Below are 57,671 nucleotides of genomic sequence, written 5' to 3'. Positions count from 1 at the left end.
TGGTAGATACCGGCGGAGTCACCACCGGAGACCAGGTCGATACATTCCTGGACCGCCCTGTAGTCGACCCCGGGCGACGGTAGCGCGGCACCGAGGCGGTACAACGCGACCAGCCCCAGCGTGAAGAGAATCTTCCGCCGCAAGTCCGTAGTCCGGAAGGCCGTAACGAAGGCGGAAAGCACAGATCCTCCTGGCGAACGACATGGTCAGGCCATGGGCTTTTTCAGCGTGTCCCGGTCGGAAATCGCCGAACCCATGACGGGTCTTGGCAGACAACACTTGAACTCTAACAGTGACGCCGGACGAGCCTGCACTCGTCCGGCGGCGCTGTGCCTTTCGACATGGTCGGGAGCGCTGCGTGGTTACACTGCGCTACCGCCTCCGCGCTTGACCCGACCATGTCGATCGTCGAAACCGGCGAACGTCAGCCCAGTTCGGTGGCGGTACCACCAGCGGCGGCGATCTTCTCCTTGGCGGAGCCGGAGAACTTGTCCGCGCTGATCTGGACGGCGACGGAGATCTCACCCTCGCCGAGCACCTTGACCAGCTGGTTCTTGCGCACCGCGCCCTTGGCGACCAACTCGTCCTTGCCGATGGTCCCCCCCTCGGGGAAGAGCTCGGCGATATCGCCCACGTTCACGACCTGGTACTCCACCCGGAACGGGTTGGTGAAGCCCTTCAGCTTCGGCAGCCGCATGTGGATGGGCATCTGCCCACCCTCGAACGCCGCCGGCACGTTCTTCCGCGCCTTGGTGCCCTTGGTGCCGCGACCCGCGGTCTTACCCTTGGAACCCTCACCGCGACCCACGCGGGTCTTGTCGGTCTTCGCGCCCGGAGCGGGCCGCAGATGATGCAGTTTGATGGTCATTGTCAGACCTCCTCAACAGTTACGAGGTGGCGCACGACATTGATCAGACCGCGGTTCTGCGGGTTGTCCTGCCGGACAACCGACTTGCGGATACCCCGCAGACCCAGGGTCCGCAGGCTCTCGCGCTGATTCTGCTTGGCGCCGATCGAGCTCTTGATCTGGGTCACCTTGAGATCTGCCATATCAGACTCCTTGTCCGGCACGGGCACGCAGCATGCCCGCGGGAGCGACGTCCTCGAGCGGCAGACCACGGCGAGCCGCGACCTCTTCCGGCCGCTGCAGCATCTTGAGCGCCGCGACGGTGGCGTGGACGACGTTGATCGCGTTGTCGCTACCGAGCGACTTGGCCAGGATGTCGTGGATGCCCGCGCATTCCAGCACGGCACGCGCGGCGCCACCGGCGATCACACCGGTACCCGGGGAGGCCGGGCGCAGCATGACCACACCGGCCGCCGCTTCGCCCTGCACCGGGTGGGTGATGGTGGAGCCGATCATCGGGACGCGGAAGAAGCCCTTGCGCGCTTCCTCGACACCCTTCTGGATGGCCGCGGGAACTTCCTTGGCCTTGCCGTAGCCGACACCGACCAGACCGTTGCCGTCACCCACGATGACCAGGGCGGTGAAGCTGAAGCGCCGACCACCCTTGACCACCTTGGAGACACGGTTGATGGCTACGACGCGCTCGAGCTGGTTCTTCTCGGCGGGGTCGTTACGACGGTCGCCACCGCCACGGCGGTCACCGCCACGGCGGTCACCGCGACCCCCGTCGGGGGCGTTCGAGTTCTGTCCGGCGGGTCCGTTTCCGCCGTCACGCCGCTGACGTCCCGGCATCAGACGTTCCTTCCGTTCACACAGGTATGTGCAGTCATGTTGGTCATCAGAACTTCAACCCGCCTTCCCGAGCGGCATCGGCGAGCGCCGCGATCCGGCCGTGGTAGTCGTGGCCACCGCGGTCGAACACCACGGCCTCCACACCGGCGGCCTTGGCGCGCTCGGCGATCAGTTCGCCGACCTTCTTGCCCTTGGCGGTCTTGTCGCCCTCCAGCGCGCGGACGTCGGCCTCGATGGTCGACGCCGAAGCGAGGGTGCGACCGGCCGAGTCGTCGACCAGCTGCACGTGCAGGTGCCGCGAGGAGCGGTGCACGATCAGCCGCGGACGCGCGGTGGTGCCCTCGATCTTCTTGCGCAGGCGGAAGTGGCGACGCGTCTTGGACAGCCGCCGGCGAGTGGAAGCATCCTTGCCCAGCGGAATGCGCTTGGCCTTCTGATTCTCGGTTTGCGCCATGATCACTTACCCGTCTTTCCGACCTTGCGGCGAACGACCTCACCGGCGTAGCGGATACCCTTGCCCTTGTACGGGTCGGGCTTGCGCAGACCGTGGATGACCGCCGAAATCTGGCCGACCTTCTGCTTGTCGATCCCGGATACGGAGAACTTGGTGGGCGATTCCACCGCGAAGGTGATGCCCTCGGGCGCCTCGATCGGCACCGGGTGGCTGTAGCCGAGGGCGAACTCGAGGTTGCTGCCCTTCTGCTGCACGCGGTAGCCGACGCCGAAGATTTCCATCTTCTTCTCGTAGCCCTGGGTGACACCGGTGACCATATTGGCGATCAGGGTCCGGGTCAGGCCGTGCAGCGAGCGGCTGCGACGTTCGTCGTCCGGGCGGGAGACCACCAGGCGGCCGTCTTCCTGCGCGACACTGATCGGCTCGGCGATGGTCAGCGACAGCTGGCCCTTGGGGCCCTTCACCGCGACGTCCCGGCCATTGATGGTCACTTCCACGCCCGCGGGAACCGCGACGGGATCCTTACCGATACGCGACATTGTCCGTACCTCCCCTTACCAGACGTAGGCGAGGACTTCCCCGCCCACTCCCTGCTTGGCCGCCTGACGGTCGGTGAGCAGGCCGGTCGACGTGGAGATGATCGCCACGCCGAGGCCGCCCAGGACCTTGGGCAGGTTGGTGGATTTCGCGTACACGCGCAGACCCGGCTTCGACACGCGGCGCAGACCCTGCAGGCTGCGTTCCCGGCTGGGGCCGTACTTGAGGTCGACGACGAGGTTCTTACCCACGGTCGCGTCCTCGGTGCGGTAATCGGCGATGTAACCCTCGCGCTTCAGGATCTCGGCGATATTCGCCTTGAGTTTCGAATGCGGAGCCTTCACCTGATCGTGGTACGCCGAATTGGCGTTGCGCAGACGAGTCAGAAAGTCTGCGATCGGATCGGTCATGGTCATAGTTCGACCTCGACACCTTTCTCGCTGCGGTTCCCATACAACACCCACGCCAGTGGGCGCGGGCCGTGGGCCTACAGCAATTCGGCTGGTCCGGACGGCAGTCACCGCCGGATGAGTTCGTATCGCCCGGGGGCCCACACGGGGCCGCCCATGGACACAGAAGTGCCCTGGCAACCGGTCTAGTGTAGGAGCTGGCTCGAGTACGACAAAATCAGGGCCCTGGAATCCTGCCTTGACCAGGTAATCTGGCCGTATGACGGAGAAGGGGAACTTCGAGGACCGGCTCTCGGCCCTCGAGAGTGAAATGGGAGATATCAAGCATCGATTGCAGCGCACCGAGAAGGATGCGGCCGCGGCTCGGGTGCTTGCGGGCGGGGCGGATCGCGACACCTCGGAGCTCCGGATCGAGCTGCGCGAGTTCCGCGAACAGAATATGCGTCTACACAACGCGACGAGGTCCGATATCGCCGATATCCGCGGCGACATCACCGGGATCCACGGCAATATCACCGACATCCGCGGCGACATCACAGAGATCCGCGGCGAACTCGGACAGCTGAACGGCAGGGTCGACACATTGACCCTGGAGATGCGGAGCAAGTTCGACATGCTGACCGCCGGCCAGCAGCAGATCGTGAACCTGATCACGCTCGCCCTCGACGGCAAGGGCGGCGACCGGTAGGCAAAGGCCGGGCGAACGCACGCGCGGTTCCGGCCTCGCGAGTCCTACGGCACGACCGGCCACGAATCGGTGATCACCGCGCGACCACGCCCAATTCGGCCGGCGGTATCGAAGCGACCAGGGCCCCGGAGCAGTTGCTCCGGGGCCCTGACTCATCCTGCTTCCGTACCGGTGCTCACCAGGAGCTCTTGTGCACCTCCGGCAGCTCACCGAATTGTTCGGTCTCCACCTCGTCCGGCCCGGCCGACTCGGGGAGCGGTTCCGCCCGCAGGTCCATATCGAGGCCGTCCACATCGTGCTCGCCGACGTGCACCTGTGCCGTGGACGGTGCGTACCCGGTCGCCACGACCGTGTAGGTGCCCTCGCCCAGGTTCCCGAACGCGTAGGAGCCGTCCGCGTCGGTGGCCACGGTCTCGATCACAGTGCCGAGGGAATCGGTGAGGGTGACCCGGGCCTGCGCCAGCGGCCTGCCACCGCCGCGCACCACGCCCGCCACCCGCACACCCGGGCGCAGCAGCACCTCGAGCAGTGCGGTGTCCCGGCTGCTCACCCGCGCCGACACCGCGGTGGGGTGGTAGCCGAACGCGCTGACCGCCACGGTGAACTCCCCTTCGGGCAGGCCCGCGAGGTCGAATCCGCCGGAGGCGTCGGATTCCGCGGCGGCCAGCACCTCACCGCGCATATCCAGGGCGGTGACGGTGGCACCGGCCACGGCGGCGCCGTCGCCGGTGCGCGCGACCGTACCGGTGAGTCCGGCCAGGGTGGTGAGGGTGACGTCGTAGGAGATCGGGTTGCTGCCCAGCACCGCGGTTGACGCGTCGGGGCGGCGGCCCTCGGCCGAGGCGATCAGCACGTACGAACCGGGGGCCGGGGCCGCGATCTCGTAGAAACCGTCCTGCCCGGACAGCGCCCGGCCCAGCTGCCGGCCCGACGGCGAGATCAGTGTGAGGGTCGCACCGACCACCGCGACACCCCGCGCGTCGTACACCCGGCCGAAAAGGATGGAGCCGCTCCCGCTCGGCTGCGGCACAGTCCCGGCCGAGGCATTCGTGCTGTCGGTTTCCGCCGCGGCGAAGGTCGCCGCTTCGGGGGCCGCGTGCCGGGGTCCCGCGGCGGGCACCGACCCGTTGGTCGCGGCCCGGCCGGGTTCGGCATCGTCGACGACCCGCTCGGCTTCCACCGAGAGGCCGGCGGGCGCGGCGGGAACCGCTTCGGCGACCGCGTGCACCGTGTCGGCTTTCGCGGTGTCCGGCTGTGCGGCGGTGACCGCCGCCGCGGCGGCACGTTTGGCGGTGGGGATGGTCAGGGCGATGACCGCGGCCGCCGCGGCGACACCGCAACCGATCAGGATGCCGACCTCGAAACCGTGCTCGGTGGGCACCGAGATACCACCGGCGAAGGTGGTGCTCATCTCGGCGAGTACCGCGCCGATGGCCGCCGAGGCGACCGAGGTACCGATCGAACGCATGAGGGTGTTGAAGCTGTTGGCGGCCGAGGTCTCGGTGATCGGCACCGCGCTCATGATCAGCGCGGGCATGGCGCCGTAGGCGAAGCCCACGCCGAGGCTGATGATGATGGCGCCGACCATCAGCCCCCAGGGCTCGCCCATGAGCGGCACCGAGGCGCCGTAACCGGCCGCGATGATGATCGCGCCGAGGACCAGGGTCACCTTGGGCCCGGCCAGCGCGGACAGTTTCGCGCTGAGCGGCGAGGACAGCATCATCATCAGGCCACCCGGCGCCATCCACAGACCCATGGCGACCATCGACTGGCCCAGCCCGTAGCCGGTGGCCTCCGGCAGCTGGAGCAGCTGCGGGAAGATCAGCGCCTGCGCGAACATCGACATACCGATGACGATCGAGGCGGCGTTGGTCAGCAGGACCCGGGGGCGGGCGGTGACCCGCAGATCGACCAGCGGATCACGCGAGCGCAGTTCCCACGCGCCCCACAGCAGCAGCACCACCACGGCGGCGACGAACAGGGAGATCGTCGTGACACCGGTCCACCCCCAGCTCGCGCCCTTCGACACGGCCAGCAGCAGGCAGACCAGCGCGACGCCCAGACCGAGTGCGCCCAGTACATCGAACCGGCCGCGTTCGGCGCGCGGCGGCGTCGACGGCACCACCGCGAAGATCAGTGCACCGGCCACCGCCGCCAGCGCGGCGACACCCCAGAACAGGTACCGCCAGCTGCTGTATTCGACGACCGCGGCGGCCAGCGGGAGCCCGAGCGCGCCACCGACACCCAGCGAAGAACTGATCAGCGCGATACCGGAGCCGAGCTTGGCGGGCGGCAGCAGATCGCGCAGGGCGGCGATACCGACCGGGATCAGGCCCACGCCCATCCCCTGCAGGCCGCGGCCGATGAGCATCGGCCACAGCGAAGAGGACACGGCACAGATCACCGAGCCGATGACGAGCGGGACCACCGATCCCACCAGCACGGGCCGCTTACCGAGCAGGTCACCGAGCCGGCCGGCGACCGGCGTCGTCACCGCGCTGGCCAGCAGGCTCGCGGTCACCACCCAGGTCGCGTTCGAGGGTTCGGTGTCCAGGATCTCCGGTAGCTGCCCGAGCAACGGCATCACCAGGGTCTGCGTCAACGACGCCACGATCCCGGCGTATGCGAGCACCGCCAGTACCGCCGCGGGGCGGACGACGGGTTCGGGTTTGGTCACGAGCGTGCTCCTCGATATGCGAAAGTCAGCCGATGTGCATAGTACACATAACATGCATGATGCAATCTAACCAATTCGGCCGTGTGAACATGCGGCGCCGCCCGGACGGGCGGGGCAGCGGGCCACATCGCTCGGGCGGCAGTACGCGAGACACGGTTTCCCGCCCGTGCGGTGGGCCCCCGGAATCGCCGCCGAGCCGATCGACCGGCAGGTCCGGGCATCGCGGCGACCACAGCGGCAGTGGTTCGTCCAAAGCCTGCGCACCGGTCACCCGGGCGGGCCCCGCGGGATGCCGGTACCGCAGCGGGTCTCCCCGCGGAATCCCTCCCGGATCGCCTCGGTACTGCACCATTGGGAGCTGTGCAGTACACGCTCGCCGATATCCTGCCGTCGATCGCCGCGTCGTTCGGGTCCGACGCGCCCGGCCCACTCGGCCTCACCCCCAACCGGGACGTCGTGTTGCTGCTGGTCGACGGTCTGGGCGCCGAACTACTGGCGCGCCACCGCGATCTCGCTCCCACACTGGCGGCCCACCACACCACCACACTCACCGCCGGGTTCCCGGCGACCACCGCGACCAGCCTCACCAGCCTGGCGCTCGGCGCCCCCTGCGCGACGCACGGCATCATCGGCTACAGCTTCGCCGTGCCCGCCGCCGCCGACGGCATGCGGCTGTTCAACTCCTTGCGCTGGCGATTCGACTCCGCGACCGGGGAGGACGCGCGCGAGACCTACCCGCCCGAATCGGCGCAACCGCGTCCGAGCCGCCTGCAGGAACTCGCCGCGCGCGGTGTGGAGGTGCACTACGTGGTCCCGGAGTACCAGGTGCGCTCCGGCCTGACCCGGGCGTCGTTCCGCGCACCGGGAATCCTGAACCCCGCCACCACTCTCAACGAGCTCCGGGCCGGAATCCTGGCGGTGGCCCGTCACCCGGGCACGGGGTCGCGATTCGCCTACGCCTACCTCCCCGACCTCGACTCGGCCGGCCACCTGCACGGCCCCGAATCACCCGAGGCGCTGGCGGTCCTGCGGGATATCGACGCGTTCGCGGCCGGACTGTTCGGCGAACTGCCCGGTACCTGCACACTGCTGATCACGGGCGACCACGGGATGATCCACGCGGACCACGCGATCGACCTCGACGCGTACGAGGTGCTGCACCGCGACGTGGCCCTGATCGCGGGCGAGGCCCGGGTCCGCCACGTCTACCTCCGGCACACCGCCGCACGAGCCGACGCACTGGCGGCCTGGCGGGAGCAGCTGGCCGGGCACGCCCAGGTGGTGACCCGTGAGCAGGCCCTGGACGAACGCTGGTTCGGTCCCACTCCACCGTCGCCGGTGATCAGCAACCGGATCGGGGATCTGCTCGCCGTCGCGGCGGGCCGGACCGTGCTGGTGCGCCCGGAGCACGAACCGCTGGAGTCGGCGATGGCCGGCCACCACGGCGCCCGGACACCGGACGAACAACTGGTGCCGCTCATCGCGTCGTGCTGACTCCGGAGAATCGGCGTGCACCGGATCATGCCGTCCCGCGACAGCGCTACCTGCACGCTCGCTTCACCGGACCCGAGCACTGCCCGTCCCCGCGGCGTGCGCGTCCGCGCCGTGGACTTATCGAGCCGACACCGGATCAACCCCAACCGCCGGCTCGGTGACCGACGGTGAACAGGGCCGATACGTCGATCCGCAACGAGTACCGGTTCACCGCCCCGGGGCCCCACCATCCGCACCCAGCGTCGTGGGCCCCGGGCGGGCCCTCGCGTCGCGTCAGAAACGTCCGCCGCGGCTGATCCGTCGCGATCCGCCCGACCCGCCGAAGGACCCCGCCCGGTACCCGCCGTGATGCCCGCGACCGCCGCTCATTCCACCGCCCATCCCGCCGCGCAGCATGCTGTCGATGAGGATGCCGCCCAGGATCGCGCCTGCCTGCGCCCCACCCGACGGCGGCCGCCGGACCTCCCACGTCCGTACCCCGGCCTGCGCTTCCTGCAGTGCACGACCCCCGAGGTCGGCGGCCCGGCGCGCGTGATCGAGCGCGGCGGCCGGGTCCGCGGTGCGCAGCCGCTGCGCCTCGTCCAGGTGCCGCTGCGCCTCCGACAGGCGGGTGCGGGGCATCGCGTCCATCGCGCCCCGGCGGGTGGCGATGAAATCGGTGGCCATCCGTACCCGGGTGGCCGCGTCGCCGAGCGTCTGATCCAGCCGGCGCGCCAGGTCCGCGGCGGCGGTCTTCCGGGCACCGGCCGCGGCCAGCGCGCGATCCAGATCCCCGTCGGCGGCGACCGCGTCGTGGTACACGCCCAGCGGATCGGCCGCGGCGGCGGTGTCCGCACGCGCCAGCACGGTCCGGGCAGCGGCGACGGCCGTCTCCAGTTCCGGGCCGCCGTGTTCGGTCAGTTCGGCGGCGGCGGCGAGGTCGCCGCGCAACTCGTCGAGGACGGCGGGCAGGCCCGCCCGCGCCTGCTGGATATGGGCCGCGGCACCGTCCACGGCGTCGAGCAGGGTGCGGGCCTGGCCGATGGCGCCCTCGGCCGCCCGGATATCGGCGACCGCCCCGCCCTGCTCGCCCACGGGCCGGGCGATTTCCCGGCGGCCGTCGTCGACACAGTCGTCGGCGAAAGCGATCCGTTCGCGGGCCATGGTGACGTTGTCGGCGATCGGTGCGAGCACACTGGCGGGATGGGCGCCCGCCAGCCGGGCCAGTTCGGCTTCCGAGGCCGGGATGCGGCCGGTGAGGTCGACGATATCGCGGGTCAACGCATCCAATCGGGGCCCGGCATCGATGAGCAGATCGCGCATGGCGTCGAACTCGGCGACGCGGGCGTCGAGTTCGCGGTCGGCGTGCCCGGCGGTGGTGATCAGATCGATCAGCAGGGTGCGCTGTTCGTCGGGCGTCTCGGGGATGGCGTCGTCGAGCCGCTGCTGTATCGCGAACGCTTTCGCGGTGGCGGCGCGCGCGTTCTCCAGCGCGGTACGGAAGGGCAGCACCGCCGGCTCGCCGAACTCCCCGACGGCCAATTCCAATTCCTCGGCGCTGGTCCGTACGGCATTGTCGAGTTCGACGAGGATCTCGCGCGACCGCGCGTGCAACGCCTCGAGCGGTAGCGCCGCGAGGGCGGCGGGGTCGGTGGGATCGGTCCGCCGGGCCTGTTCGAGTTCGGCCCGGTCCCGAGCGCGGCGCCGGTAGCGCTGATACAGCATCAGGCCTGCCAGGGCGAGCACGATGAGCGCGCCGATGAGCAGCACCGGCCCCGTACTCACTCCGCCCCCGCTCATCGCCGAACCGATCCCCTGGGCGGCGACGACACCGGCGTCGGCCCACCGGCTGTCGCGCAGCGCGGGTTCGACCCGGTCGGTGAACAGCCGGTCGATCTCGGATTCGCTCACTCCGGCCGGGCGCTCACCGTCGAAGGCGTAGGCGCGGTCCCGGGTCGCCACCGCCAGCAGCAGATCCCGGTTGCCGAAGCCGGATTCCCGCGCGGTCTGCGTGGCCCAGTCCTGCGGGCTGTCCCCGGCGAAATCGTTCACGTAGGCGACCCAGAGCCGCGCCTTGTGATCGGCGTAGAGGGTATCGACCGCCGCACGAACGCGCTGGGCGTCACCGGGGTCGAGCGCACCGGCCGAATCGGTGACGTAGGTGTCCATCCGGGTGGGCTGCTCCGCCGCCGCGCCCGGCGCCGCCACCGCGGTGAGGCACACGAGGCCGAGCACGAACCACGCGATCCGGCGCAGCGGGTTGGTCGAGGTCGGCATGTCACCGAATGTAGCGTGCGCGAGCGCACGGGCAGGTGGTCGCGATGCGCCGTCCGCGACCGTTTCGCGGTGAACGACCGGCGACGCGTGGATCCCCATCGGTCTCTCCGACCCGGACGCAAATCCCACTTCGCCTGACGGCTGCGGGATCCGATGTTCCGGCCGCGCCACCCGGCGCACGGCACGGCCGGCCTGGGCATGTTCCGGCGTGGCGAGACATTGCGCGGCTTCGTGGCCGGGGCCGGAATTCCGTTGCACGCGCCCGGGCGACCCCGCACGATGAGGCCATGCCGACCTTTGCCGATTTCGACCGTCGCCACTACCGAACGGTCGATGTGGCCACGGGTTACGACGGATGGGCACCCACCTACGAGCAGACCGTGCTCGACGATATGGATCTCGCGCTGCTCGACCGGCTGCGCCGGCCGGCGTGGCGGCAGGTGCGGCGGGCAGCCGACCTGGGTTGCGGCACCGGCCGCACCGCGGCCTGGCTGCGTGAGCGCGGTACCGCGCAGATCGACGGCATCGACCTCAGCGAAGGAATGCTGCGACGCGCCCGGGAGCGCGGTGTCCACACATCGCTCTCGCACGGCGATGTCCGCGAGACCGATTTCCCCGGCGCCGCCTACGATCTCGTGATCTCCTCGCTGATCGACGAACATCTGCCCGATCTCGCGCCGTTCTACACCGAAGCGCGCAGACTGGCCGCACCCGGCGGCGTATTCGTCCTGGTCAGCTACCACCCGCAGTTCATGATGGTCACCGGTATGCCCACCCACTACACCGGCTCCGACAGTGAGCCGCTGGCCATATCCACCCACCTGCACACCTTCAGCGACCATGTGACGGCCGGGACCGCGGCCGGATGGCAACTCGCCGAACTCGCCGAGAGCGGTATCGACGATGCCTGGATCACCGCGAAACCCAAGTGGGCGCACCTGCGCGGACACCCGTTCACAATGGCATCGGTCTGGACCTGATCGACCCGTCCCGGACGTACTCGCCACACCGCCCGGCCGGCATCGGGATCCGCCGGCCCGGGCGGTGCTCATCGGCGGATCAGCGGGTGACGGTGACGCTCACGCCCGGCGGCGCCGCGATCGGCTGGTCGATGATGATCGACAGGGTCGACCCCGGCCGGTCGGCGGCGCGGCCCGCGTATTCGGTGATGCTCTCACCGAGACGTTGTTTTGCCTCCGGGGTGAAGTTGGGCGGCAGTGCGCCGAGCAGCGGGCCGAGGTTCAGATCCTCGATCGCCCGCGCCTCCGCGTCGGTGAGGTGCACGGTGACCGCTTCCGCGGATCGATCGACCGACAGCGCCGAAGCCGAACCGCTCCCGAGAACGAGACAGCCGGCCGAGGCCGCGAGGACGGTCAGTGGAAGGTGGAATCTCACGAAATATCTCCTGTGTAATCGTCTGATCGTGGGTGTTCGATGTGCTCTTGTGCCGCCGTGCGGCAGTCGGCAGGGCCCTTGTGCAGTCGGACGACCGCGGGCCGAACCGGAGGCGATAAGGCAATTCTCTTGCGGTACGTTCCTTTCTTCGGGACCCGGCGCGGGGCCGGCGCGCCCGTTTCCGGACAGCTCCACCGACGCCTCTCGGGTGCGCGAAGACCACCCCGCCGGGTACTGCGCGGCAGCGAGCGAGGGAAAACGGTTGTCAGGAACGGATCGGTGCGCGGCGGCCGGACCGCGGCACGCCTTTCGACTCCCGGTAGCGCCCACACCCCGCAGGACACGGACCGGCTCCCCGGGTCACTCCACAGCACGCGCAGCTGTCTCCAGAATCCGCACGGCCTCTATCGGACAGCTCTCACCGGCCTGCGGGCATCGGCCCACCGGCTCGGCGTAGGTCTGTCACCTCCGGCAGACGCAGAGGTGCAGCAGAATCTCTTCTCCGGTCGCGGCCGCGGCGGGCGCCGGTAGCGCCGACGGCGATATACGGCGCGTGTATTCCAGCAGTCCCACAACGAGACCCATGAAAAGCAGCGCGACAGGCCACAGGTCGTCGAACCGGGGCCGCGGTGCCGCGGCACGTGCGCAGGCATAGCGGCAGTGCACGGACTGCCCGCCCGTCTCACCCGGCCGCTCAACCTCGGTTTCGGCCGAATTATGCACCGCAACAAGGGAAGACACCAGCGAGACATAGGTGGTCTCACGCGGATCGACCAGCTGTCCGTCGCGTACCTCGAGCGTCAGCACCACGGCGGCGAAGACGAGCACGAGCACCCGCAGCAGCTCCGGCGCTCGCGCGATATGCCTCACAGTCGCCGATACTAACCGACGCCACCCGCGCCCGATTCCTCCGGTTCTCCTCGAACCTGAGAGCGAATTCGACTATGCCGCAACAGCTACCGTTTCGGCTCCGCGCCCGGACACCGGCCGCTCCGAACCGAGCACCGCACCGATACGCCCGGCGGAAGTCGCCCGCCGGTACACGCGGGCACTACCACCGGTTCGCACCGAACACTGCCTGCGCAGCGAACGGCACCGTCGCTCATGCCACGGCGGCGAAGCCACCGTCCGCGACCGGCCCGGCAGACCCCGCCAATGCGCTTCCCGACGATTACCGGCTCCGTCCGCCACCCCGGAAAATGTTATGCAGCCGATACACAGCAAACGCCCTGGCAAACATTCAGCACGGACGATACTCGGAGCATCGCACGTCGGAAGCGCGCCGGCCCCGACAGCGAATCGGATTGCTACAACCACCGGGCCGGAGGGCACGCAGGACACATATCCACTTCAACCCGAAATCGCCGTCTGCCAACCGCCGCTTTCTCCTGGTCCATCGGAGCGGACCGCAGCGGCGATCCGATCCATCCCGCCGATGATCGATTGCTTCCGGCTGCACGGGTCGACCGACCGGACAGCCGGCAAATCATCACCCATCAGCACAGTTCACAAGTAGTAAGAGAATTACATGCCTTCGACAACAGCTGTTCGATCGACACTCCTGGCAGCGCCAGAAGAGTTCCCCTGGGATCGCTTCCAGATGTACAACACCTCGATGGGAATTTCCGCAGGCGTATCCCTTCTATTGATTGTCTCGCTGGGGCGAAAAATTTTGGAGGGAAAACCTTCGGACTTCGACGGATACGCGTTGGCCCTCGGAATCAACGGCGCATTGCTGACGTTTCTCGGTGGGCATATGACCGTCGAATGGCCGTTTTCGGTGGTCCCCCAGGCGAATATAATATTCGGCGAAGGATCGCTGGCTCTGGGCGTTCTACTGCTGGCCGCCGCGTTCTATTTGTGGAAGATCCGATCGCGGGCCGGGGGCGAAGACATCGCGAGCCTTTTCACGACGATGAGACCGGTGTCCTACCTGGTCGCCGCCGTCGGCGCGGGAATGGCCGCAATCGGAGTCGCCGGCATCAAGTACCAGCTGTTCGGCGCCCCTCCGGAAGAGCCCATCACCGGTCGATTCGCCGATTCACCGATGTTGGAGTCGGTATTCATCTCGGCACTGTTCTTCCTCATCGCGACAGGAGCCGTCCTGACACCGGCGTTCACCAAGAACAGCAATCGAGTGGTGGGTCTTGTCATAGCGATATGTTGGTGCCTCTCGGGCACCGCATGGATAGCGTTCTCCGTACTGAACTACTTCACCCATATCGGCCTCATCATGAACACGTCCTAGACGTATCCGGTAAAAGACACCGCGCGAATATCGACCGCAGAGCTCGTTTTTCCGGTCGCGCACCGAGCCGACCGCGTCGAGCCGATGGCCAGAAGACAGGACCATCGAGAAGGACCCGAGCCGAGGCTCGGGTCCTTCTCGATATCGTGAACACCGGACGGGCGACCACCCGCCCGGCTCAGCTCACCAGGAGCTCTTGTGCACGCCCGGCAGCTCGCCGCGGTGCGCCATTTCACGCAGGCACACGCGGCACAGACCGAACTTGCGGTAGACCGCGTGCGGCCGGCCGCAGCGCTGGCAGCGGGTGTAGGCGCGGACAGCGAACTTCGGCTTGCGGTTGGCCTTGTTGACCAGTGCTTTCTTGGCCATGTCTCAGTTCTCCTTGAACGGGAAGCCGAGGTGCTTCAGCAGGGCACGGCCTTCTTCGTTGTTGGTCGCGGTGGTGACAACGGTGATATCCATACCGCGCGGACGGTCGATCTTGTCCACATCGATCTCATGGAACATCGACTGCTCGCTCAGGCCGAACGTGTAGTTGCCGTTGCCGTCGAACTGCTTGGGCGACAGGCCGCGGAAGTCGCGGATACGGGGCAGGGCGATCGAGACCAGCCGGTCCAGGAACTCCCACATCCGGTCGCCGCGCAGCGTTACCTTGGCGCCGATCGGCATACCCTCACGCAGCTTGAACTGCGCGATGGACTTGGTGGCCTTGCGGATCTGCGGCTTCTGGCCGGTGATCAGGGCAAGGTCGTCGACCGCGCCATTGATCAGCTTCGCGTCGCGGGCGGCGTCACCGACACCCATGTTCACCACGACCTTGACCACGCCCGGGATCTGCATGACGTTGGCGTAGTTGAACTCGTTGTTCAGCGCGTCCTTGATCTCTTCGCGGTAGCGCTGCTTGAGCCGGGGCTGCACTTTCTCGGTGGTGGTCATATCAGATGTCCTTCCCGTTCTTACGGGAGATCCGAACCCGCTTGCCGGTTTCTTCGTCGGTGCGGTAGCCGATCCGGGTCGGGTTACCGTCCGAGTCGACGACCATCACGTTGGACACGTGGATGGGCGCTTCCTGGGTCACGATGCCGCCGGAGGAGGCGCCACGCAGGTTCGCGGAGTCCGCGACGTGCTTCTTGATCCGGTTCACGCCCTCGACCAGGATCCGGTTGTCCTTCGGGAAGGCCTGGATGACCTTGCCCTTGGCACCCTTGTCCTTGCCCGAGACGACGAGCACGGTATCGCCCTTGTGCACCTTCATGTCAGCGTCCTTTCGACATGGCCGAGAGCGCTACGCGGTTACGCTGCGCTACCTTCTCCGCGCTTGACTCGGCCATGTCAGAGCACCTCCGGGGCCAGCGAAACGATCTTCATGAACTTCTTGTCGCGCAGCTCGCGCCCGACCGGGCCGAAGATGCGGGTGCCGCGCGGGTCGTTGTCCGCCTTGATGAGTACGGCGGCGTTCTCGTCGAAACGGATGTAGGAACCATCCGGACGGCGCCGTTCCTTGGTGGTGCGCACCACGACGGCCTTCACCACGTCACCCCGCTTGACGTTGCCGCCGGGGATGGCGTCCTTCACAGTGGCGACGATGACGTCGCCGATACCGGCATAGCGGCGCGACGAACCACCGAGAACGCGGATGCAGAGGATCTCCTTGGCACCCGTGTTGTCGGCGACGCGCAGCCGCGACTCCTGCTGAATCACTTCAGCCTCCTCGACCTGGACGATAAGCACGCCGGATTGCCGACCCGACGGGCATGGTCTGTCGCCACCCGAACGCGCGCCTACCAGCGGTTCTCTACGATCTCGACGATCAACCACCGGGGGTTCGCGGCCGAATCGCGGGCACCGGGCCCGCAGGCAACCGGTCAAGGATAGCGAACCCCCAGCTCGAACCCGAAATCGGGCCCGCCGAGCGGAACGGATGGTCCCGCCGCCCGTACCGACCGGCAGTACCCCGCACGGGGGATACAGGACAATTCCTCCAGGGCGGTCACCACCATTCTCCTCGACCAACACGGCGCGGAGTTCGGTGCGCGACGCGACGTCGGCGAGGGAGAAGGTGTGGACGGACAAGACCCGGCGGCGGATGTGATCCGTCAGGACAACTGGTTGATGCTGGTCGATCCCCGCCTGCGGGACAGCGCGCCGGATGCGACACCGCCGTCGGAGTCGATCGTCGGTGGATGGCTGCTCGACGCGGACGGCGCGCCCGGTCCGTTCCAGCCCAATCCGAACTACGAGCCCGCCGACGATACGACTCCGACCGACCCCACCGACGCCGTACTGCGGCGGCTCGCCCATGGTGACGATGTCGGCGGCGAGATAGTTCCCGCACTCCTGGACGCCGTCGTCGAGATCGGTTGCGACGAATTCGACGAGCCGCTGGTGGGGCGCGCGCCCGATGGAGCCCCCTGTGTGGCAGTGGCCACCGCCGCGGTGCACAAGCGGTGCGTCGAGGCAGCTCGGTGGTGGCCGATACAGGGCTGCGAGCTGCCCGGGATCGTTCCGGCCGGCGTCGATATCCTGCTCAATCCGGGCAGCCCGGATCAGTTCCGGCTCCGCACCAGGGCGCTGCGGCCGACAGCAACCGATCAGCCGGGGGCCCGCGGGCAGAATCACTGAGCGGTTCGCGTACTTCTCTCCCGGTGACCTGAGTCCGATGAAGCCACTGCGGCCACTGGAGCCGCGCGGGCCCACCGAAATACTCGCGGAGCGACTCTGCGATGCCCTCGATCTCGCGGCAGCCGAGCTACGCCGGCGAATTGCCGCGAAAGCGGCCGATCTACGCGCGGTGGCGGACCATTATGTCACGGTCGACGCCAAGGGCTCGCGACTGTTCGAGCAGTCCTCCGTGGAGTCGCCGCACTTCGTCGGCCGAACCGTGAGCAGACGCGGCTCCGGCCGGTTGCTCGAATTCACCGCGGACCAGATCCGCAGCGTCGCGGTGGTGGACCCCGACAAGAACGTGGTCGGCGTCCGCTATCCGTCGAAGCTCCGGGACAGCAAGAACACCCTTACCTTCACACCAAAAGGTTATTCGAAGATCCGGAGTGAATACACCGAGGCGTTCACCACCTTCAGCTCTTCACCGATGCGGCGGCTGCTGGAAAGAATCCTGCCGCTGGCCCGCAGGCCGAAATGGTCCTTCGGCAGATCGTGGCCTGCCCCCTGGCCGAACGAGAAGCTGATATTCACCCGAGCCCATGCCGGACCGCACGGGTACACGATTCATGTCGAGAAAAAGCTGGTGGGCAATCTGAACAGGTGGGTGCGCGTACGGGTGGACGGAAAGACGTACGGCAACATCCTGAACTTTCGACGTCTACGCTCCCAAATCCGACCAGTACACCTTCTGGTCCGAGAGCAAGGGCGATCTGGTCCGGCAAGAAGCCGGCGGGATGACCGAACAGGCGGTCGTGGTCCGGCCCGAGGTAGCGGGAACGCCGACTCCGTGGCAGGTGTACCGGGCAGCTCGGGACGGCCCCGGTACGCCAGGCTGAAATCTCGGCGAATCCGGCCGGTGCATATCTCCCGGCGCGACGCCGCAACAGGGCGCCGGTAGCCTCATGGGGCCGGTTCGCCTAGAAGAGGTGCGGGGTCTCGCATCGGGGAGAGGTTTCGTTGAAATCATCGGATCGTCGAGTGGTGCTCGATCGCCGCGGGTTCCTCGTCGCGCTGGGGCTGGCGCCCGCGGCCGCGTGGCTGGCCTCCTGTTCCGAGGCGACACCCATCAAGCTGGTGACCGTCGATATGAGCGGTTCCGATCCGGCGATCCGGCCCCAGGACGATCTCTACCGGCACGTCAACGGTAAATGGTTGCGCGAGTACCAGCTGCCGCCGGACAAGACCGCCTACGGGGCGTTCAGCGAGGCCGGGGAACGCACTCAACAGCAGTTGCGGGAGATCATCGAGAGCATCAGCGACCCGGAGGACGGGACCGAGGCCCAGCAGATCCGCGATCTCTACGACGCGCGGATGGATCTGGACGAGATCGAACGGCTGGGCTTGACGCCCCTGGACTCGATGTTCGCCGAGATCGAGGACGCGAAGGACAAACCGGCCCTCGCCGAGGTGATGGGGCGGCTACCGATCGGCGGGCTGATCGGTATCGGGGTGGGTATCGACCAGAAGAACTCCTCGGCCTATATTCCCGCGATCGGCCAGTCCGGGCTGGGCCTGGACGAGCAGTACTACCGCGACCCGCAGTTCGCCGAGGAACTGGCCGGCTACCGGACCTACCTGGAACGCCTGGCCAAGGGCGCGGATCTGCCCGACCCCGCCGGGGTGGCCGGGCGGCTGCTGGACCTGGAGAAGCGGATCGCCGCCGCCCACTGGGACAATGTGCGCAACCGCGACGCGGAGGCCACCTACAACGTCTTCGACTGGGACAAGGCCACGGCACTGGCCCCCGAATACGACTGGGATCCGTGGCTGCGCGGGATCACCGACCGGCCCAAGGACCTGTTCGCGAAAGTCGTGGTGAACCAGCCCTCGTTCGTCACCGAAGCGGGCAAGATCTGGGCGGCGACCGATATCCCGATCTGGCGCGACTATCTGAAGCTCGCCGTACTCAAGACCTACGCGAACGTGCTGCCCAAAGAGATCTCCGACGCCAATTTCGATTTCAACGGACGGCTGATGTCCGGGCTGAAGCAGCGGCCCGAACTGTGGAAGTCGGCCGTGGGATCGGTGGACAGCAACCTCAGCGAACAGCTGGGCAAGCTGTACGTGGACAAACATTTCCCGCCCGAGGCCAAGGAACGGGTCGAGGCGATGGTCGACGATCTGATGACCGCCTACCGGGAGAATTTCACCGACTCCACCTGGATGTCCCCCGAGACCCGCAAGGCCTCGATCGAGAAATTGGACAAGATCGGCACCAAACTCGGGTATCCCGACAAGTGGGTGGACTACTCCGGACTGGAGATCACCCGCGGCAAGCTGATCGAATCCCTGCGCGCCATCAATGATTTCGAGGTGAAGCGATCCTTCGACCGGCTCGGGAAGCCGGTGGACAAGGCCGAGTGGAGTGCCTCACCGCAGACGGTGAACGCCTACTATTCCGCCACCAACAACGAGATCGTGTTCCCCGCCGCCTTCCTGCAGCCGCCGTTCTTCGACAAGGACGCCGAGATCGCGGTGAACTACGGCGGCGTCGGCGCGGTGATCGGGCACGAGATCGGGCACGGTTTCGACGACCAGGGTTCGAAGTTCGACGGGGACGGTAACCAGCGCGACTGGTGGACCCCCGCCGACCGGGACGCCTTCGACGCCAAATCCCAGGCGCTCATCGAGCAGTACAACGCCCTGGTTCCCGAGGGGCTGCCGCCGGAACAGCATGTGAACGGCGCGCTGACCGTCGGCGAGAACCTGGCCGATCTGCGCGGGCTGCAGATCGCGCTGGCCGCCTACCGGATCGCCGAACAACGCCAGGGTGTCACGAACCCCGATTACCGCACCATGTTCAATTCCTATTCGCGGATCTGGCGCTCCAAGCAGACCCCCGAGGTCACCGAACGGCTGCTCGCCGGCGATACCCATTCCCCCGACGAGTTCCGGGTGAACCAGGTGGTCCGCAATATCGCGGAGTTCTATCGCACCTTCGGTGTGGTGGAGACGGACAAGCTCTTCCTGCCCGAGGATCAGCGCATCGAACTGTGAGCCGCCGGGGAGCGGCCGGCGCCGCTTCCCGCGCAGTGCACGCCCCGGCGGCGGGCACCGCCGAGGTCACGGCCGCTACCCACCCGAGTTAGCCAAGCCTGTCCTATGCTTGTGCTGCCACGCGGAAGGACCGCGCCGGCAGCCCGTGCCGGGGAACAGCGTCGACGATGCAGACGTCGCGACCTTCCCGCGGTAGGTCTCCGGCCGTGTTCCTCGCGATCGCCGGGACACGCACGACGCTGTCCCGCGTCGTCGAGGCGTTCGCGCCGGCATCCGCCGACGCGGTGGAACAGCAACCGCGCGGCGACCCAGGTTCGATCGATACGGAGAAGAGCGGTTGTCGTCCACCCTCGCGCACGGGCAACTCCGGTACGCGCTACGCACCGGAGTGACCTGCCTCACCCTCCCCCGGGGGGCGGTGCTGCTGAATCCCCCGCAGAAGAAGCAATTGACCGGTCTGTCCGCAGCGGGCCGTGACGCGCTGAAAACCCTCAACCGCGGGCCGGCTCTGCTGTCGGCGCTCGCGCCCGAACCGGACGGCGAGGTCGCGCGGTTGCTGGGGCAGCTCGCCACGGAGGGCTGGCTGGCGACCACCGTGCTGGACGGCGAGCGGGACCTCTACACCCTCGACCCGTTCACCACGCCACCGGACCGGCCGGGGGGTCCACCACCCGTGCCGGGCGCCCTGTCGAAATTCGCGATACTGCGCCGGGATACGTCCGGATTCGTCCTCGAACACCCGCTGTCGTGGTGCGATCTGCGGATCGGTGATCCGCGGATCGTCGCGGTGCTGGGCGGCCAGGACCCCGCCGAATCGGGACTACCGGCCGAACTCGTCGAACGACTCGCCGGCGATCTGCACTGGGGCGGCTTCACCGCGGATCCGGCTCGGGAGACCGCGGAGTTCACCCGGCGCAGTTGGAGCGCACCGGATCTCTGGTTCCATCGGCGCAGTACGCTCGGCCCGCGCACGGTCACCTGGGAGCATTTCGGTCCCACCAAATGGGCGAAGGGCCGATTCCCGCAGCCCGACGCCCGCAAACCCGTGTATCCGGGTGCACCCGTCGCGTTGCCGGTACCCGACCTGGACGCGCTGCGCGCGGCGGACCCGAGCCTGACCGCGGTCCTGGAGGATCGCTACTCGTGCCGGGAGTACGACGATGCTGCCCCGATCACCCGATCCCAGCTGGCCGAGCTGCTGTATCGCACGGCCCGCACCAGGGAGACGAAATCGGCCGGCCCGGGCGAGGAACTGCTGTCGCGCCCCTACCCCTCGGGCGGCGGGGTCTACGAGATCGAGGTCTATCCGATCGTGCGTTCCGTGGCCGGTCTGGAACCCGGTATGTATCACTACGACTCGTTCGGGCACGCCCTGCACCGGATCGCCGAACCGGACTCCCCTGAGGTGCGCCGGCTGGTTCGGTCCACTTCGGCGACCCTGGTCGGCGGGGCGGAACCGCAGGTCGTACTGTTGCTCGCCGCGCGTGCGGGCCGGGTGATGTGGGCCTATGAGCAGGTGGCCTACGCCAGCATTCTCAAACATGTCGGAGTGCTGATGCAGACCGTCTACCTGGCGGGGACGGCCATGGGGCTGGGTGTCTGCGCCCAGGGCTTCAGCGATACGGCCGCGTTCGTCGCGGCCGCCGGAGTGGACGAACTGGAGGAATGCGGGGTCGGCAGCATTATCGTCGGCTCCCCCGTCCAGGGGTGACCGAAACTTTCCGGCCCGGCCGCGGGTGATCCGCGACCGGGCCGGAACCGTTCGGGTGAGGTGACCACCGGGGCGGTCGTCCGACGAGCCCACGGGCGGTCGGACGACCTCCGGCGCCGATCAGGTCCCGGCCGACCAGGCGCTCTGCAGATTCTTCAGCGCATCGGCGTCGAGACCCGACGCCGCCATGGGAGCGAGATGCCGCTGTACGGTCTCGCCGCCGGAATCCACGCCGGGCGCGGGCGGATTCGCGATGATCTCGTCCACTGCCGCGGCCAGATCGGCGATGGTGAAGTATTCGAACAGCAGTTGCGGAGCCAGCGGCAGCCCGGCCTCGTTCGCGCGGGAAGCCAGCTGGATCGCGATCACGCTGTCGCCGCCCAGCGCGAAGAAACCGTCGTCGCGCCCGACCTCGTCGATCTCGAGCAATTCGGCCAGCAGTGTGGCGATAGTCCGCTCGGTATCGGTCAGCAGGGTCGCGTCCGATCCGGTGACGCCCGCCGCCGCGACCGGCTGCTCGTGGCGGACCACTACGCGTCCGGTGTCCCAGTCCTCCGGCAGTACCCGGAGTTCACCGACCGGGCGGGCCGGTTCGGTGGCGAAGCTCTCCACCACCCGGGCCAGCACATCGGCGAAGACCGCGCCGGTCGCCGGTTCGTAGAGGTCGGTGTTGACCACGACGCGGGTCGTGAGATCACCGGTGGTCTCCACGGTGTAGTCGAAGTGGATATCCATGAACGACACTTCGTAGTGCTTGGCGATACCGGTGACCGTGGTGGCACCGTCGGCGGTGAAATCGGCCGCCGGCAACCGATGGCGGAAATGCATGACCACCTGGAACAACGGGTTGCGCGAGAGCGTACGCGGCGGATTGATCGTCTCCACCAGCCGTTCGAAGGGCACACCCTGCCGGGTGATCGCGTCCAGCGCCGCGTCCCGGACCCGGGTCAGCACGCCGCGCGGGGTGGGATCGCCGGAGAGGTCGTTGCGCAGCACGACCATATTCGCGAACAGGCCGATCATCCGGTCGGTCTGCTCGTCGAGCCGGTTGGCCACCGCGGCGCCGATCGGCAGATCGTCGCCGGCGCCGAGCGCGTGCAGGGTCACCGCGCTGATCGCCTGGCACAGCATGAAATCGGTGGCGCCCGCCGCTTCGGCCTGCTGCCGGGCGGCCTGCCAGGTGGCGGCGGGCACCACACGGGTCGCACTCGCCCCGTTGCGGGCCAGGACGGCCGGACGCGGATGGTCGTGGGCGACCGCGATCTCGTCCGGCATTCCGTCGAGTGCCGCGCACCAGTAGTCGAGGAGTTCCCGGCCGTAGGCGCTGACCGCGCCCTGCCCGGGTGCGCGGTCGAAGACCTCCCGCTGCCAGATGGCGAAATCGGCGAACTGGATGTCCAGCCGGGGCCAGTCCGGCGCCCGGCCGGCCAGCCGCGCCCGATAGGCCGTGGTCAGGTCCTCGACGTAGATATCGCAGGAGGCGCGGTCGGCGATGATGTGATGCATGAGGATCGACAGCACATGGGTGTGCTCGTCGAGCACCAGCAACCGCACCCGCAACTGGATCTCCGTGCGCAGGTCGAATACGTGGGCGGCGTCCGCGGCCAGCTCGGACTCCAGCCGTTCACCGGGATCGCCCCCGCCCGCGCGCAGGTCGACCACCGGCACGGGAACCGGCGCCGGCGGGGCGATGTGCTGGTACGGGATGCCCTCGTGCTCGGGGAACGTCGTCCGCAGCGACTCGTGGCGGGCGGAGACATCGGTGACCGCGGCGCGCAGCGCCTCGATATCGAGCGGGCCGTCGAAACGCACGGGGTAGGTAACGTTCTCGCCGTCGATCGCGCCCTCCATCCGACGCTGCAACCAGTACATACGCTGCGAATAGTTCAGTGGAGTGCGTTCAGGGCGGTCACGACGTACCAGGGCGGGGCGCGCCGGGGCGCGGTTCGGGCCCGGGTTCTCCGCCACCGGGCCGTCCGGAACCTCTTCGGTCTCGTCGAATTCGGCCATATCGTCGATATCGATGCCGAACTCGTTCTGGAACTCGGTCACGATATACGCGGCGAGACCACCGACCGTCGGGGTGTCGAACGGCACCCGCATATCGATCTCGAGCCCGAATTCGGCTCGGATCATGGAGATGAGTCGCGCGGCGAGCAACGAATGGCCGCCCAGTTCGAAGAAGGAATCATCGCCGCCGATCCGCGGCCGGTCGAACAGCCGGCCGTAGAGTTCGGCGATACGCCGCTCGGTGGGCGTGCGCGGCTCCCGGAATTCGCGGGCCAGGTTCAGCTCCGGAACGGGCAGTGCCCGGCGATCCAGCTTTCCGTGGGTGGTGAGCGGAATGTGGTCGATCACCGTGAACGCCGCGGGCACCATGTACTCGGGTAGCCGGGCCGCCACCCGCGCGCGCAGCGCATCCAGGTCGAGTTCGGTGCCGGGGACCGGCACCGGGTACGCGGCCAGGATCTGGCCGAGCGAGGGATGCTCGGTGACCACCACGACCGCGTGCGCCACCTCCGGATGATTGCTGATCGCGGCCTCGACCTCACCGAGCTCGATCCGATGACCGCGCACCTTGACCTGTTCGTCGGTGCGCCCGATGAATTCGATGACCCCGTCGGCTCCGCGCCGGCCCAGATCACCGGTGCGATAGAGGCGCCGGCCGGGGCGGAACGGGTCGGCGACGAACCGTTGCGCGGTCAACGATGCCCGGTCGTGGTAGCCGCGGGCCAGCTGATCGCCGCCCAGGTAGATCTCCCCGACCACCCCGTTGGGTACGAGTTGCAGCGCGTCGTCGAGCAGGTAGAGGTGCACATTGCGGTTCGGGACGCCGATCGGCACGATCCCGGTCCCCTGCGGGCCCTCGACCGGCATATGGGTGGAGCACACCACGGCCTCGGTCGGACCGTAGTGGTTGCGCAACTGGGCGTCGAACCGTGCGGTGAACCGATCGGCCACCTCGCCCGGCAACGCCTCGCCGCCCACCGGCATATGCCGCAGGGAGGTCCAGTTGTTGATCTCCGGCAGCATCAGGAACGTGGCCAGCATCGACGGCACCATGTGCAGCACCGAGACCCCGTGCCGGGTCACCAGATCGGCGACATAGGGAATATCGCGATAGGCGTTCGGCTTCGGGATCACCACGCAGGCACCGACGTACTGCGTCACGAAGATATCCATGAGCGAGGCGTCGAAACTCACCGAGGTGGACTGGAGTACCCGATCCGCGGGTGTGAGCTCCCATTCCGCGGCGAAACTGGCCAGATGGTCGGCGATCGCCGCGTGCGGGACCGGAACACCCTTCGGCCGCCCGGTGGAACCGGAGGTGTAGATCACGTAGGCGATATTCCCGGGGTGCAACGCCGCCACCCGGTCGCGGTCGGTGGGGTCGGTATCGGGCAGGGATTCCGCGGCGGCGACCGCCTCGGCGTATGTGCTCTCGGTGAACAGCAGCCGCGGCCGCGCGTCGTCGATCAGGTAGTCGACCCGTTCGGCGGGATAGCCCGGGTCGATGGGCAGATAGGCGGCACCGGCCTTGAGGATCGCCCAGGCCGCGACGACGAAATCCACCGAGGTGGCCAGGCCGAGCGCGACGATGTCCTCCGGGCCGACCCCGCGACCGATCAGCCAGTGCGCCAGCCGGTTCGCGCGCGCGTTGAGTTCGGCGTAGCCGAGTTCGATCTCGTCGGAGATCAGCGCGAGATTGTCCGGCGTCGCGGCGACCCGTGCTTGCAGCTGCGCCACCAGGGTGGTCGGGATGTACTCGGCCAGCGGCCCGTGCGATACCTCGAGCACCGCGGCGCGGTCGGCGCCCAGGATATCGATCTCCGAGAGGCGGCGGCCGGGCTCGGCCAGCACGGTGTCCATCAGGTGCAGGTAGTGATCGAGCAGTTGGTCGACGGTACGCCGGTCCAGCCGGTCGACCAGGTAGGTCGCCTCGACCCGGGCGCCGGATTCGTCCGCGACGATCATCAGTCCCAGCTCTTCCTGCGCCACCGCGTTGGCGAGCGGGAGTTCCGTGGACCGCACACCGGGCAGCTCGAAACCGTTGACCGCGCGGCGCATCGCAAAGCTGAGCTGGACCAACTGCGCCAGGCCGTCCCGGCCGGCCACCCGGTCGGGACCGACCGCGTGCACCACCTGTTCGACACCCACGCCCTGGTGAGCGAACGCCCCGGTGCAGGTCTCGACAGCGGATTCGAGCAGAGTGGCGAAGGTGGCGTCGCGTTCGGCGCCGGAGCGGATCAGCACCGTGTTGCCGAAATAGCCGAGCAGCGCCTCGGCACCCCGCCCGGACCGGTTGCTCACCGGCACCGAGATCAGGAAATCGGTGGCCGCGGTATAACGGCGGACCAGCGCCTGGAAGCCGGCCAGCAGCACTGTGAACGGGGTCGCCGAATACTGCCGGCCGATCGTGGCGACACGGCTCATCAGCCCGTCCGGCAAGGTCCGCACCCGGGTCTCCGCGTCCCGGCTGTGGCCCGCCGCCGCGGACCGGCCCGGCAGTTCGAGGCGGCTGGGCAGCGGGGTCAGCATCTCGCGCCAGTACTCGAGATCGGCGGTATCGGTCGCCGCGTCGCGTCCCCGTGTCCCGGCGAGATCGGCGTACTGGACCGTCAGCTCCGGTAGTGCCGTTCCCCGGTAGGCCGCAGTGATCTCGCCGAAGAAGACCGACCAGGAATCGTCGTCCCAGCCGATGTGGTGCACGGTCAGGATGAGCACATGTTCGGCGACCGCCGTTCGGGCCAGCGTGACGCGAAAGGGCGCATCACGGGTGAGGTCGAACGGTCGGGCGAACTCCCGGCGGGCCAGTACCTCGACCCGGCGCTGCCGACCGCTCTCCGGAAGCTCGGTGAGATCGTGGTCCTGCCAGGACAGCTCGATATCCTCGCGGGAGGTCTGATAGGGCTCGCCCGCCTCGTCGACCTGGTAGACGGTCCGCAAGATCTCGTGGCGCGCGGCGACAGTGGCGAAGGCGGTCCGCAGCCGCGCGGCATCCAGGTCGCCGTCGAGCCGGTAGGCGACACAGATGTTGAGGGTGGTGTCGTCCGGGTCGAGCCGCTGCACGAACCACATCCGGCGCTGCGCATCCGACAGCGGGCTGGGATCCGCGCCGCGCCGGGACGGCGCCACGGGCTCGGGCGCGGTGATCGCCTGTTCCTCGAGCCGCTGCTGTAACAAGCGTCTACGCCGCTCGAGAATGTCGTCTGCCATAGCTGTCCTTCGGAATCGCTGCGTGAGTTTGGGTTCGCGGGTCAGGCCCCGACCGGGCCGGCGGCTTTCGGATCGACCGGGCCGAACGCGCGGATGAGCGCCGCCGTGGCGTCCTGCCAGATCTCGACGAACCGCTCGATATCGGATTCGGCGAACAGCGCTTCGCTCCAGCGCAACAGGGTCACCAGCTGGGGGCCGTCCGGGGTCGCGCCGATACCGGCGAGCACGTCCAGGGCGCATCGCAGACCGAAATCGGGCTCCGGCGCCAGCGGCAGGTTTCCGATCAGTTCGTGCTCGGAGACCGGATTCCAGGCGGTGCCGGTCCCGGTCAGATCCACTCGACCCAGGTAGTCGAACAGGATCTGCGGTCCGGGAGCCGCGACGAGATCGGGATCTTCGGCCAGATAACGCAGCACACCGTAGTCCAGGCCGTTGTTCGGGATAGCGGCCACCTCGGCGGCCACGGTCGCCAGCAGGGCCCGGACCCGGGCCGGGTCCCGCCCGGCCACCGCGAGATCCACCGGTTCGGCTCCGGCCCCGAACCGCGCCGGGAACATGCTGGTGAACCAGCCCACCGTATGAGAGGTGTCGATATCCGGGCCGAGTACCGCGTCCTCACGCCCGTGCGCCTCCATCGCGACATAGGCCCCGCCGGCGGCGTCCTGCCCGCGTTCGGTCCGCCAGGTCGCCAGGGTCACCACCAGAGTGGCGATCAGGAACTCGCGCACCCCGGCGACGGCGGCCGGGCTCTCCAGCAGCGCGGCAGTGGTGTCCGCCGAGGTGTGCAGCCGCAGCGCCCGGTAGGACCCCCAGTTGTCGGTGGCGGGATCGGGCCGGCGGTGACCGAGCACCGGGTCGGGAAGCGCGAGCTGTTGCCGCCAATAGTCGCGCTGCGCCCGCACTTCCGGTAGTTCCCCGCGCGCCCGCAGGGCCGCCGCGTACTCGCGGTATCCGGTGTGCTCGACCGGCGGGCGCAGGACCGGGATCCGGCCCGCCGCGACCCCCGGATCGGCGGTGAGTTCGGCCCAGCTCGCGGCGAGGTCCGCGCTGATCACATACCAGGAGACCGGGTCGACGGCGAGGTGGTGCACCGTGAGCAGCAGCAGATCGGTCGGACCGGGCCGGGCGATCCGGGTCGCGTAGATCAGCCGGCCGGCCGGCGGATCGAGTCGGCCGGCGTCGGCGTGCGCCCGCGCGGAGATGGTGGCGGGAAGATCCGCGCCGCTCGCCACTGTGCTGAGTATCTCCGCCGCGAGCACCGCGCCCGGTTCCCGCGTGTACAGCTCGTAGCCGGTGGCGGTCTCGGTGAACCGGGCCCGCAGCAGGTCGTGCCCGTCCAGCAGCGCCTGCAACACCGCCAGCAGTTGCGGTTCGGTGATGCCGGCGGGCAGTTCCAGCAGCGATCCCAGCGAGAACCGCCGGTAGCCGCCGTACTCGTGCATCCAGGACAGGATCGGGACCCGGCCGACCGCACCGTATTCGGCGGCCGCCGGTGGACGCTGCCCGGTGCTGCCCGAGTCCACCCGCTCGGCCAGTTCGGCGATGGTGCCGACGTCCAGGATCATCCGGGGTGTGGTCGCGATCCCCGCCCGGCGCAGCCCGTTCACCAGGGACAGGGCGACGATACTGTCCAGGCCGAGTTCGATGAGGTCCTCGTCGACGCCCGGCTCGGGACCGCCGGTCAGTTCGGCGATCACGGCACAGATCGCGCGTTCGGTCGCCGTGCTCGCCGGGGTGCTCCCGTCCCGGTCCGCGGCCGCGGCGGCCAGCGCCTCCAGCCGGCGCACATCGAGTTTGCCGTTACCGGTCATCGGCAGGGCGTCCAGCGCCAGGATCCGCTGCGGCACCATATAGGCGGGCAGCGAGCGGGCGAGTTCGCCGCGCAGACCGTCGGCCCGGAATCCGGGCCCGGTTCCGGTCACGAATCCGACCAGTGCCGTACCGCCGGGCCGCCGATACGGCAGTACCGCCGCCGTGCGCACCCCGGGCAGACCGGCCAACGCCGTCTCGATCTCCGCCGTCTCGATCCGGTATCCGCGGATCTTCACCTGCCCGTCGGCCCGGCCCAGGTAGGCCAGGTCCCCCGACGGCAGTCGTCGCACCAGGTCGCCGGTGCGATACATTCGCGCGCCGGTCCGGTAGGGGTCGGCGACGAAACGTTCCGCGGTGCCGGCCGGGCGCCCGGCGTATCCGCGCGCGAGCTGCGCACCGGAGAGATACAACTCGCCGACCACACCGTCGGGTACGACGCGCAGCCGGGAGTCGAGGACATAACCCACGGTGCCCGCGGTGGGGGCGCCGATCACCGGTATCGAGCTAGTCCCGGACACCGCGGCGACAACGGCCTCGACCGTGGTCTCGGTGGGGCCGTAGCAGTTGTGGACGGCGGTGCCCGACAGCGCGCCGAGCTGCCGCCACAGCGGGACACCGATCGCCTCGCCACCGAGCGCGAGGACCGCCAGCGGTACATTCCCGTGCTCATCGACCAGGCCGGCCGCGGCGAGTTGTGCGAACATCGAGGGGGTCGTGTCGATCATGTCCAGTTCGTAGCGCCGGATCCCGGCGACCAGCCGGGCGGCGTCCCGCATCTCCGCCGGACCGAACAGATGAACGGCATGGCCGTCGAACAGGCCGATCAACGGCTGCCACGAGGCGTCGAAACTCAGCGACCAGGCGTGGGCGATCCGCAACGGCCGGCCCAGCCGCGCCACGGCCGGCCGGTACACCCGTTCGCGGTGATCGGCGAAGTAGGCGGCGAGCGCGCTGTGGGTTCCGACCACACCCTTCGGTTCGCCGGTGGAACCGGAGGTGAAGATGAGATACGCGCGCTGCCGCGGGCGGACCGGTACGGGCAGCGCGGTCCGGCCGGGGTCGGTCGCCGCCGCGGTCTCCATATCGAGAAGGGGTGGCAGGCCGGCGATTCCGGCGAGGCCGGCGGCGCCGGTCAGGACCAGACTCGGCCGGGCCTGCCGGAGAATGGATTCGATGCGCGCGGCCGGCAGCTCGAGATCGAGCGGCACGTACGCGGCGCCCGCGGCGAGCACGCCCAGCACGGCGACGACGGATTCGGCCGAACGCGGGAGAGCCAGCGCCACCACATCTTCGGCACCCACCCCACGGTCGATCAGCGCCGCGGCCACCCGGTACGCGGCCGCGGCCAGCTCGCGATAGGTGAACTGCCGCTCGGCGGTACTCAACGCGAGCGCGTCCGGAGTCGCCGCCACCTGCCGGGCGAACAGTTCCGCCACACCCACCTCGCGCACATCGGGAGCCGGCGCTGCCGGTTCACGCGGCTGTTCCCCCGGCAGGAGGACATCCGGTGCGGCGGCGCCGGTCTCGGCGAGGTCGGGTAACCGGCGCAGCACCTGGGCGAGCCGTTCGGGCAGATCCGCCGCCGAGATATGGCCCAGCAGCGCGGGTACCGCCTCCACCGCCAGCGTGAGCTCACCGTCGAGCAGATACGAGACCACGGCCAGCGGATAGTGCGTGAGACCCTGCGACTCGATCACGGTGCACCGCGTGCCGTCGGTCAGCGTGACCGGCCGCAGCACATCACCCACCGGCACGTTCTCGAAGACGAACAGGGTGTCGAAGAGGCTGCCGCGCCCGGCCGCCCGCTGGACGGCCGAGAGACTGAGGTATCCGGCGTCGCGCATCGCGACCGCTTCCCACTGGATACGGCGGCAGGTGCCGAGAACCCCCGGTGCGCCGCCGGACCCGGTGTCGAGCCGCACGCGCACGGGAATGGTGTTGATGAACAGGCCGATCATCGTCTCCACCCCGGCCAGCTCGTCGGGACGGCCGGAGACCGTGGTACCGAACACCAGATCGTCCCGGTCGGTGAGCCGGCCCAGCACCACCGACCACGCGTACTGGACGGCGGTGTTCAGCGTGAGCCCGCCCGCCCCCGCCCAGGCACGGAGCCGGGCGGTCTCCGCGCGATTCATCCGCAGCACATGAGTTTCGGGCACGATGGTGTTGATCGCCGAATCGGCACGGTCGCCGAGGATCAGCGGTTCGGCACCGGCCAGGTATTCGGTCCATTTGCCGAGGTCGGCGGCGCTGTCGCGGGCGGCGAGCCAGCCGATGTAATCCCGGTACGGGCGCGGCGCGGGCAGTCCGGCGGCCGATCCACCGGCCTGGTAGATCGCGTACATCTCCCGGAAGAACACACCCAGGGACCAGCCGTCCATGAGCAGGTGGTGGGCGGTCAGGATCATGCGGTGCGAGCCGTCGGGCAGGGTCACCCACACCACTCGCAGCGCGGGACCGCGGGCGAGATCGAATCCCGTACGCGCCTCCGATTCGGCCAGTGCCGCGTATTCGTGCGGATCGGCACTGCGCTCGAACCAGGGCAGCGTCACCGAACCGGGCACGATCTGCACGGGTTTGGGCAGATCCCGGTCCCAGAAGGCGGCCCGGAGGTTGGGGTGACGGCGCAGGATCACCTCGATACTGCGCCGCAGCAGGTCGCCGTCCACCGGACCGGTGATCTCCACTGCGAACTGCATGGTGTAGAGATCATCGGCACCGGCCAGCCGAGCCAGCGAGAAGAGCCCCTCCTGCAGTGGGCTCAGGGCGAGGACATCCTCGATCTCGGGCGCCGCGTTCTCGTCGGCCACAGGTGTCTTCGTCTTCTCCGTCATGAAGGCGACTCCTCAGCCGTTGTCCTGGGAGCCTGATCTCGCGCAGGCCCGCTTACGCTAGCGACTTAGGTTAGCCTATGCAAAACCTGACTGTCAGGTGTTCCCGGCCCGGCGAAGGCCGATTCTCTACTATCGACGTCCTGTAAATTACGATAGCCTTACCTAACTCATCAGGCGCTGGGCGTAGCGATGAACGGCTCGCCGGGTCGCACTGAGAGCCGACTTCGCTGCCCCGCCGCCTGTCACCGAGCGAGCAGATGATCGTGGAGGAGCACCATGTCACCCGGACCCCGTTGGATCAGGCAGTTCCACAAGCCGACCGCCCCCGGCCGGCCACCGCTGTTGATATTTCCGCACGCGGGAGCGGGCGCCTCGGCCTATCGCACCTTCTCCAAGGCCTTCAGCGCGTACTACGACGTCGTCGTATTCCAATACCCCGGACGGCAGGACCGCATCCACGAACCCGCCCTGGCGACCCTGCCGGAAATCGCCGCGGGCGCCTTCGCCGAATTCCGGGATACGGACGGCCACGGGAATGTGCCCATCACCACATTCGGCCACAGCATGGGCGCGATGGTCTCCTTCGAATTCATCCGGCTCGCCGAGGCGGCGGGGACGCCGATCCGGCAGGCGTACATATCGGCCGCCGTCGCCCCGCATATCGCGGACACCAAACCGCCGACGCCCAAAGAAGACGACGCCCTGCTGGACCATCTCACCCGTCTCGAAGGCACCACCGGGGACGTGATGACCAACCGGGAACTCATGCGGATGACCCTGCCCGTCGTCAAACAGGACCATCTCGCGTCCGAGAGATATTCCTGCGGGGACGATATCCGGATTTCGGCGCCGATCCACGTGATCGGCGGGGACAACGATCCGATCGTTTCGCCGGCCGAACTCAACGGCTGGCGCAAGCACAGCGACGAGGTGGAGATCACCGTTTTCGAAGGCGGGCACTTCTACCTGAACAACCACGTCACCGAATTGGCCGAATTGATCGCGCCGACAGTCTGATCCGCCCAGCACCTGACGAGGACAACAATGACATCGACGGCCGGACCGGACCGCGATCACACAGTAATCTCCGGAATGGCCGTGGAGGCCCCCGGCGGAATCGATACCCTCGGCGCCTACTGGTCGGCCCTGGTGAACTCGCGCGAACTGATCGGCCCGTTCCCGCGGGACCGGGACTGGCGGATCGAAGAACTGCTCTCACTCGGCGAGCTCGAGGGGTGGGGCCAGGTCAGCGACGCGGGCGGATTCCTCGATCGCATCGCGGAGTTCGATCCGTCCTTCTTAGGGATCTCCCAGCGCGAAGCCCTGGCCTCGGACCCCCAGCAACGGGTGGGACTGCGCGTCGCCTGGCGGGCGCTGGAGAACGCCGGCATGAATCCCGGTGCGGTCGACGGCGCGGATGCCGGCTGCTACATCGGTGCCTCGCCGATGGAGTACGGGCCCGGCCTGAGCGAGATCAACGAGCACACCGGTTTCCGCACGGTGGGCGGTGGGCAGCTGGGTGTGGCCGGACGTATCTCCCATGCCCTGGGCCTGACCGGCCCCTCGATGTGTGTCGATTCCGCCTGCGCCTCGTCGCTCACAGCCCTGCACCTCGCGGTTTCCGCGATCCGCAACGGTGAATGCGACTGGGCGGTGGCCGGAGCGGTCTGCGTGATGAGCTCGCCGATGGCGTTCTACGAGTTCGCCAAGAACGGCGCGCTGGCCCCGGACGGGCACTGCCGGGCCTACTCCGACGAGGCGGCCGGGACGCTGTGGGGTGAGGGCGCCGTGGCCCTGCTGGTCGAACCCGAGTCCCGGGCCCGGGCGTTGGGACATCCGATCTACGGCCGAGTGCTGGCCAGCTATACCAACCACAACGGCAAGGGCCGCCCGATCCTGGTGCCGCGCGCCGACGCCCAGGAGAAACTGGTCCGGCGGACCGTCCGGCTCGCCGGAATCGATCCGGCCGATATCGGCATGATCGAGGGTCACGGCACCGCCACCCGAGCCGGCGACGTAGCCGAACTCACCGCGTTGCAGAACACCTACGGCGCCGCCGGCGGGGACCCGGTGCTCGGATCGGTGAAATCCAATGCCGGGCACGCCCAGGCGGCCGCCGGCATGCTCGGGCTCGCGAAACTGCTGCTCGCCGGCAGGCACGGCGAGATCCCGCCGACCCTCTACGCCGACAATCCGACCACCCGGATCGACTGGAACCGGTCGAGCCTGCGGCTGGCCACCACCGTGGAGCCCTGGAAGCCGACGGACGGCGTGCGCTACGGCGCCGTGTCCTCGTTCGGCGCGGGGGGCGCCAATGCCCACGCCGTCATCGCCGTCCCCGCGCACGAGGAGAACGACCATTTCTGAGTACCAGCTGCCCGACGGGACCGTTCCGCTTCTCCTGTCGGCGCCCACCCCCGCGCTGCTCGCCGCGGAGGCGCGCGCCCTGCTCGGCTATCTCGAAACCCGCCCGGACGTACCCGTCGGGCGGGTCGCGGAGATGATCTTCCGGACCCGAGTGGCCCGGCGGTATCGCGCGCTGGCCATGGTCACCGATACCGCCGGAGCGATCGATGCCCTGCGTGCCGTGGCCACGGACAGTGAACATCCCCGGGTCGTCCGCTCCGGCGCCGCCGCGGCCGGACGCGGCATCGCGTTCGTCTTTCCCGGCCAGGGCGGGCAGCGTCCCGGGATGGGCCGGCTCTTCTACGACCGGATCCCCGCGTTCCGCGCCGAGGCGAACCGCTGCGACGAGGTCTTCCGGGAACTCTTCGACGAGTCCCCGCTGGACTACCTGCTCGACGACAGCTCCCCCGCCGACGACAGCGCCCATCTCGTGCAACCCGCCCTGTTCGTGCAGATGGCCGGGCTCGCCGCCGCGTGGCGGGCGGCCGGGGTGGAACCGGCGGCCGTGCTCGGACACAGTCAGGGCGAGATCGCCGCGGCCTACGTCGCGGGGCTGATGACGCTGCCGGACGCCGCCCTGGTGGTCGGCACCCGGGCCCGCGCGGTGGACACCATCTCCTCCGACGACTACGCCATGGCGGTGATCGCGGCCGATCGCGAAACCTGTGAGGATCTGCTGGCCCGCCGTTCGGGGTGGGCGCAGGTCTCGGTAGTGAACTCGCCGCATATGGTCGCGCTGTCGGGGGAACGCGATACAGTCGCCGAAGTCGTGGACGCCTGCACCGAGCAGGGCATCTTCGCCAGGGTCATCCGGGTCCGGTATCCGGCGCACACCAGCATGGTCAACGAGTTCCGCGGCGCCATCCACGACGCGGTGAAGAACCGGCTGGGCGACCAGCACTTCGCGAGCGGGGAAATCGCCTGTATCGGTGCGACCTTGGGCGCCGAGATCACCCCCGACCTGCCGATCGGCGATTACTGGTTCTGGAACCTGCGCAATCCGGTGCGCTTCGACCGGGCGGTCGCGGCCGCCACGAGACGCGAGATCGGCACCTTCGTCGAAATCGCCGAGCACCCCACCCTGCAACTGGCGATCCAGGAGAATCTGACCGCGCTGGGCGAGCAGGGCGCCCGGGTGGTCGGCAGTTCGAACCGGGCGGCCACCGATCTGCGCGAATTCACCCGGAATCTGGCGGTTCTCGCTGTCGACGAACCGGATTTCCGCTGGGCCGGCCTGCGGGTCGACGCGGATACCCCGCCCGCGTTACCGCTGCCGGACTTCCCGCACGCCCAGATGAACGAGGTGCGGTTGTGGTTGCCCGGCGCCGCGACCGCACCCGCCGTCGCCCGGGCCGCGGTGGCACCGGCTCCGCAGGCGGTGCCACCGGAACCCGGTACCGCCCCCGCGCAACTGATCGTCGAACGCTGGACCCGCCTGACCCGCCGGAAAATGGCCGCACCCCGCCATCTGGGCATCATCGACCACACCGGCGAGCGGGCCGAGCTCGCGGCTCGGCTGTGTGCCGAGGCGGCGCATCACGGGGCCACCGCGCAGGTCGTCGATCCCGCGCACGGGCCGGTCACCGGCGATATCGACACCCTCGTGGTGCTGCTGCCCGAGTACCCGGAGTCCACCGCCGCGGCGGTCGCGGCCGCCACCGCGGATTTCTTCGGCACCCGCGCGTGGTGGCCCGGCCTGTCCGACCGGATCACCGGCTGCTGGCTGGTGACCACCGGCGGTGAGGCGGTTCTCGCCGAGGATCCGGCTCCGCACCCGGTGCCCGCTGCCGCCAGTGCCGGTTTCCGCTGCGCCGGTACCGAATTCCCCGGCGTCGCCTTCGCGCACCTGGACCTGGCGCCCGGCGCGGTCGCCGCGGGACCGGTCCTGACGGCACTGCACACCGCCGGCGAAACCGAACTCGCCCTGCGCGACGGCGGACTCTACGCCAAACGCCTGCACCCGGGTGAACCCGGCGAGGCCGCGACGACCCCGGCGAATATCGTCATCACCGGCGGTACCGGCAGCCTGGGCCTGCGGATCTGCGAACACTATGTGCGAGCCGGCACCGCCCACATCACCCTGGTGAGCCGGTCGGGAGAGAGCGCGGAGGTCACCGCGGCGCTGCGACCCCTCCGGCAGAGCGCCACCCGTATCCATGTCAGCGCCTGCGATATCGGTGATCCGGCCGCCATGGCGCGGCTGGCCGGGGAACTGCGCGACCGGCCGGCTGATCTGGTCTTGCACGCCGCCGCCGATTACGCGGGCCTGTCCGAACTGGAACTCGACGCGATCGGTACCGACCAGGTGCGGCGAGTACTCCACGGGAAGACGCTCGGTGTCGAGAACCTGCTGGACTCGCTACCCCGCACCCGGGAATGCCGGATCGTGCTGTTCTCCTCCCTCGCGGCCACCCTGGGTGGCCGCGGAAAGATCATCTACGCGGCCGCCAACCGGATGCTCGACGCCTACGCCCACCGTGCCCGGGCCGAAGGATACGACTGCGTCTCGATCCAGTGGGGACAGTGGGCGGACTACCGGGGACAGAACGCCACCGATACCGCACAGCTGGCCGCGGTGGGCTACCTCCCGATGAGCGCGGCGGACGCCATCGCCCTCGGACTGGGCGGGTTGCGGGACAACGCCGTCGTCGCCGCGTTCGATTGGGACCGTGGACGGTCGGTACTCGACGCCTACGGCTACGGGCCGGTGCTGTCCGAACTGCGCACGCCCACATCGGCGCCCGCGACGGACACCGCGGCCGCTCCCACGCCGGCCCCCACCGCCGGTCCGGCGGATATCGGGAACCGGGTGGCCGAGGTACTCACCGAGGTACTGGGCGCCGACGACAGCGACAGCCTGGATACCTCCCGGCCCCTGGTGGCCCTCGGACTCGACTCCCTGCAGGCGCTGGAGTTCCGCCGCCGGATCGAACACGAATACGGCTACGAGCTGCCCGTATCCGATCTCCTCGGCGGCGCGACCGTCGAAACCATCGTGGCCGCTCTCGGCGGGCACGCGCAGAGCGCACCGGACCGGTCCCCGGTGGCCGCCGCGCGCGGGCCCGAGGTGGCGCACGCGCGGGTGGTCCGTCCGGCGGCCGGGCCCACCCGGCCCACCGACCCCGCCGAAATCGCCGCACTGGCCCGGCGCACCGCCGAACAGGCGGTTCCCACCGATCTCGATATCGACCGGCTCCGGATCGCACGCCGTGATCTGGACATCACCGGGATGCACGCCATGCTGAACACACTGGCGCCGGCCATCGACGACGGCGAGTTCCACACCGCCGACGAGATCGCTGCCGCGGTGCGATTCGCCGACCGGCATCACTGGCTGCTACGCCGCTGGCTCGACGAGCTGACCGCCGAGGGCTGTCTGGCCTACGACCCCGCGCGCGGCTACCGCGCGGCGGCCGCGCCGCCCGAGCCGACTTGCCCCGACCTGCATACCATCTGCGCCGATCTCGGGTATTCGCGGGAGTTCGCCGATTTCCTGCGGAGTTCGGCCGCGAACCTGACGGGTCTGGCCCAGGATCGGGTGCGGGTCCAGGAATTGCTTTTCCCCGACGGCGATATGCTCACCGCGGAGGCGGCCTACCGCGAGAACATCATCAGCAACTATCTCAATCTGGCCGCCCGTGAGACGGTGGCCGGGGTCAGCGCGCGCATCGCCGCCGACCGTGCACCGGTACGCGTCCTGGAACTCGGCGCCGGTATCGGCGGCACCACCGACGAGGTGATCGCCGGTTTGCCGGGACTGCCGGTGGACTACCACTTCACCGATCTGTCCGCGTTCTTCCTCAATGCCGCCAGGGAACGTTTCGCCGGCCATTCCTGGATGCGCTACGGAATCGTGGACATGAACCGGGATCTGCGCGGCTCCACGGACCGCTACGACATCGTGATAGGCGCGAATGTGCTGCACAACGCGCTGCATATCGGCGAAATGCTGCACGATCTGCACGATCTGCTGAATCCCGGCGGCGCGGTGGTGTTCGTCGAAGCGTGCAAGGCCAACTACCCGCTGCTGACCTCGATGAAATTCCTGATGTCCGCCGCCCCCGGCGCCACCCACCCGGGTAAGGAGGATATCCGGCAGGGCGCGCGGATTTTCCTCACCGAGGACGAATGGTGCGATCAGTTGCGCGGCGCCGGCTTCACGCCGCTGCTGGTGCTACCCGAACGCGACCATCCGATGTTCCTGCTCGACCAGCGCGTATTCGCCGCGATCCGCGACTAGAAACCGCCCGGTGGTCCGGTGGGCTCGCGGAGTCCGCCGAACCACCGGATCGTGGTCGGGCGAGCGGCGGTCGGGCGAGCGGCGGTCGGACGCACGGAAGCCGCCCGTCCGACCGGAAACGCCTGACACGCCACCGGCCCCGCGCTCAGCGCGCCGTGGCACTCCCCCGCATCCGGCCGGAGACCGAACGGGTGCGATCCGGTTCCGGTCCCAGAATGCGGTCCGACAGTTGCCCCAGGCAGCTCAGGTTCGGGAACCCCGGGCCCTGCGCCAGACCGGCCAGGTTGGGGAGGTAGAGCTTGGTGTCCAGGCCCGAGACCGCCAGGTCGTATCCGATCGACGATTCCAGGCGGCGCTGGGTGATCGGACCGCCGAGGGCCAGCTCCACCAGATCGGCGGCGTCGGTGTCGAACAGATCCAGGAACCACAGCGGTTGGCCGCCGGTCGCGTCTACCACCAGGTCGAAGGTGTGTACCCGGTCCGCCCGGTTCTCGTTGCGCAGGGTGAGGGCGACGCCCCCGTCCTGATCCGCCACCTGTACGACACGCCCTTGTAGATGGTGCACGCGGGCGTCGCCGAGCAGGTTCTCCTGGACCCGGACCGAGAAGACACCGCGGTCCGTGCGCCGGACGACATCGCGGCGCTCCTCGATGCTCAGCCCCCGCCACTTGGCCGGGTCGCTGAACAGCGAATTCTCGAAATAGCTTTCGCCCCGGGTGTAGATCGTGGCCGCCGGGGAGATCACCGAGACCGTCAGCACATCGTGGCGGACCAGCTCGTCCATGGCGGAGCCGGCGGTCTCACCGCCGCCGATGACCGCGGCCCGCGACGACACCGGCAGTTGCCGTCGCCCGACCAGGTCCCAGAAGTCGGCGATACTGAGCATCTTCGGGTGATCGGCCAGCGCCCGGCGGCTGTTGCCTGGCCCGGTGATCATCAACCGCTCCGCTTCGATATCGGTCGCGAGGCCGTCGGCGTCCACCACCGAGACCACCCAGCCCTCGACCCCCGCCGACACTTTGCGCACCGCACCGGCGACCAGTTCGACGTCGGTCTTGTCCGCGACCCACTGCAGGTACTTGGCCCAGAGGTGATGCTGCGGGCTGGGACGCCCGCGGTCGACCCATTCGGCGTAGGTGCCGCGTTCCACCAGGAACGACGTCCAGCTGAAGGCCAGCATGGCCTCGTCGATCTCGCGATTGCGATTACGCGCCCACACCGAGTGGTAGGGGAAGCCGACATCTTTCTCCGGGCTGGTCCCCAGCCGGTGCTGACCGTTGGTCCAGCCACCGCTGGGCAGCCAATTGCCGCCCACCGCGTGCGCCTCCACCACGATCACCTGCGGCGCCGGCAGACCGAGTTGACGCAGAACGTGCGCTTTCGCCGCGACCGCCATGGCTTTCGGGCCCGCGCCCAGCACCAGAAGTCTGTCCACCGGTTCTCCCATCTCCGTCACTCCCACGTCGCCGAGCCGGACACTCGACCGCGGCCGGAAGCACCGCGCACTCCGGACAACTCTACCTATATTTGCGTAGCCTTACCTAAATAATTCGCCCCGGCGTTCGGTTGCCGGCGCCGTCGCCGACCCCGAACGACCGTGCCGCGCATCAGGTTTGCGCGAGTACCTCGGCATCGCTCATACCCGCGACCTCCAGGTACACCCGCGCGACCTGCTCGAGCCGCCCGGGTCGCGGATCCGCCGCGGTCAACCGCTCGGCCAGCGCCGCGGTCGTGCGCGCGGCGAAGATATCGGCGACCAGGGCGTAATCGGCATCCAGCCAGTCCCGGATCCGGGCGATGGCGGTGGTGGCCAGCACCGAATCCCCGCCCAGCTGAAAGAAATCGTCGTGCACACCGAGCTCGGTACCACCCAGCACCCCGGCGAAGATATCGAGCAGCGCGCTCTCCACCTCATTGCGTGGCGCGCCGTCGGCCGTCCCCTCGGCTCCCGATTCCAACAGGGCCAGCACCGCCCGGCGGTCCAATTTGCCGTTGTCGGTCAACGGCATGGCGTCCAGCACCTCGATCCGGGACGGAATCATGTACCCGGGCAGCCGATCCGCGATCGCCGACACGATATCGGCCGCGTCGCCGGGCGCGCCGACCACCGCGGCCACCAGCTTGGGTGCGCTCGAGCCCAGTACGGCCGCCACCGCGTGCCGTACCCCGGGGGCGGTCCGCAACGCGGTCTCGACCTCACCGAGCTCCACCCGGTAGCCGCGGATCTGCACCTGATGATCGGCACGGCCGAGGAACTCGATGGTGCCATCGGGCCAGTACCGGGCCATATCACCGGTTCGGTACCAGCGCAGGCCGTCGTGTTCGACGAAGCGCTCGGCGGTCCGCTCGGGATCGTTGCGGTAGCCGATGGCCACATTCGCCCCACCCACCCAGAATTCACCGGGCACCCAGTCCGGGCAGTCGCGGCCGGCCGCCGAGACCACCCGGCAGCGCACATTGCGCAGCGGCACCCCGAACGGCACCGTGGACCAGTGTTCCGGCGGCTCGGCGACCTCGCAGATGGTGTTGTGGATGGCGGTTTCGGTGGCGCCGCCCAGGCCGGCGAACCGGCAGCCGGGCACCTGCCGGGCCAGCCGGCGAGCCAGGTCGGCGCCCACCCAGTCGCCACCGAGCGTGACCGCGCGTAAGGAGTCGCCGAGCTCGCTCCCGCCGATCTCCAGGATCATGTCGAGCATGGCGGGTACACAGTTGAGGATCGAGACCCGGTGGCGGACCAGCAGTTCCACCCAGGAGGTCGCCTCGGCGCGCTGTCGGGCATCCACCGCCACGATCGAGCCGCCCGCGGCGAACATCCCGAAGATGTCGTAGACCGAGGCGTCGAATTCCAGGGCCGACAGGGCCAGGACGCGGTCGGCGCGGCCCACCGCGAACCAATCGTTCACCGCGTCGATGGTGTTCATCGCGGCGGCGTGCGAAACCTCCACACCCTTGGGCTTTCCGGTCGAACCCGAGGTGAAGATGATGTAGGCGAGGGCGGCCGGATCCATCGCGACCGGCGCCGGCAACGGATCGGGGTGCCGCTCGGCCGCGTCCAGCGCCAGCGCGCGGATCGCGTCGTCACCCATATCGGCGCCGTCCACCGTGAGCGCTACCGCGATATCGCCGGTGCGCAGGATCTCGGCGCGACGACCGGTCGGTTGATCGAAGCCGATCGGCACATAGGCGCCGCCGGCGGCCAGCACGCCCAGTACCGCGACGATCTGATCGGCCCCCTTGGGCAGTTGTACCGCCACCGTGGTCCCCGCGGTCACCCCCGCGTCACGTAACGCGCCCGCCACCGCCAGCGCCCGCCCGGCCAGTTCGCCGTAGGTCAGGCCGCCGTCGACCCCGTCGCGCGTCCATACCACCGCCGGCAGTCCGGGTTCCGTCGCGGCGATATCGAAGAAACCCTGGTGCAGACAGCGCCCGCTGACCGGTCCGGTGGTGGCATTGACCTTCGCCCGGACCTGGGCCTGTGCCACAGGCAGACGCACCGGCGCCTCGGCCTCCCAGCCCGCGGAACCGTCACACAGCCGCGCCACCGCGTCGGTGTACCGGGCGAACATCGTCTGGACCATTCCGGCCGGGAACGCCGATTCGCGCACGTCCCAGTTGAGTAGCAGCCCGCCGTCGACCTCGGTGACCTGTGCGTCCAAGGTCACCTGCGGCCCCTGCGAGATGATCCACACCGGCGCACCGAACGTCTCGGTGACGGTATCGGCGAAGAGTTCACCCAGGTTCAGCGCGCTGGTGTAGACGATGGGCGCCAGCACCGGCTCGCCGCGGTCACGGCCCAGATCGCGCAGCACCTCCAATCCCGAATACGCGGTGTGGGCGCCGCTTTCGTGCATCGAACGCTGCAGCGCCCGGGCCCGCTCGGCGACGGTTACGTTCTCGGTGACGTCCACGTCGAGCATGATCGAGGAACTGAAGTCGCCCACCACGCGGTCCACCCCGGGATGGACCGGCTCCCGGTGGAACAGCGGGACATTGAGCAGGAATCGGCTCTCCGCCGACCAGCCGCCGATGGTTTCGGCGAAGACCGCCGCCAGGGCCATGGCCGGGGTGAGACCGCGTTCGTGGGCGGCCGCGAGCAGGCGCTGCCGGCCCTCGGGCGCGAGCCAGTGGTTGTAGCGGACCGTGCGGCGTTCGTCGGCGGTTTCACCGGCCGGCGCGGCGGGCAACTCCGGGGCACCCGGCAGCGTGGCGAGCCGGTCCCGCCACCACTGCCGGTCGCGTTCCCGGGCCGCTGTGTCGACGACCCGCTCGGTGCGGTATCGCCGGTAACTGTAGGTCTGGGCGGGAAGCGCCCGCCCGTGGTAGAGCTCGGCCAGATCGGCGATCAGGATGCGATAGCTCATCGCGTCGCCGGCGATCATATCGACGTCCAGATGCAACCGGGTACGACCGCCGGGGCGCAGGCTGAGCACCACCTCCAGCATCTGCCCGGCGTCGATCGCCAGCCGCTGATGGGTCATCCGGTCCCGTATCCGCCGCAGCTCGGCCTCGGCCGCCTCGGTGGTCTCCTCCCGCAGATCCACTACCGCGAACACCGGCAGGCCGGGTGCGGGCAGCGTCTGCTGGGTCCCGTCGGGCAGCACCCGGGTACGCAACATCGGGTGAGCGGCGACCAGATCCGAGACCGCTCGTTCGAGTCGTTGCGCGTCGACCGAGTCGCCGTCGAACTCGACGTACAGATGGGCGGCGACACCACCGAGCTCCTGCTCATCGGAGCGACCGATCCAGTACGCGTGCTGCATGGGCCCCAGGGGAAACGGTTCGGATTCCGCGGCGGGCTGGTGGGTTTCGCCGGTCGCGGCCGGTTCCGGGGCCGGCTCGGGCCGTGGGTCTGCTCCGCTGTCCGCTGCCGGCTGTCGCGGCGCGGTGAGCAGGCGGTGCCAGTCCGCCACAGTAGGCGCCGCGACCAGTTCGGCGAAGTTGACGGCGTGGCCCCCTTTACGCCACCGGCCCGCGAGCTTCATGGTGCGGATGGAGTCCAGGCCGAGCCGGATGAGATCCGCGTCGGCCGTGACGTCGTCCAGGGCGATACCCAATTGTTCGGCGACCGCGGCCCGGACCTCGTCGATCTCCACCGCCGGGACTTGCTGCCCTGACTCCCTCACCGCTGCCACTCCTTCGTCCTCCGCGGAAATGCCGCGCAAGCAGCGTAACCCATTTACATAGGGTTGCCTAACCTTACATAGGAGGGATTCGGGAGTGTTTCGTACACCGGAGAACCCGGCCGCCGCCAGAACGCGGGCCTGCGTCGCCGATCACGAACGGGCAGCCGGTGATCTCATTCCGGGGTGTCGGTGAGATACCCTCCGCGCCGGAAGAATTCGGCACCGCTGTGTTCGATCCCGTCGGCATCGCGGACGCGGGTGATCAGCAACCCGTGATTGTCACCGCGATAGGCGTCCGGCCCACAGACCACGACGCCCCCGCCCTCCTGCACGATCACCCGGCCCGGCGTACCGCCGTAGCGCGCGGACGACACAGCCGATTCCAGCACCTCGATACGCTGACCGCGGTAATGAGAGAACGCGCGGGGATACGGCGCGGACAGTGCCCGGACGAACCGCTCCAGATCGGCGGCGTGCGCCCGCCAGTCGATCCGGCTGTCCCGATCCGAACGCTTGTGGAAGTAGGTGCGCGCCGCCTTGTCCTGCGGCCGCCACTGCGCGGTACCGGATTCGAGCGCGGCCAGCGCCTCGTGCACGGCCCCGGGGATGAGTTCCATACCGGCGAGCACCAATTCGGTACCGGTGGCGGTCGGACCGATGGGCAGCGAATGCTGCACGAGGATATCGCCGGTGTCGAGTTGCTCGTCCATCCGGTGCACCGTCAGGCCGAACTCGGTGGCTCCGCTGATCAGCGCCCACAGCACCGGCGAGAATCCGGTGAACTTCGGCAGCAGGGAGTCGTGCAGGTTGAGGGTGCCGTGGGTGGGCATGTTGTACAGCTCCGGCGGCATCCAGGTGTACCAGCTGTTCACCACGATGACATCCGGCTCGGCACGTTTGACCAGGTCGATGGTCGCGGCATCGGCACGCTCGGTCAGATGCACCGCGATCCCGTGCTCGTGGGCCAGCTCCTCTACCGAATCCGACCAGATTCCCTTGTAGGAATCCGCGCTGGCGGGATGGGTGACGGCGAGTACCACCTCGTGCTCGGAATCGATCAACGCCTGCAGCGTCTTACGACCCCAGGTCTGGAACCCGAACGAGACGATACGCATGAAGAAACCCCATCTGTGGATATCTGGTCGGACAAGACCTCCGGCAGGCCGGAGAGGATCGATCGATCGGCGAGCATGGTGATTCCGGCGACCGCCGGTCGATCACCCGGGCCTCACGATTCGATGATCAGCCGGCCTTCCGCGGTCCACCAGCCACGCCGCGCGGTCCGGAACAGCCGGGCGCCGGACTCGTACGGATCCGCGGCGAACCGGTCACGGTCGCCGCCGTCGGCCAGGTCGGCCGCGAGCGCCCGGCCACCGACGTACACATCGCCGACCACACCGGGGGGCATCAACCGGCCTTCGTCGAGCACGAGTACCTTCGCCCCCGGAACGGGCCGGGTCCATCCGCTGGGCGCCAGCGGGCCGCGGGCGACCGCGCCGAGATACGCGCGCGAATGGAACGCCACGGTCGCCACGGCATCCGGCGACAGGCATCGCACGGCTTCCAGCAGCGCGGATCCCCCATAGGTGCCGACCAGGTCCCAGCGCGCCACGGTGGGCAGCAGCTCGATCCCCTCGGCCATCAGCAGAACCGGCAGTTCGGCGTCCGCGACCACCTGGGTGACGCCGTGGGTCTCGATCAGACCGGCCAGCTGCGCCGGATCGCGGCGCTGCGTTTCGGTCGGGATCACCACGGAGGCGCCGGCGGACCAGGCCGCCAGCAGGTCGGCGGCATTCTGCGGGTCACTCCACGGCAGGGCCAGGAGGCGGATATCCGCGGGCCGGGCCGCGGGGTCGACGCGGCGCAGGCGGCGATCGGCGGCGACACCGCGCCGGTCGGCGACGGCCACCGCGAGAGCGTCGGCGCCCAGCAGCAGGCCGGGCCCACCGAATCGTCCGCCGCCCACCCGCGAGGCGGTGAGGAATTCGGCGAGCAGGGCGGCGACGCCGGTCGCGGTGGGGACGGCGGACGAGCGGTGCACACCTCGGAAGCGGTCGGTACCGCCGAACAGGTCGCCGTAGGTCAGCAGTCCGTCCGCGCAGCGCGCGGCCACCCGGCTCTCCGGGACCATGCGGCCGTGCCGGATCACGGTGACCAGCGCGCAGACATCACCGGGTTCGACGCCCGTCGCCCACTCGCCCAGTATCCGTTCGCGCTCGACAGCCGTCGGGCCGGTCACGACCAGTGGGTCGATACCCTTGATATCGTCGACGACGGTCATCAGTCACCTCCTGCTACGGACAGCGGAGCCCGGAGGCGATACGCACGGATCGGTCACCGGTTCTCCTTACTACTCGGACGGCCACGGGCGACCGAACCAGCATCAAGCTTAGGCTTACCTTACATTCCAAGAGGGCGATTCTCCAGATCACCCGGCTCTACGGCAAGAATTGCTTAGGCTAAGCTAACACACCCACGCAGCGGGTCGCGCGCGTTCTCCCCCCAATCAGGAGGCGACCTTCCCGCTACCGCCGATTCCGCTATCCGACAGGCTGTTCCAGCCGCCAGCCACCGGCCCGCGACCGTTCGTTCCAGAAATCGGCGTAGCGGCCACCGAGCGCCAGCAGTTCGGTATGGGTGCCACGTTCGACGATGCGGCCCCCGTCGAGGAAGAGGATCTGATCGGCGTGCGCGATGGTACCCAGTCGATGCGCCACCACGATGACCGTCTTGCCACGGGTGAGCTCGTGGATACCGCGCACCACCGACGCCTCGCTGTGCGGATCCAGCGCACTGGTCGCCTCGTCCAGCAGCACGATCGGCGCGTCCTTGAGCAGTGCCCGCGCGATCGAAACCCGCTGCCGCTCACCACCGGACAGCAGCGAACCACCCTCGCCGACCGGCGATTCGTAGCCGTCGGGCAGCCGATCGGTGATCTCGTCCACCCGGGCGGCGACCGCCGCCCGGCGCACCTCCTCGTCGGTGGCGTCCAACCGGCCGATCCGGATGTTCTCGGCCACCGACCGGTTGAACAGGTAGACATTCTGGAACACCAGCGACAGCTGGTTCAGCAGCGTCTCCGACGGCTGCTCGCGGACATCGTGCCCGGCCACCACCACCCGGCCCGACTCCGCGTCGTAGAACCGCGCGGCCAGCCGGAGCAGCGTCGTCTTGCCGGCACCGCTCGGGCCGACCACCGCCGTGGTGGTCCCGGGCGGCACGCTGAAGGTCAGTCCGGAGAGCACGGGTTCACCCGGCCGATAGGAGAAGCCGACCTCGTGGAACTCGACTGCGGGCGCCCCGGGGACAACCTGTTCCCGCGATTCCGGCAGCGTCGGCTCGCTCAGCAGTTCGGTCACCCGGTCGACCGCGGCGCCCGCGCCCCGCAGGCCGTTACCCAGTTGCGCGGCCAGGTTGAGCGGTTCGATGAACCGCGCGCTCACCGCGATCAGCGCGATCGCCGCCGGAACCGAGATCGAACCACCGGTCACCCGGTTGACCACGATGTAGGCGAGCACCAGGAACACCGCCTGGATGCACAGGGAGAACACGATGAGCCCCGGCACCGACGCGAACACCAGTTTCGTCGATGCCGACTTCTGTTCCGTCAGCGCGGCGTCCAACGCCCGGTTTCCGGTGCCGACCGCCCCCAGCGAACGCAGCACCGGCTGGGCCTGCGCGAACTCCACCACGCGCGCGTCGGCCTCGGCCGCCGCCGCATGGGCGCGCGCGTCCGACGCGGCGTAGGACCGCGCCGCCAGCGCGTTGACGAGGAAGAGCACCGGTGCGGACAGCAGCATCGCCAGCGAGATCCGCCAGTCCACGAACAACATCCCCACCGCCACGGCGATCGGCACCACGATGCTGTTGAGCACCTTCGCCATCAGGTAGGCCAGTGCCTGCTGGATCTCGCGCACGTTCTCCACCGTCAGCCGCGACAGCGGCCCGGCACCGTGGGTTTCGAACCAGCCCAACGGTAGGGCATTGAGATGGTCGCCGATCCGGGTCTGCAGCCCGCGCTGCATACCCACCGCGATGCGCAGTCCGAAGACGGTCTGGAGGTAACCGGACACGGCCACCGCCCCGACCGCGACCAGCATCAGCAGCGCCCAGAACCAGGCCCGTGGCAGATCGTCGGCGAACAGCGCCTCCAGCACCGGGACCAGCAGTAGATACGCCAACGCCTGGCACAACGCCTGACCGATGATCGCGGCGAACAGTTTGGGAGTGAGTGGAGCGAGCTCGCCGGGAACCAGTGCGAGCAGTTTCTCGATCATCGGATATGCCCGCTCTCCGCCGCCGTGACCGCGCCGAGCGCGGCCTCGTTGATCTCCCACAACCGCTGGTAGGTTCCGCCCGCGGTGCGCAGGCGGGCATGGTCACCCTGTTCGACCACTGATCCGTTCTCCAGCACCACGATCCGGTCGACGCCCGTGATGGTGTGCAGCCGGTGCGCGATCACCAGTACGGTGCGCCCCGCCACGAGCCGGGCCAGCGCGTCCTGAACCGCGGCCTCCGATTCCGGATCGGCGAAGGCGGTGGCCTCGTCGAGCACCAGCACGGGCGTATCGGCCAGCAGCGCCCGGGCGATCGACAGTCGCTGCGCCTCACCGCCGGACAGACTGGCGTCCACGCCGATCTCGGAGTCGTAGCCCCGGGGCAGCGCCATGATGCGATCGTGGATCTGCGCCGCCCGAGCCGCCACCTCCAGTGTCGCGGAATCCGCGCCCGCCCGGGCCAGCAGCAGATTGTCCCGGATCGAACCGCGGATCAACCGGACATCCTGGAAGACGAAACCGATCGTGCGATAAAGCTCCGCCGCGGGGATATCGCGGATATCGCGGCCCCCGACGGTGATACGACCGGCGTCGACGTCGTAGAAGCGGGGCAGCAGTTTGGCCAAGGTGGACTTACCCGAACCGCTCGGACCCACCAGGGCGGTGAGCGTACCGGGACGCAGTTCCAGATCGATATCGCGCAGCACCTGGTGGTCGTCGCGGTATCCGAACGCCACACCTTCGAACCGGACCACACCCGGTTCGGCAGGCGCGGCGGTGGGCGCGGCCGAATCCGGCGCGCCGGTACGCAGTTCCGGAGTCTGCTGCAGGTCGTACAACCGCACCGCGGCAGCCCCGGCCTCCCGCAGCGCCTGACCGCCGTAGCCGAGCCCCAGCAGCGAACTCCCCAGCCCGAGCCCGACCAGTAGGAAGGGCAGCAGGTCGAGGGGCTGCGCCCAGTCCAGGCCCACCGCCGCCAGTCCGGCGAGCACGATCACCGACATGACGAAGACCGGCGCAACGGTGATATCGGAGATCGCCTGCAACCGGATCATCGGCGTCTTCCAGCGAGTGAACGCGGCCGTCTGCCCGTCCACCGCCGCCTGGAACTCGTGGTGCGCCTTACCGGCCTGCCCGAAGGCGCGCACCACCTGGATGCCGTCCACGAATTCGATGGCCGCGGTCTGCACCCGCCGCTCCCAGCGGCTGTACACCGCGAGGCGATCGCGGCTGGTCCGATCCATCATCCGACTCAGCGATATCGCGTACGCGAGCAAGGGGAGCAGCAGCACCAGGGTGAGCCGCCAGTCCACCGTGAACAGGTAGATCAGGGTCACCACCGGGACCACGAGGCCGCCGACGAAATCGAGCCGGGCGTGGGCGACCAGATAGTGCAGTGCCTCGACATCGTCCTGGAGGTACTTCTTGATCTCGCCGGAGGTGCGTTCGGAGAACCAGCCCAGCGGAACGCGGGTGAGTTTGTCCGCGAGCGAGCGCCGGACCGCCAGCTGGAAACCGCCGTCCACATGGTGCGACCAGGTCAGTGCGACCGCCTGGAGCAGACCGCGCACGACCAGCACGATCACGGCGGCCCACAGCAGCGCCCACACCCGCTCGGTATCGATCCGGTCGGCCAGCAGTTCCCGGCAGGCTTCGACGATGAGCACGAACGGCACGACATTGGCGATCGATGCCACCGCGACGATGACGCTCGCCACCGTGAGCGCCCCGTTCACCGGGGCCAGGATCTGCTTGCGCGCCAATGCTTCTCGCTGCTTCTGCGCCTTCTGCTGGGCGCGCGGAGCCCGGTTGCCCGTCTCCGCCGCCGACAGCGGCGCAGTCTCCACCGTCATGTCCTCGCCTTCCGGCCGTTGTGCTGAATGCGACTCATCTTCACACAGGCGACAGCAAAAAGGTAGGTTAGGCTAACTTGCCCGATTCACCCTCTCGCCCCCGTAGGAACCGGTTCGGGAATCCCGATCGCGGCGCCGAGTTAGGTTAAGCTAACCTTTATGGGTAGAGGCAGTAATGGCGTCATCATGAAGGTGTGGCGGGCCGACGATTATCGGCTGACCGTCACCTCCACGGAGCGGATCACCGACAAGTACGTCCGCATCGGCTTCACCGCCGGGGGTCTACTGGCCGATCACCCGGTACACCCGACGCAGTTCATCCGGCTGTGGATCCCCGACGCCGAAACCGACAAACTGCACCATCGCGGCTACACGCTCATCGACCAGGACCCCGGCAACGACCATTTCCACATCGAGTTCGCCGTGCACAGCGGACCGGCCAGCCAATGGGCCGAACGCGCCCGAGTCGGCGACGTCATCGAAACCTCGGTCCTGGGGTCGAAATTCGAACTGCCCGCGACCACACCCGGCGAGTACGTGATCTTCGGCGATACCGCTTCCCTGCCGGCGGTCAACACCCTGCTCGAATCGATCGGCGACACTCCTGCCCGGGTATGGCTGGAATGGCAGTACGAATCGGATACCGGCCTGCCCGTCCGCAACAAACCCCAGCACGAGATCACCTGGATCCAGCGCATCGACGACGGCCGCGCCATGCGCGAACAGGCCGAACAGCTCACCGTCGCCGCGGACGCCTTCGCCTGGGTCGCCTGCGACACGGCCAGCACCCGCGCCATCGTGAAAAGCCTGCGGACCACTCACTCGCTGCCGAAAACGCAGATCAAAGCCCAGGGCTACTGGAAGTAACCGCGGTCACCCGTCCCAGGCGGTCCGGTCGGCGGCCGTATCGCGCGGACTATGCTGCGACCGGTGAGAAGAAGGCAGCAGCCGCCGCTGCCGAAGCGGTTCGGGCTGGACCCGGCCCGGTTGCGGCTGCCCGAGGAGGGCGACTGGGCGACCGTGCGCGACCATCTGGTCCACCGGCTGCCCCGCGTAGACCCCGCGCGAATCGACGAGATGCTGCACGCGGGTGAGATCGTCGACCTGGCGGGGCCGCTCGCGCCCGACGCGCCCTATGTGCCCGGCGGCGCCGTCTGGTTCCACCGCGATCTGCCCGACGAGAAACCGGTGCCCTTCGACCTGCCGATCGTCTACCGCGACGACACCATTCTGGTCGCCGACAAACCGCATTTCCTGGCCACCATTCCGCGCGGCAGCCATATCCTGCAGACCGCCCTGGTCCGGTTGCGCCGAGAACTCGACCTGCCCGACCTGATCCCCGCGCATCGCCTCGACCGCGCCACCGCCGGCCTGGTGCTGTTCGTCGTGGACCCGGCCCGCCGCGGCGCCTACCAGACGCTGTTCCAGCGGCAGCGCGTCCGCAAGGAGTACGAGGCCGTGGCCGGGTACCGCGGCGGGCTGCTCTTCCCGCTGTCCCTGGAAAGCCGCATCATCAAGGAGAAGCACGTCCTGGCCGCCCAGGAGGTGGCGGGGCCGCCCAACGCGCGCACCCGGATCGAACTCATCGAGCGACGCGGCGATATCGCCCGCTATCGGCTGCACCCCGCGACCGGACGCACCCATCAGTTGCGCCTGCACATGAACTCACTGGGTATCCCCATTCTCGGCGACGATTTCTATCCGGCGATCACCGATAAATCGGTCGACGACTTCACCCGCCCACTCCAGCTGCTGGCCGCCGCCCTCGAATTCACCGACCCGGTGACCGGCGCGCACCGGCGTTTCGACAGCGGCCGCGACCTGCAGGCCTGGACCGATCCGCGAGGCTGGGCGGCGGAGCCCGCCCCCGGTCCCTGAGCATTCCCGGCTCTCGGGGCGCCGATCGCTGCGGGCGCCACGACCGGGCCGGCCGCGGCCCGGTCGCCCGGTCCTGCCCGCCGGCCCCGCCGTGTTCGAGCCCGCGCCGCGCGCTCTCGGCCCGTCCGTACACTGGGCCGAATGCTCCACCCGGTTACCCAGGAAACAGCAGTTCCGCGACCCAGAATCCACGCCTATGCCGATGTGGCGGTCGTCGTGGTGGTGCTCATCTGCACCAATCTGATCGCCCATTTCACCACCGCGTGGGCGAACATCGTGAGCGTGCCGATCGCCGCCCTGGTGCTGCTGGGTCTCATGCGCCGGCGCGGCCTGCACTGGTCGGAGCTGGGCCTGTCGCCCCGGCACTGGCGAACCGGGACCAGATACGCGCTCGGCGCGGTCGGGGTCGTGCTCGCGGCGGTGGTCATCGGGGCCGTGCTCCCGCTGACCCGCCCGTTCTTCCTGGCCGACCGCTACGCCACCATCTCCGGCGCGCTCATCGCCTCGATGATCGTGATCCCGCTGCAAACGGTGATCCCCGAGGAACTCGCCTTTCGCGGGGTCCTGCACGGCACCCTCGATCGGGCCTGGGGCGCCCGGGGCGTCTTCGCCGCCGGATCACTGCTCTTCGGGCTGTGGCATATCGCCTCGTCCCTCGGGCTCACCGCCGGTAACCGGGGCCTGTCCGGATTGATCGGCGGCGGACCGGCCGGTCAGATCGCCGGGGTGCTGATCGCCGTCGCCGCGACCGCGGCCGCCGCGGTCGTGTTCACCTGGCTACGGCACCGCAGCGGCAGCCTGCTGGCCCCCATCGCCCTGCACTGGGCGATCAACGGGGCCGGCGCCCTGACCGCCGCGCTCCTCTGGCATACGACCCTGGTGTGAGCCCGCCGTGCCGCGGGATCAGCAGTGTTCGCAGATTCCGGTGGCCGGGAGCTGGATGAAACAGTTCGAGCACACCACCGTGCGGGCCCCGGTTTCCGGTTTGTGCGCGGTCGTGGCGGTCCGCGTGGTGGCGACCGTCCGCCGGGCGTTACCACCGCGCGGGATAAGCGGCGGAGTGCCGCCGTCCGCGGGCACATCGGCGCCGTGGGCCGCGTAGCAGGCCCAGCGCGCATAGGCGGCATGGGTCTCGATATCGGCCGGCACCGGTAGCGCCGCCAGCTCCAGCACATATTTGTAGCTGTCGCTGACCTTCAGATTGCGTTTCACACACAGGGCCGTGAGCGGCGGCTCGCCCGCGTTGTGGCAGCGCCGGGCGACTTTGCGCAGGATCGCGTCCATCCAGGTGCGGGTCGGGGCATCGGTGTGCACTCCCGACATCTCCTGCACCCGGTCGGCGAGTTCCTGCACGGTGACGAAGTATCCGTACTCCGTCGCCGTCTCGGCCAGCACCTCGTGCGCGGCCATCGCCCAGGCCACCGCGGCATCGCGGAAGGTAACCGCTGTACCGTCGTCGATCCGCCAGGCCCCCGAAATCGTTGTCGCAGCGTCCCTCATAGCTCGTACACCGTAGCGCCGTGGACCCGGGGTCCGTCAACCGCCCTCCCCTATATCACATTTCGGGTGTCGGAACCCACACGGTGAACGGTGGTCAACTCGGTGGTTCCGGCTCCGCCGGCGCGACCACACCCCGCTCCAGATACAGGGTCACCCCGCGCGACCGGGCCGCGAGCGCACACCCCAGCCGACGGCCCAGCCGCGCCACGACACACCCGTCCAGCCGGTCCGCCCGCACCCATGCCCAGCGGTCGAGCTCCGCCGCCTGCAGGACGATGCCTCGATCATCGAGCCGACCACCGTCGAACACGTAGAGGATTTTGTCCCCTTCGCCCGGGTTCGGCGCCCAGTCGTGCACCAGTAACCGCCCGGGCGGCCGGTCGATCCCGAGTTCCTCGGCGATCTCGCGCCGGCAGGCCCGCGCCGGAGACTCACCCGGTTCGACATAACCGCCCGGGATATCCCATCCGATGCCGTACGTCTTGTGCACCAGCAGCACCTCGTCGCCCCCGGCGCCGGCACGCACGAAGAGCGCACCGGCCGCCAGCCGCGCCCGCGCGTTCCCGCCGTCGGTCGTCGCCACCGCCCTATCGGACCACAGTGGCCTCACCGCGCCGCGCTCGCTCCCAGGATCGCTGACCGGCGAGTGTCACCACCGGGTCGAGCATCGCGCGATCGAACTCGACGGGCCGGGACCCCGCCGCGATCACCCGCGGCCAATCCGGGTTCGCGAGCGCACCACGGCCGAGCGCCACCAGGTCCGCGTGCCCTTCATCGAGCACCGTCCGCGTGAGATCGGGAACATGCATACCGCCGTTGGCGATCACCGGCAGGCCGGTGACGGACCTGGCCAGGCGGGTGACGGTCTCGCCGGTGTCCAGGACGGCGGTGTCGTACCAGTCCCGGCCCTCGCTCGCCAGATGCAGGTAGTCGACCCCCGCGGCACCGACCCCACGGAAGATCGTTTCGGCCTCCTCGGCGCCGGACCACCGGTAGCCGAAATCGTTGACCTTGGTCTGGGAGAGCCGCAGTCCCACCGGGAATTCCGGCCCCACCGCCGCCCGCACCGCCCGCACCACCTCCACCGCGAACCGAACCCGGCCCGCCGGATCCCCGCCGTACTCGTCGTCCCGCTGATTCGTGTATCCGGTGAGGAACTGATCGATCAGGTACCCGTTCGCCCCGTGGATCTCCACCGCGTCGAAACCGGCCGCCCGGGCACGCTCGGCCGCCGCACCGAACCCGCCCACGATCCGGCGGATATCCGCGTGGGTCGCCACCTCGGGTACCGCGAACGGGCCTTCCCCGCCGTACGCCGCCATCTTGGCCCCCAACGGCCGCACCGCCGACGGCGCGATACTCCGGTCACTGTGACGATTGCCCTGCACGAGCGCACCGGCGTGCATCAGCTGCAGGGCGATCGCACCACCCGCCGCGTGCACCGCATCGGTGACCACCCGCCACGCCGCGAGGTGGCGCTCGGTCACGATTCCGGGCTGATCGGGATATGCCTGGCTGAACTCCGCGTCGGTATAGGTCCCCTCCGTGGTGATCAGCCCGAACCCACCCGCGGCGAACCGCACGTAGTACTCCGCCATGGCGTCGGTGGGCACGCCGTCACCCGCGGTACTCACCCGCGACATCGGCGCCACGACCGCACGATTGCGCAACCGCAGCGCCCCGAGCCGCACCTCGGACAGAACAGGATGAATGGTCACGGAAACTCCTCGCACTAGCCGGAAACCGGTTCGGGAACAGATTCCGCTTCACCAACACTTCCTACAAGTACGGTCTTTTCTGTGCGGTAGGCACATTCCGTATACCCATGGAGGTCACATGCGCGAGGACGTACCGGATTACTGCACCGTCGAAGCCGCGATGGAAGTGGTCGGCGGCAAATGGAAGATGGCGATCGTCAACCATCTCTTCGACGGCACCCGCCGCTTCGGCGAGCTCCGCCGCGCCATGCCCACCATCACCCAGCGGATGCTCACCCGCCAACTCCGCGAACTCGAAGCCGACGGGCTGGTCAGCCGCACGGTCTACGCCGAAGTACCACCGAAGGTGGAATACGACCTCACCGAACTCGGCGCGAGCCTGCGGCCGGTGGCGGAGTTGCTCGAATCATGGGGCGAGCGATACCGGTGCGGAGCAGCCGTATGACCACAGGTTCGACCTGATCAATGCCTGACGACGGCCCCTCCTGCACAGTCCGACGTGGGCGCGATAGCGTCCGGGATGCGAGATCCGGGCATTGCCGATAGCGTCACCGCCAACCTCCGGCAACCAGGAAGAACCCTGACCGTGGTCGATCGCCACGTTATCGACGTTCACATCCTGCTCACCCGCGGCCATCAGCTGTTGCTCACTCAACGCCGGGGTGGAGCCTTCGACGGAGAATGGCACCTGCCGTCCGGCAAGGTCGATGCCGGGGAACCGTTGACCGCCGCCGCCGCCCGCGAGGACAGAGAAGAAATCGGGATCGTCATCAACCCCGCTCATCTGCGGTTCGTGCACGCCACCCATGTCGCGAACTCCGGCCCAGAACCCCGCCTGGGCGTATTCTTCGAAGCTTCCGAGTGGCTCGGAGAGCCGACGAACCAGGAACCCGACAAATGCAACGACGTGCGCTGGTTCCCGGTGGATCGACTCCCCGACAACCTCATCGCCTACCCAGCCGCGGGCATCCAGACCTACCTCGACGGTGAGAGCAGCGAGGCATTCAGCGAAATCGGCTGGGAATCGGCACCGGCCGCTGTCCAACCGCGCGAACGGTCGTGCTGGGTATGGGCCAACGCAACCAACTTCTTTCTAACTGCATTGAGCGGTACGTCGCTGAACTGCACATTCGTTGAGAAATTGAACTCATCACGCCCGAACATCGCCTCATCGAGCGCGCCGCTGGTCAGATCCACCGCCGAATAGTTCAACAACTCTGCCTGGGTGTAGCGGCTGCCAGATCCGGCCGCGGAATACCATGGTTGATCTGCCACACCAGCTCGGCCGGTACACCGTCATGTACTTGCAGCACCAGCGACGACGGTAGATACCGGTCTGTGACGACTACCGCCCCCGACCGCACCGCCGGCAGAATGTCGGTTGCCACATGGTGATGTCGGTCGCCGGCCACCATGCATGCCAACGCCATCCCGTGATAGGTTCCGGTGTGGGCCCGGACGAACTCACCCAGCGGCGTCGCGGTCGGTTCGCGCGTGATATGCACCGATCTCCCGGTCTTCCGCAGCCGTGCGGCAAGCTCCTTACATGCCGTGGTCTTCCCGACGCCGGATGGGCCGTCGATACTTACAAACATTCCACCCCATTTTTCCTGGTACATACCGTCTCCTTCCAGGGCAAACGGACATGCACAGCAGATCAGGTCCGTTCCGTGAGTACAGAAGTCTCCGCCACCGTCGGTACCCCCTGCCGGTCTGAAACAGTCCCACCCGACTGCTGAGTCAAGGCTGGCACATCTGACCGAAACCTCCAGCGATTCAGCGAGTTCGACGCCAGACAGACGTACCCGTAGGCGACCGAGATCCGGCTCGATGTCGACTGAGAGAATTCCTAGAACCTTCCGCGGGCAGAACGCGATGCGGGCACCCATCCGACAGCCTGCGTGAGCAGCACATCGCCCAGCATGAACGCGATCGGAGGCCAGCGCGCATACGTCTCACCGCTCTGCTCGATCACGTCGGCCTGTGCCACGATCCGACCCAACTGTCCATCCAGATGATCAACCGTAGGGACGAAGACCGCCTCGGCCTTGTGCACCACTATCTGTTCCTCGAGGAGGAGCAGCCGCTGCGGCCGTGTCTCGTCCACCCGGAGTACGCCGGAGACCTCATACCCGAATCGAACAGCGAGCCGCCTCATGCGGTACTCGTCCAGCCGCTGCCCTTGTCCGCTGAGGTCGGTGCGTAGATAAGCAATTGCCGGGGCGGCCTCGCATTCGTATTTCCGCGAACTGGTCATGCGCGCTGGTCACTCGTATGGGAGGCACGCCAGCGGGCGATCACAGCGTCGACCTCTGCCTGTGGGTGAGACAACAGACCTCTCGATCCGAACGCGCGAAGACCTTCCAACACCTTCTCCACGACGCCCAAGTCGTAGCATTCGCTTTCTCTTGCGCGTTGGAGCACAGTCGCCCTCGAGGCCGCGCCGTGGGAAACGTTGGGGATTGGAATCTTCGCACGGGTGGGCGGAACAAGTGGGGCGCTGAAAGTTTTCGAGGAGTGGGCGGTAGCCATGCACAAAGGCTCGCAACTACCACGCATGATTCGGTGTGACACTTTGTCACCCGAGCAGTTCGACGAGCCCCCTACCCGAAGTTCTCGCCACCACGCGGCGACACCGACAACGAATCACGGATGATCTCCCGGATACCTGAGCACACCGGATACCAGAGCAATTCGTTCCTGGCTCTGGTGGGATCACTGATCAGAGTCGAGGGTTCGGGTGCCGGGGGTTTGTGTAGAAGTCTGATCTGCCGACCTGTGCGTTCTTCGATGGCGGCGACAACCTCGAGAACACTGGTGCCACGCCCGCTCCCTATGATGTAGCGCCGGGCCTCCCCCTGCTGCGGCATACGGTCGAAGCAAGCTACAAACGCTGCCGCGGCATCCTCTATGTGCAGGTAGTCTCGCACGGCCCGGCCATCACCGTTTACCTCTAACACCGAGTCGTCGGCCGCCGCGGCAATGGTCCGGGGGATCAGCCGGCTGCTGTCAGTGTCCGCACCACCGGCAACATTCATCAGCCGCAGTACCGTCGCTGACAGTCGGCCGGTCCTTGCCTGGGCGAATAGCGCCAGCTCGGCCGCCATTTTGCTGGCTGCGTAGGGATGCGGAGGCGCATCTGCAGTGTCCTCGGTCATCGGCTGATGGTCCGGTGACCCGTAGATAGCTCCCGTGGAGGCGAAAACAATATGTGGAACCGCGACGGCATCCATCGCGCTCAAGAGCGTGAGAGTCCCCGCGGTATTCACCTGGAAGTATCGCAACGGTTGATCCAGCGACTCCCGGGCCCGGGTGAGGCCGGCAAGGTGGCATACCGCATCGACTCCCTCGAGCGCCTTCCGGAGTTCGACACCGTCGAGCAGGTCGGCTACCCGGGTCGTTTGCCCACCGAATGACACCTCTGTACGTGTCATGGCCACCGGGGCGTGTCCGGCCCTGAGCAATGCACCCACGACGGCCCGACCCAGTGACTGGGCCCCGGTGGCGGATCCACCGATCATGCGAGTTGCGGTTGGTTGAACTCGGTCGGTGTCCATTGCTGCCGGAACGCTTCAGGAGTGAG

Annotated in this window: 45 protein-coding genes and 2 pseudogenes (1 of these 47 running past the window's edge); 16 read left to right on the top strand and 31 right to left on the bottom strand. The window is 68.6% G+C overall.

Translation table 11 applies throughout. The features are described from left to right. The 7 genes from secY to rpsH form a co-directional block, all read right to left on the bottom strand. A protein-coding gene (secY, locus tag ABZV91_RS11520) for a preprotein translocase subunit SecY (RefSeq protein ID WP_355239069.1) crosses the window boundary here: on the bottom strand, nt 1-182 show its 5' end (the start). The gene continues 1,141 nt to the left of window position 1, outside the view; only the first 182 of its 1,323 coding nucleotides appear in the window; its start codon is at nt 180-182; its stop codon lies off the left edge, out of view. Between the two features lie 242 nt (nt 183-424). Next, nucleotides 425-868, bottom strand: coding sequence for a 50S ribosomal protein L15 (rplO, locus tag ABZV91_RS11515; protein WP_355239067.1), 444 nt, complete (start codon nt 866-868; stop codon nt 425-427). A gap of 2 nt (nt 869-870) precedes the next feature. Further along, entirely contained in the window at nt 871-1,050 is a 180-nt protein-coding gene (rpmD, locus tag ABZV91_RS11510; protein WP_355239064.1) for a 50S ribosomal protein L30, read from the bottom strand. Between the two features lies 1 nt (nt 1,051). Beyond that, nucleotides 1,052-1,699: a 30S ribosomal protein S5 gene (gene rpsE / locus ABZV91_RS11505; protein WP_030522648.1), complete on the bottom strand. Its 648-nt coding sequence runs from the start codon at nt 1,697-1,699 to the stop codon at nt 1,052-1,054. A 46-nt stretch (nt 1,700-1,745) separates the two neighbouring features. Beyond that, nucleotides 1,746-2,153, bottom strand: a complete 408-nt coding sequence (gene rplR, locus ABZV91_RS11500) for a 50S ribosomal protein L18 (RefSeq protein ID WP_030522649.1) — start codon at nt 2,151-2,153, stop codon at nt 1,746-1,748. A 2-nt stretch (nt 2,154-2,155) separates the two neighbouring features. Further along, nucleotides 2,156-2,692, bottom strand: a complete 537-nt coding sequence (gene rplF / locus ABZV91_RS11495) for a 50S ribosomal protein L6 (RefSeq protein ID WP_355239059.1) — start codon at nt 2,690-2,692, stop codon at nt 2,156-2,158. A 15-nt stretch (nt 2,693-2,707) separates the two neighbouring features. After that, complete coding sequence (gene rpsH, locus ABZV91_RS11490; protein WP_039822465.1) at nt 2,708-3,106, bottom strand: 30S ribosomal protein S8; 399 nt, start codon at nt 3,104-3,106, stop codon at nt 2,708-2,710. A 253-nt stretch (nt 3,107-3,359) separates the two neighbouring features. Here rpsH and ABZV91_RS11485 point away from each other — a divergent pair, with 253 nt between their 5' ends. Further along, nucleotides 3,360-3,788 carry a hypothetical protein gene (locus tag ABZV91_RS11485; protein ID WP_355239056.1) on the top strand — a complete coding sequence of 143 codons (429 nt, stop codon included), beginning with the start codon at nt 3,360-3,362 and terminating at the stop codon, nt 3,786-3,788. Nucleotides 3,789-3,963: 175 nt separating this feature from the next. Here ABZV91_RS11485 and ABZV91_RS11480 read toward each other — a convergent pair whose 3' ends face one another. Beyond that, nucleotides 3,964-4,776 (bottom strand): carboxypeptidase regulatory-like domain-containing protein, encoded by an 813-nt coding sequence (locus tag ABZV91_RS11480; protein ID WP_355239136.1) that lies wholly within the window; start codon nt 4,774-4,776, stop codon nt 3,964-3,966. A gap of 285 nt (nt 4,777-5,061) precedes the next feature. Beyond that, nucleotides 5,062-6,465 (bottom strand): annotated as a pseudogene (locus ABZV91_RS11475) (MFS transporter); the annotation flags it as partial. Between the two features lie 360 nt (nt 6,466-6,825). On the opposite strand from ABZV91_RS11475, the gene ABZV91_RS11470 reads away from it, so the two are divergent. Then, nucleotides 6,826-7,959 (top strand): nucleotide pyrophosphatase/phosphodiesterase family protein, encoded by a 1,134-nt coding sequence (locus ABZV91_RS11470; protein WP_355239053.1) that lies wholly within the window; start codon nt 6,826-6,828, stop codon nt 7,957-7,959. A 273-nt stretch (nt 7,960-8,232) separates the two neighbouring features. Here the strand turns inward: ABZV91_RS11470 and ABZV91_RS11465 are convergent, their stop codons facing one another. After that, complete coding sequence (locus tag ABZV91_RS11465) at nt 8,233-10,215, bottom strand: TPM domain-containing protein (protein WP_355239051.1); 1,983 nt, start codon at nt 10,213-10,215, stop codon at nt 8,233-8,235. Nucleotides 10,216-10,502: 287 nt separating this feature from the next. Between ABZV91_RS11465 and ABZV91_RS11460 the strand changes: the two genes are divergently transcribed. Then, nucleotides 10,503-11,195: a class I SAM-dependent methyltransferase gene (locus ABZV91_RS11460; RefSeq protein WP_355239048.1), complete on the top strand. Its 693-nt coding sequence runs from the start codon at nt 10,503-10,505 to the stop codon at nt 11,193-11,195. 79 nt (nt 11,196-11,274) lie between these two features. Here the strand turns inward: ABZV91_RS11460 and ABZV91_RS11455 are convergent, their stop codons facing one another. Further along, on the bottom strand, nt 11,275-11,610 hold the full coding sequence (locus ABZV91_RS11455; protein ID WP_355239046.1) for a hypothetical protein: 336 nt from the start codon (nt 11,608-11,610) through the stop codon (nt 11,275-11,277). A 462-nt stretch (nt 11,611-12,072) separates the two neighbouring features. Further along, entirely contained in the window at nt 12,073-12,480 is a 408-nt protein-coding gene (locus tag ABZV91_RS11450) for a hypothetical protein (protein WP_355239043.1), read from the bottom strand. A gap of 658 nt (nt 12,481-13,138) precedes the next feature. Here ABZV91_RS11450 and ABZV91_RS11445 point away from each other — a divergent pair. Next, nucleotides 13,139-13,858 (top strand): DUF981 family protein, encoded by a 720-nt coding sequence (locus tag ABZV91_RS11445; protein ID WP_355239040.1) that lies wholly within the window; start codon nt 13,139-13,141, stop codon nt 13,856-13,858. A gap of 183 nt (nt 13,859-14,041) precedes the next feature. Here ABZV91_RS11445 and ABZV91_RS11440 read toward each other — a convergent pair whose 3' ends face one another. The 4 genes from ABZV91_RS11440 to rplN form a co-directional block, all read right to left on the bottom strand. Next, entirely contained in the window at nt 14,042-14,227 is a 186-nt protein-coding gene (locus tag ABZV91_RS11440) for a type Z 30S ribosomal protein S14 (RefSeq protein ID WP_014349101.1), read from the bottom strand. 3 nt (nt 14,228-14,230) lie between these two features. Beyond that, entirely contained in the window at nt 14,231-14,794 is a 564-nt protein-coding gene (rplE, locus tag ABZV91_RS11435) for a 50S ribosomal protein L5 (protein WP_063060518.1), read from the bottom strand. Nucleotide 14,795: 1 nt separating this feature from the next. Continuing rightward, nucleotides 14,796-15,113, bottom strand: a complete 318-nt coding sequence (rplX, locus tag ABZV91_RS11430; RefSeq protein WP_355239036.1) for a 50S ribosomal protein L24 — start codon at nt 15,111-15,113, stop codon at nt 14,796-14,798. Nucleotides 15,114-15,190: 77 nt separating this feature from the next. Next, nucleotides 15,191-15,559, bottom strand: coding sequence for a 50S ribosomal protein L14 (rplN, locus tag ABZV91_RS11425; protein ID WP_014349098.1), 369 nt, complete (start codon nt 15,557-15,559; stop codon nt 15,191-15,193). A 360-nt stretch (nt 15,560-15,919) separates the two neighbouring features. Here rplN and ABZV91_RS11420 point away from each other — a divergent pair, with 360 nt between their 5' ends. Beyond that, nucleotides 15,920-16,480, top strand: coding sequence for a type VII secretion system-associated protein (locus tag ABZV91_RS11420; protein ID WP_355239033.1), 561 nt, complete (start codon nt 15,920-15,922; stop codon nt 16,478-16,480). 411 nt (nt 16,481-16,891) lie between these two features. Here the strand turns inward: ABZV91_RS11420 and ABZV91_RS11415 are convergent, their stop codons facing one another. Continuing rightward, nucleotides 16,892-17,053, bottom strand: a complete 162-nt coding sequence (locus tag ABZV91_RS11415; protein WP_355239030.1) for a hypothetical protein — start codon at nt 17,051-17,053, stop codon at nt 16,892-16,894. A 450-nt stretch (nt 17,054-17,503) separates the two neighbouring features. On the opposite strand from ABZV91_RS11415, the gene ABZV91_RS11410 reads away from it, so the two are divergent. Beyond that, entirely contained in the window at nt 17,504-19,519 is a 2,016-nt protein-coding gene (locus tag ABZV91_RS11410; protein WP_355239028.1) for a M13 family metallopeptidase, read from the top strand. Between the two features lie 337 nt (nt 19,520-19,856). After that, nucleotides 19,857-21,230 carry a SagB family peptide dehydrogenase gene (locus ABZV91_RS11405; protein ID WP_355239025.1) on the top strand — a complete coding sequence of 458 codons (1,374 nt, stop codon included), beginning with the start codon at nt 19,857-19,859 and terminating at the stop codon, nt 21,228-21,230. Nucleotides 21,231-21,350: 120 nt separating this feature from the next. Here the strand turns inward: ABZV91_RS11405 and ABZV91_RS11400 are convergent, their stop codons facing one another. Both ABZV91_RS11400 and ABZV91_RS11395 read right to left on the bottom strand, forming a co-directional pair. After that, entirely contained in the window at nt 21,351-26,447 is a 5,097-nt protein-coding gene (locus tag ABZV91_RS11400) for an amino acid adenylation domain-containing protein (RefSeq protein WP_355239022.1), read from the bottom strand. Nucleotides 26,448-26,488: 41 nt separating this feature from the next. Continuing rightward, the gene (locus ABZV91_RS11395) at nt 26,489-31,093 is read right to left on the bottom strand and encodes an amino acid adenylation domain-containing protein (RefSeq protein ID WP_355239020.1); all 4,605 of its coding nucleotides are present in this window, start codon (nt 31,091-31,093) and stop codon (nt 26,489-26,491) included. 276 nt (nt 31,094-31,369) lie between these two features. Here ABZV91_RS11395 and ABZV91_RS11390 point away from each other — a divergent pair, with 276 nt between their 5' ends. From ABZV91_RS11390 to ABZV91_RS11375, 4 genes and pseudogenes are all read left to right on the top strand, one after another. Further along, complete coding sequence (locus tag ABZV91_RS11390; RefSeq protein WP_355239018.1) at nt 31,370-32,110, top strand: alpha/beta fold hydrolase; 741 nt, start codon at nt 31,370-31,372, stop codon at nt 32,108-32,110. A gap of 27 nt (nt 32,111-32,137) precedes the next feature. Beyond that, nucleotides 32,138-33,460 (top strand): polyketide synthase, encoded by a 1,323-nt coding sequence (locus ABZV91_RS11385; protein ID WP_355239015.1) that lies wholly within the window; start codon nt 32,138-32,140, stop codon nt 33,458-33,460. A 55-nt stretch (nt 33,461-33,515) separates the two neighbouring features. Further along, a pseudogene (gene nbtC, locus ABZV91_RS11380) lies at nt 33,516-36,521 on the top strand (nocobactin polyketide synthase NbtC); the annotation flags it as partial. 207 nt (nt 36,522-36,728) lie between these two features. Continuing rightward, on the top strand, nt 36,729-37,739 hold the full coding sequence (locus ABZV91_RS11375; protein WP_355239133.1) for a class I SAM-dependent methyltransferase: 1,011 nt from the start codon (nt 36,729-36,731) through the stop codon (nt 37,737-37,739). A 145-nt stretch (nt 37,740-37,884) separates the two neighbouring features. Here ABZV91_RS11375 and ABZV91_RS11370 read toward each other — a convergent pair whose 3' ends face one another. The 6 genes from ABZV91_RS11370 to ABZV91_RS11345 form a co-directional block, all read right to left on the bottom strand. Beyond that, on the bottom strand, nt 37,885-39,186 hold the full coding sequence (locus ABZV91_RS11370; protein WP_355239012.1) for a SidA/IucD/PvdA family monooxygenase: 1,302 nt from the start codon (nt 39,184-39,186) through the stop codon (nt 37,885-37,887). A gap of 160 nt (nt 39,187-39,346) precedes the next feature. Next, on the bottom strand, nt 39,347-42,862 hold the full coding sequence (locus tag ABZV91_RS11365; RefSeq protein ID WP_355239009.1) for an amino acid adenylation domain-containing protein: 3,516 nt from the start codon (nt 42,860-42,862) through the stop codon (nt 39,347-39,349). Between the two features lie 173 nt (nt 42,863-43,035). Beyond that, the gene (locus tag ABZV91_RS11360) at nt 43,036-43,977 is read right to left on the bottom strand and encodes a methionyl-tRNA formyltransferase (protein ID WP_355239006.1); all 942 of its coding nucleotides are present in this window, start codon (nt 43,975-43,977) and stop codon (nt 43,036-43,038) included. A 113-nt stretch (nt 43,978-44,090) separates the two neighbouring features. Further along, nucleotides 44,091-45,143: an AMP-binding protein gene (locus tag ABZV91_RS11355; RefSeq protein WP_355239003.1), complete on the bottom strand. Its 1,053-nt coding sequence runs from the start codon at nt 45,141-45,143 to the stop codon at nt 44,091-44,093. A 259-nt stretch (nt 45,144-45,402) separates the two neighbouring features. Then, nucleotides 45,403-47,139 (bottom strand): ABC transporter ATP-binding protein, encoded by a 1,737-nt coding sequence (locus ABZV91_RS11350; protein ID WP_355239000.1) that lies wholly within the window; start codon nt 47,137-47,139, stop codon nt 45,403-45,405. Continuing rightward, nucleotides 47,136-48,992 carry an ABC transporter ATP-binding protein gene (locus ABZV91_RS11345; protein WP_355238997.1) on the bottom strand — a complete coding sequence of 619 codons (1,857 nt, stop codon included), beginning with the start codon at nt 48,990-48,992 and terminating at the stop codon, nt 47,136-47,138. Before ABZV91_RS11345 ends, ABZV91_RS11350 begins: the two co-directional genes overlap by 4 nt. Nucleotides 48,993-49,151: 159 nt before the next feature. Between ABZV91_RS11345 and ABZV91_RS11340 the strand changes: the two genes are divergently transcribed. The 3 genes from ABZV91_RS11340 (at nt 49,152) to ABZV91_RS11330 (ending at nt 51,755) form a co-directional block, all read left to right on the top strand. After that, on the top strand, nt 49,152-49,859 hold the full coding sequence (locus ABZV91_RS11340) for a siderophore-interacting protein (protein WP_355238994.1): 708 nt from the start codon (nt 49,152-49,154) through the stop codon (nt 49,857-49,859). 63 nt (nt 49,860-49,922) lie between these two features. Beyond that, a complete protein-coding gene (locus ABZV91_RS11335; protein ID WP_355238991.1) occupies nt 49,923-50,870 on the top strand; it encodes a pseudouridine synthase in 948 nt (315 codons plus the stop codon). 141 nt (nt 50,871-51,011) lie between these two features. Next, nucleotides 51,012-51,755: a CPBP family intramembrane glutamic endopeptidase gene (locus ABZV91_RS11330; protein ID WP_355238988.1), complete on the top strand. Its 744-nt coding sequence runs from the start codon at nt 51,012-51,014 to the stop codon at nt 51,753-51,755. An 18-nt stretch (nt 51,756-51,773) separates the two neighbouring features. Here the strand turns inward: ABZV91_RS11330 and ABZV91_RS11325 are convergent, their stop codons facing one another. The 3 genes from ABZV91_RS11325 to ABZV91_RS11315 form a co-directional block, all read right to left on the bottom strand. Then, nucleotides 51,774-52,370, bottom strand: coding sequence for a hypothetical protein (locus ABZV91_RS11325; RefSeq protein WP_355238985.1), 597 nt, complete (start codon nt 52,368-52,370; stop codon nt 51,774-51,776). 94 nt (nt 52,371-52,464) lie between these two features. Then, nucleotides 52,465-52,953, bottom strand: coding sequence for an NUDIX hydrolase (locus ABZV91_RS11320; protein WP_355238982.1), 489 nt, complete (start codon nt 52,951-52,953; stop codon nt 52,465-52,467). Between the two features lie 4 nt (nt 52,954-52,957). Next, nucleotides 52,958-54,088: an NADH:flavin oxidoreductase gene (locus ABZV91_RS11315; protein ID WP_355238979.1), complete on the bottom strand. Its 1,131-nt coding sequence runs from the start codon at nt 54,086-54,088 to the stop codon at nt 52,958-52,960. Nucleotides 54,089-54,206: 118 nt separating this feature from the next. Between ABZV91_RS11315 and ABZV91_RS11310 the strand changes: the two genes are divergently transcribed. Both ABZV91_RS11310 and ABZV91_RS11305 read left to right on the top strand, forming a co-directional pair. Then, on the top strand, nt 54,207-54,533 hold the full coding sequence (locus ABZV91_RS11310) for a helix-turn-helix domain-containing protein (protein WP_355238976.1): 327 nt from the start codon (nt 54,207-54,209) through the stop codon (nt 54,531-54,533). A gap of 75 nt (nt 54,534-54,608) precedes the next feature. After that, on the top strand, nt 54,609-55,295 hold the full coding sequence (locus ABZV91_RS11305) for an NUDIX domain-containing protein (RefSeq protein WP_355238973.1): 687 nt from the start codon (nt 54,609-54,611) through the stop codon (nt 55,293-55,295). Nucleotide 55,296: 1 nt separating this feature from the next. Here ABZV91_RS11305 and tmk read toward each other — a convergent pair whose 3' ends face one another. The 3 genes from tmk to ABZV91_RS11290 form a co-directional block, all read right to left on the bottom strand. Continuing rightward, nucleotides 55,297-55,707 carry a dTMP kinase gene (tmk, locus tag ABZV91_RS11300; protein ID WP_355238971.1) on the bottom strand — a complete coding sequence of 137 codons (411 nt, stop codon included), beginning with the start codon at nt 55,705-55,707 and terminating at the stop codon, nt 55,297-55,299. A gap of 230 nt (nt 55,708-55,937) precedes the next feature. Then, entirely contained in the window at nt 55,938-56,345 is a 408-nt protein-coding gene (locus tag ABZV91_RS11295; RefSeq protein ID WP_355238968.1) for a hypothetical protein, read from the bottom strand. A gap of 346 nt (nt 56,346-56,691) precedes the next feature. Next, complete coding sequence (locus tag ABZV91_RS11290; RefSeq protein ID WP_355238965.1) at nt 56,692-57,522, bottom strand: NAD-dependent epimerase/dehydratase family protein; 831 nt, start codon at nt 57,520-57,522, stop codon at nt 56,692-56,694. Nucleotides 57,523-57,671 lie beyond the last annotated feature (149 nt).

It is taken from the genome of Nocardia sp. NPDC004568 (assembly GCF_040609955.1).
GTDB lineage: Bacteria > Actinomycetota > Actinomycetes > Mycobacteriales > Mycobacteriaceae > Nocardia.
This window is presented reverse-complemented; position numbering and strand designations above follow the sequence as displayed.

What these genes read in the sequence shown, in the direction of transcription:
- rplO (WP_355239067.1), bottom strand. Translation starts at nt 868, where the DNA reads ATGACCATCAAACTGCATCATCTGCGGCCCGCTCCGGGCGCGAAGACC.
- rpmD (WP_355239064.1), bottom strand. Translation starts at nt 1,050, where the DNA reads ATGGCAGATCTCAAGGTGACCCAGATCAAGAGCTCGATCGGCGCCAAG.
- rpsE (WP_030522648.1), bottom strand. Translation starts at nt 1,699, where the DNA reads ATGCCGGGACGTCAGCGGCGTGACGGCGGAAACGGACCCGCCGGACAG.
- rplR (WP_030522649.1), bottom strand. Translation starts at nt 2,153, where the DNA reads ATGGCGCAAACCGAGAATCAGAAGGCCAAGCGCATTCCGCTGGGCAAG.
- rplF (WP_355239059.1), bottom strand. Translation starts at nt 2,692, where the DNA reads ATGTCGCGTATCGGTAAGGATCCCGTCGCGGTTCCCGCGGGCGTGGAA.
- rpsH (WP_039822465.1), bottom strand. Translation starts at nt 3,106, where the DNA reads ATGACCATGACCGATCCGATCGCAGACTTTCTGACTCGTCTGCGCAAC.
- ABZV91_RS11485 (WP_355239056.1), top strand. Translation starts at nt 3,360, where the DNA reads ATGACGGAGAAGGGGAACTTCGAGGACCGGCTCTCGGCCCTCGAGAGT.
- ABZV91_RS11465 (WP_355239051.1), bottom strand. Translation starts at nt 10,215, where the DNA reads ATGCCGACCTCGACCAACCCGCTGCGCCGGATCGCGTGGTTCGTGCTC.
- ABZV91_RS11460 (WP_355239048.1), top strand. Translation starts at nt 10,503, where the DNA reads ATGCCGACCTTTGCCGATTTCGACCGTCGCCACTACCGAACGGTCGAT.
- ABZV91_RS11445 (WP_355239040.1), top strand. Translation starts at nt 13,139, where the DNA reads ATGCCTTCGACAACAGCTGTTCGATCGACACTCCTGGCAGCGCCAGAA.
- ABZV91_RS11440 (WP_014349101.1), bottom strand. Translation starts at nt 14,227, where the DNA reads ATGGCCAAGAAAGCACTGGTCAACAAGGCCAACCGCAAGCCGAAGTTC.
- rplE (WP_063060518.1), bottom strand. Translation starts at nt 14,794, where the DNA reads ATGACCACCACCGAGAAAGTGCAGCCCCGGCTCAAGCAGCGCTACCGC.
- rplX (WP_355239036.1), bottom strand. Translation starts at nt 15,113, where the DNA reads ATGAAGGTGCACAAGGGCGATACCGTGCTCGTCGTCTCGGGCAAGGAC.
- ABZV91_RS11400 (WP_355239022.1), bottom strand. Translation starts at nt 26,447, where the DNA reads ATGGCAGACGACATTCTCGAGCGGCGTAGACGCTTGTTACAGCAGCGG.
- ABZV91_RS11395 (WP_355239020.1), bottom strand. Translation starts at nt 31,093, where the DNA reads ATGACGGAGAAGACGAAGACACCTGTGGCCGACGAGAACGCGGCGCCC.
- ABZV91_RS11390 (WP_355239018.1), top strand. Translation starts at nt 31,370, where the DNA reads ATGTCACCCGGACCCCGTTGGATCAGGCAGTTCCACAAGCCGACCGCC.
- ABZV91_RS11385 (WP_355239015.1), top strand. Translation starts at nt 32,138, where the DNA reads ATGACATCGACGGCCGGACCGGACCGCGATCACACAGTAATCTCCGGA.
- ABZV91_RS11375 (WP_355239133.1), top strand. Translation starts at nt 36,729, where the DNA reads ATGCACGCCATGCTGAACACACTGGCGCCGGCCATCGACGACGGCGAG.
- ABZV91_RS11370 (WP_355239012.1), bottom strand. Translation starts at nt 39,186, where the DNA reads ATGGGAGAACCGGTGGACAGACTTCTGGTGCTGGGCGCGGGCCCGAAA.
- ABZV91_RS11360 (WP_355239006.1), bottom strand. Translation starts at nt 43,977, where the DNA reads ATGCGTATCGTCTCGTTCGGGTTCCAGACCTGGGGTCGTAAGACGCTG.
- ABZV91_RS11355 (WP_355239003.1), bottom strand. Translation starts at nt 45,143, where the DNA reads ATGACCGTCGTCGACGATATCAAGGGTATCGACCCACTGGTCGTGACC.
- ABZV91_RS11350 (WP_355239000.1), bottom strand. Translation starts at nt 47,139, where the DNA reads ATGATCGAGAAACTGCTCGCACTGGTTCCCGGCGAGCTCGCTCCACTC.
- ABZV91_RS11345 (WP_355238997.1), bottom strand. Translation starts at nt 48,992, where the DNA reads ATGACGGTGGAGACTGCGCCGCTGTCGGCGGCGGAGACGGGCAACCGG.
- ABZV91_RS11340 (WP_355238994.1), top strand. Translation starts at nt 49,152, where the DNA reads ATGGGTAGAGGCAGTAATGGCGTCATCATGAAGGTGTGGCGGGCCGAC.
- ABZV91_RS11330 (WP_355238988.1), top strand. Translation starts at nt 51,012, where the DNA reads ATGCTCCACCCGGTTACCCAGGAAACAGCAGTTCCGCGACCCAGAATC.
- ABZV91_RS11325 (WP_355238985.1), bottom strand. Translation starts at nt 52,370, where the DNA reads ATGAGGGACGCTGCGACAACGATTTCGGGGGCCTGGCGGATCGACGAC.
- ABZV91_RS11310 (WP_355238976.1), top strand. Translation starts at nt 54,207, where the DNA reads ATGCGCGAGGACGTACCGGATTACTGCACCGTCGAAGCCGCGATGGAA.
- ABZV91_RS11305 (WP_355238973.1), top strand. Translation starts at nt 54,609, where the DNA reads ATGCGAGATCCGGGCATTGCCGATAGCGTCACCGCCAACCTCCGGCAA.
- tmk (WP_355238971.1), bottom strand. Translation starts at nt 55,707, where the DNA reads ATGTACCAGGAAAAATGGGGTGGAATGTTTGTAAGTATCGACGGCCCA.
- ABZV91_RS11295 (WP_355238968.1), bottom strand. Translation starts at nt 56,345, where the DNA reads ATGACCAGTTCGCGGAAATACGAATGCGAGGCCGCCCCGGCAATTGCT.
- ABZV91_RS11290 (WP_355238965.1), bottom strand. Translation starts at nt 57,522, where the DNA reads ATGACACGTACAGAGGTGTCATTCGGTGGGCAAACGACCCGGGTAGCC.